Source organism: Enterobacter cloacae complex sp. R_G8, from assembly GCF_024599795.1.
Classification (GTDB): Bacteria; Pseudomonadota; Gammaproteobacteria; order Enterobacterales; family Enterobacteriaceae; genus Enterobacter; species Enterobacter dissolvens.
The window spans coordinates 1661833-1719503 of record NZ_CP102246.1 but is presented as its reverse complement, the minus strand read 5'-3'; the positions used below and the strand labels follow the sequence as shown (position 1 = coordinate 1719503).

The 57671-nt window shown below is 56.5% G+C and carries 46 protein-coding genes (1 of these 46 running past the window's edge); 14 read left to right on the top strand and 32 right to left on the bottom strand.

The window, feature by feature from the left end:
• On the bottom strand, positions 1 to 623 hold the 5' portion of the coding sequence (apbE, locus tag NQ842_RS08190; protein ID WP_013098005.1) for an FAD:protein FMN transferase ApbE. It extends 433 nt beyond the left edge of the window; 623 of the gene's 1056 nt are visible here — the first part of the coding sequence; its start codon is at positions 621 to 623; its stop codon lies beyond the left edge, outside the window.
• A 115-nt stretch (positions 624 to 738) separates the two neighbouring features.
• A complete protein-coding gene (locus tag NQ842_RS08185) occupies positions 739 to 1854 on the bottom strand; it encodes a porin OmpC (RefSeq protein ID WP_023619744.1) in 1116 nt (371 codons plus the stop codon).
• 742 nt (positions 1855 to 2596) lie between these two features.
• On the opposite strand from NQ842_RS08185, the gene rcsD reads away from it, so the two are divergent.
• Both rcsD and rcsB read left to right on the top strand, forming a co-directional pair.
• Complete coding sequence (gene rcsD / locus NQ842_RS08180) at positions 2597 to 5269, top strand: phosphotransferase RcsD (RefSeq protein WP_257256708.1); 2673 nt, start codon at positions 2597 to 2599, stop codon at positions 5267 to 5269.
• Between the two features lie 16 nt (positions 5270 to 5285).
• Entirely contained in the window at positions 5286 to 5936 is a 651-nt protein-coding gene (gene rcsB / locus NQ842_RS08175) for a response regulator transcription factor RcsB (RefSeq protein ID WP_003859405.1), read from the top strand.
• Positions 5937 to 6012: 76 nt separating this feature from the next.
• On the opposite strand, the gene rcsC is transcribed toward rcsB, so the two are convergent.
• Together rcsC and gyrA are read right to left on the bottom strand one after the other, a co-directional pair.
• Positions 6013 to 8859: a two-component system sensor histidine kinase RcsC gene (gene rcsC, locus NQ842_RS08170; RefSeq protein ID WP_014832732.1), complete on the bottom strand. Its 2847-nt coding sequence runs from the start codon at positions 8857 to 8859 to the stop codon at positions 6013 to 6015.
• Between the two features lie 135 nt (positions 8860 to 8994).
• Positions 8995 to 11631 (bottom strand): DNA topoisomerase (ATP-hydrolyzing) subunit A, encoded by a 2637-nt coding sequence (gene gyrA, locus NQ842_RS08165; RefSeq protein ID WP_014832733.1) that lies wholly within the window; start codon positions 11629 to 11631, stop codon positions 8995 to 8997.
• Between the two features lie 146 nt (positions 11632 to 11777).
• On the opposite strand from gyrA, the gene ubiG reads away from it, so the two are divergent.
• From ubiG to yfaE, 4 genes are all read left to right on the top strand, one after another.
• Entirely contained in the window at positions 11778 to 12506 is a 729-nt protein-coding gene (ubiG, locus tag NQ842_RS08160; RefSeq protein WP_046888293.1) for a bifunctional 2-polyprenyl-6-hydroxyphenol methylase/3-demethylubiquinol 3-O-methyltransferase UbiG, read from the top strand.
• Between the two features lie 348 nt (positions 12507 to 12854).
• Entirely contained in the window at positions 12855 to 15140 is a 2286-nt protein-coding gene (gene nrdA, locus NQ842_RS08155) for a class 1a ribonucleoside-diphosphate reductase subunit alpha (RefSeq protein ID WP_014832735.1), read from the top strand.
• Between the two features lie 107 nt (positions 15141 to 15247).
• Positions 15248 to 16378: a class Ia ribonucleoside-diphosphate reductase subunit beta gene (gene nrdB / locus NQ842_RS08150; RefSeq protein ID WP_014832736.1), complete on the top strand. Its 1131-nt coding sequence runs from the start codon at positions 15248 to 15250 to the stop codon at positions 16376 to 16378.
• Positions 16378 to 16632 carry a class I ribonucleotide reductase maintenance protein YfaE gene (gene yfaE / locus NQ842_RS08145; RefSeq protein ID WP_014832737.1) on the top strand — a complete coding sequence of 85 codons (255 nt, stop codon included), beginning with the start codon at positions 16378 to 16380 and terminating at the stop codon, positions 16630 to 16632. The genes nrdB and yfaE overlap by 1 nt, the downstream gene beginning before the upstream one ends.
• Positions 16633 to 16734: 102 nt before the next feature.
• Here the strand turns inward: yfaE and glpQ are convergent, their stop codons facing one another.
• Together glpQ and glpT are read right to left on the bottom strand one after the other, a co-directional pair.
• Complete coding sequence (gene glpQ / locus NQ842_RS08140; protein WP_050861264.1) at positions 16735 to 17787, bottom strand: glycerophosphodiester phosphodiesterase; 1053 nt, start codon at positions 17785 to 17787, stop codon at positions 16735 to 16737.
• 11 nt (positions 17788 to 17798) lie between these two features.
• Positions 17799 to 19151 (bottom strand): glycerol-3-phosphate transporter, encoded by a 1353-nt coding sequence (gene glpT / locus NQ842_RS08135; protein WP_013098018.1) that lies wholly within the window; start codon positions 19149 to 19151, stop codon positions 17799 to 17801.
• A 255-nt stretch (positions 19152 to 19406) separates the two neighbouring features.
• Here glpT and glpA point away from each other — a divergent pair, with 255 nt between their 5' ends.
• The 3 genes from glpA to glpC are packed head-to-tail and all read left to right on the top strand — an operon-like array spanning position 19407 to position 23429.
• Entirely contained in the window at positions 19407 to 21035 is a 1629-nt protein-coding gene (glpA, locus tag NQ842_RS08130; protein WP_013098019.1) for an anaerobic glycerol-3-phosphate dehydrogenase subunit A, read from the top strand.
• A complete protein-coding gene (gene glpB / locus NQ842_RS08125) occupies positions 21025 to 22242 on the top strand; it encodes a glycerol-3-phosphate dehydrogenase subunit GlpB (RefSeq protein WP_257256707.1) in 1218 nt (405 codons plus the stop codon). The genes glpA and glpB overlap by 11 nt, the downstream gene beginning before the upstream one ends.
• Positions 22239 to 23429 carry an anaerobic glycerol-3-phosphate dehydrogenase subunit GlpC gene (gene glpC / locus NQ842_RS08120; RefSeq protein ID WP_047361092.1) on the top strand — a complete coding sequence of 397 codons (1191 nt, stop codon included), beginning with the start codon at positions 22239 to 22241 and terminating at the stop codon, positions 23427 to 23429. The genes glpB and glpC overlap by 4 nt, the downstream gene beginning before the upstream one ends.
• A 32-nt stretch (positions 23430 to 23461) precedes the next feature.
• Here the strand turns inward: glpC and NQ842_RS08115 are convergent, their stop codons facing one another.
• From NQ842_RS08115 to tctD, 4 genes are all read right to left on the bottom strand, one after another.
• Positions 23462 to 24661, bottom strand: a complete 1200-nt coding sequence (locus NQ842_RS08115; protein WP_050861262.1) for a nicotinamide mononucleotide deamidase-related protein YfaY — start codon at positions 24659 to 24661, stop codon at positions 23462 to 23464.
• Positions 24662 to 24754: 93 nt separating this feature from the next.
• The gene (locus tag NQ842_RS08110) at positions 24755 to 25294 is read right to left on the bottom strand and encodes a YfaZ family outer membrane protein (protein ID WP_013098023.1); all 540 of its coding nucleotides are present in this window, start codon (positions 25292 to 25294) and stop codon (positions 24755 to 24757) included.
• A 130-nt stretch (positions 25295 to 25424) separates the two neighbouring features.
• The gene (locus NQ842_RS08105) at positions 25425 to 26834 is read right to left on the bottom strand and encodes a sensor histidine kinase (RefSeq protein WP_046888289.1); all 1410 of its coding nucleotides are present in this window, start codon (positions 26832 to 26834) and stop codon (positions 25425 to 25427) included.
• Positions 26821 to 27495: a transcriptional regulator TctD gene (gene tctD, locus NQ842_RS08100; RefSeq protein ID WP_014832743.1), complete on the bottom strand. Its 675-nt coding sequence runs from the start codon at positions 27493 to 27495 to the stop codon at positions 26821 to 26823. Before tctD ends, NQ842_RS08105 begins: the two co-directional genes overlap by 14 nt.
• A gap of 149 nt (positions 27496 to 27644) precedes the next feature.
• Between tctD and NQ842_RS08095 the strand changes: the two genes are divergently transcribed.
• Genes NQ842_RS08095 through NQ842_RS08085 form a run of 3 tightly spaced genes read left to right on the top strand, consistent with a single transcriptional unit; the run spans position 27645 to position 30594 of the window.
• The gene (locus NQ842_RS08095) at positions 27645 to 28625 is read left to right on the top strand and encodes a tripartite tricarboxylate transporter substrate binding protein (protein WP_014832744.1); all 981 of its coding nucleotides are present in this window, start codon (positions 27645 to 27647) and stop codon (positions 28623 to 28625) included.
• A gap of 11 nt (positions 28626 to 28636) precedes the next feature.
• Positions 28637 to 29068 (top strand): tripartite tricarboxylate transporter TctB family protein, encoded by a 432-nt coding sequence (locus NQ842_RS08090; protein ID WP_014832745.1) that lies wholly within the window; start codon positions 28637 to 28639, stop codon positions 29066 to 29068.
• 11 nt (positions 29069 to 29079) lie between these two features.
• Positions 29080 to 30594, top strand: a complete 1515-nt coding sequence (locus NQ842_RS08085) for a tripartite tricarboxylate transporter permease (protein ID WP_014832746.1) — start codon at positions 29080 to 29082, stop codon at positions 30592 to 30594.
• Here the strand turns inward: NQ842_RS08085 and menE are convergent, their stop codons facing one another.
• The 8 genes from menE to NQ842_RS08045 form a co-directional block, all read right to left on the bottom strand.
• On the bottom strand, positions 30595 to 31956 hold the full coding sequence (gene menE, locus NQ842_RS08080) for an o-succinylbenzoate--CoA ligase (RefSeq protein WP_257256706.1): 1362 nt from the start codon (positions 31954 to 31956) through the stop codon (positions 30595 to 30597).
• Positions 31956 to 32918, bottom strand: a complete 963-nt coding sequence (menC, locus tag NQ842_RS08075) for an o-succinylbenzoate synthase (RefSeq protein ID WP_257256705.1) — start codon at positions 32916 to 32918, stop codon at positions 31956 to 31958. The genes menE and menC overlap by 1 nt, the downstream gene beginning before the upstream one ends.
• On the bottom strand, positions 32918 to 33775 hold the full coding sequence (gene menB / locus NQ842_RS08070) for a 1,4-dihydroxy-2-naphthoyl-CoA synthase (protein WP_014832749.1): 858 nt from the start codon (positions 33773 to 33775) through the stop codon (positions 32918 to 32920). Before menB ends, menC begins: the two co-directional genes overlap by 1 nt.
• Positions 33772 to 34500 (bottom strand): 2-succinyl-6-hydroxy-2,4-cyclohexadiene-1-carboxylate synthase, encoded by a 729-nt coding sequence (menH, locus tag NQ842_RS08065; RefSeq protein WP_257256917.1) that lies wholly within the window; start codon positions 34498 to 34500, stop codon positions 33772 to 33774. The genes menB and menH overlap by 4 nt, the downstream gene beginning before the upstream one ends.
• Positions 34501 to 34544: 44 nt before the next feature.
• Positions 34545 to 36215, bottom strand: coding sequence for a 2-succinyl-5-enolpyruvyl-6-hydroxy-3-cyclohexene-1-carboxylic-acid synthase (menD, locus tag NQ842_RS08060; protein WP_050861258.1), 1671 nt, complete (start codon positions 36213 to 36215; stop codon positions 34545 to 34547).
• An 88-nt stretch (positions 36216 to 36303) separates the two neighbouring features.
• Complete coding sequence (menF, locus tag NQ842_RS08055; protein ID WP_014832752.1) at positions 36304 to 37599, bottom strand: isochorismate synthase MenF; 1296 nt, start codon at positions 37597 to 37599, stop codon at positions 36304 to 36306.
• A gap of 95 nt (positions 37600 to 37694) precedes the next feature.
• Complete coding sequence (elaB, locus tag NQ842_RS08050; RefSeq protein WP_014832753.1) at positions 37695 to 38000, bottom strand: stress response protein ElaB; 306 nt, start codon at positions 37998 to 38000, stop codon at positions 37695 to 37697.
• Positions 38001 to 38053: 53 nt separating this feature from the next.
• Positions 38054 to 38515, bottom strand: a complete 462-nt coding sequence (locus NQ842_RS08045; protein ID WP_038983959.1) for a GNAT family N-acetyltransferase — start codon at positions 38513 to 38515, stop codon at positions 38054 to 38056.
• A gap of 70 nt (positions 38516 to 38585) precedes the next feature.
• On the opposite strand from NQ842_RS08045, the gene rbn reads away from it, so the two are divergent.
• Together rbn and NQ842_RS08035 are read left to right on the top strand one after the other, a co-directional pair.
• The gene (rbn, locus tag NQ842_RS08040; RefSeq protein ID WP_163280675.1) at positions 38586 to 39503 is read left to right on the top strand and encodes a ribonuclease BN; all 918 of its coding nucleotides are present in this window, start codon (positions 38586 to 38588) and stop codon (positions 39501 to 39503) included.
• Between the two features lie 64 nt (positions 39504 to 39567).
• Complete coding sequence (locus NQ842_RS08035; RefSeq protein WP_013098100.1) at positions 39568 to 40572, top strand: chemotaxis protein; 1005 nt, start codon at positions 39568 to 39570, stop codon at positions 40570 to 40572.
• A 92-nt stretch (positions 40573 to 40664) separates the two neighbouring features.
• Here the strand turns inward: NQ842_RS08035 and nuoN are convergent, their stop codons facing one another.
• From nuoN to lrhA, 14 genes are all read right to left on the bottom strand, one after another.
• Positions 40665 to 42122, bottom strand: a complete 1458-nt coding sequence (nuoN, locus tag NQ842_RS08030) for an NADH-quinone oxidoreductase subunit NuoN (protein ID WP_014832756.1) — start codon at positions 42120 to 42122, stop codon at positions 40665 to 40667.
• A gap of 6 nt (positions 42123 to 42128) precedes the next feature.
• A complete protein-coding gene (gene nuoM, locus NQ842_RS08025; protein WP_013098102.1) occupies positions 42129 to 43658 on the bottom strand; it encodes an NADH-quinone oxidoreductase subunit M in 1530 nt (509 codons plus the stop codon).
• A 76-nt stretch (positions 43659 to 43734) separates the two neighbouring features.
• On the bottom strand, positions 43735 to 45576 hold the full coding sequence (nuoL, locus tag NQ842_RS08020) for an NADH-quinone oxidoreductase subunit L (protein WP_014832758.1): 1842 nt from the start codon (positions 45574 to 45576) through the stop codon (positions 43735 to 43737).
• A complete protein-coding gene (nuoK, locus tag NQ842_RS08015; RefSeq protein WP_003861496.1) occupies positions 45573 to 45875 on the bottom strand; it encodes an NADH-quinone oxidoreductase subunit NuoK in 303 nt (100 codons plus the stop codon). Before nuoK ends, nuoL begins: the two co-directional genes overlap by 4 nt.
• On the bottom strand, positions 45872 to 46426 hold the full coding sequence (gene nuoJ, locus NQ842_RS08010) for an NADH-quinone oxidoreductase subunit J (RefSeq protein ID WP_008500212.1): 555 nt from the start codon (positions 46424 to 46426) through the stop codon (positions 45872 to 45874). Before nuoJ ends, nuoK begins: the two co-directional genes overlap by 4 nt.
• Before the next feature lie 10 nt (positions 46427 to 46436).
• A complete protein-coding gene (nuoI, locus tag NQ842_RS08005) occupies positions 46437 to 46979 on the bottom strand; it encodes an NADH-quinone oxidoreductase subunit NuoI (RefSeq protein WP_003861491.1) in 543 nt (180 codons plus the stop codon).
• Positions 46980 to 46992: 13 nt separating this feature from the next.
• Positions 46993 to 47970: an NADH-quinone oxidoreductase subunit NuoH gene (gene nuoH, locus NQ842_RS08000; protein WP_008500211.1), complete on the bottom strand. Its 978-nt coding sequence runs from the start codon at positions 47968 to 47970 to the stop codon at positions 46993 to 46995.
• Positions 47967 to 50690 carry an NADH-quinone oxidoreductase subunit NuoG gene (nuoG, locus tag NQ842_RS07995; protein ID WP_248059896.1) on the bottom strand — a complete coding sequence of 908 codons (2724 nt, stop codon included), beginning with the start codon at positions 50688 to 50690 and terminating at the stop codon, positions 47967 to 47969. Before nuoG ends, nuoH begins: the two co-directional genes overlap by 4 nt.
• Before the next feature lie 54 nt (positions 50691 to 50744).
• Positions 50745 to 52082 (bottom strand): NADH-quinone oxidoreductase subunit NuoF, encoded by a 1338-nt coding sequence (nuoF, locus tag NQ842_RS07990; RefSeq protein ID WP_003861487.1) that lies wholly within the window; start codon positions 52080 to 52082, stop codon positions 50745 to 50747.
• Complete coding sequence (gene nuoE, locus NQ842_RS07985) at positions 52079 to 52579, bottom strand: NADH-quinone oxidoreductase subunit NuoE (protein ID WP_003861486.1); 501 nt, start codon at positions 52577 to 52579, stop codon at positions 52079 to 52081. Before nuoE ends, nuoF begins: the two co-directional genes overlap by 4 nt.
• 2 nt (positions 52580 to 52581) lie before the next feature.
• Positions 52582 to 54384, bottom strand: a complete 1803-nt coding sequence (nuoC, locus tag NQ842_RS07980) for an NADH-quinone oxidoreductase subunit C/D (protein WP_072095117.1) — start codon at positions 54382 to 54384, stop codon at positions 52582 to 52584.
• Positions 54385 to 54473: 89 nt separating this feature from the next.
• Positions 54474 to 55148, bottom strand: a complete 675-nt coding sequence (gene nuoB / locus NQ842_RS07975; protein WP_003861482.1) for an NADH-quinone oxidoreductase subunit NuoB — start codon at positions 55146 to 55148, stop codon at positions 54474 to 54476.
• Positions 55149 to 55163: 15 nt separating this feature from the next.
• Positions 55164 to 55604, bottom strand: coding sequence for an NADH-quinone oxidoreductase subunit NuoA (gene nuoA, locus NQ842_RS07970; protein ID WP_014171000.1), 441 nt, complete (start codon positions 55602 to 55604; stop codon positions 55164 to 55166).
• Between the two features lie 630 nt (positions 55605 to 56234).
• The gene (gene lrhA, locus NQ842_RS07965; protein ID WP_014832761.1) at positions 56235 to 57173 is read right to left on the bottom strand and encodes a transcriptional regulator LrhA; all 939 of its coding nucleotides are present in this window, start codon (positions 57171 to 57173) and stop codon (positions 56235 to 56237) included.
• Positions 57174 to 57671 lie beyond the last annotated feature (498 nt).

Here is a 57671-nt window from a genome sequence, read left to right as displayed (position 1 = left end):
AGATAACGCGGGATGCCTTCCTGAGCCATCAGTGCGGCCAGATGATCCGCCGCATAACCTTCCCCGACGGTCGACAGATCCACAAACAGGTCGGGAATGTCTTTTTGCAGATACTGTTGCCCGTACTGGTTGATCACCGTCAGATGCTGAAGTCCTGTCCGGGCGCGGGCGTCGTCGATGGCCGCCTGATCGGGCGTGGTAACCGGCTGTTTGTTCGGACCAAATCCCCAGAGATTAACTAACGGTCCCACGGTCACATCCATCGCACCGTGAGTTTTATAACCCACGCGCATGGATTCAGTCACGATATCCGCCATCTCTTCGCTCACCGGCCACAGAGACGTGCTGGTAGAGAGGTTAAAGCGCATCAGCGCCGAGTCGTTTTTGTAGGTGGATAGCAGCTGATCGTCGGCATCCAGCTGAGACTGAATTTTGCCGCGAAGTTCTTCTGCGCGTGCTTTATCAAGGTTCATTACGCTGACGCGCCAGAATGTCCCCATCGTTTTGCCTTCCAGCACCGTCGCCGCTGGCGCGTCGGTGTGTGCCACAGGCGTGGACGAGTCACATGCGGTCAGGAAAAAAAAGGTTGCCAGGACGCTGGCGCGTAAAAAAGTCATGTCCATTCATTATTATCCTCATGCCAGGGCGGCAAGAGTACACCAAAACGCGGGAATTGAAAGGCCTTAAAAAAGGCAAGAAAAAGGGGCCAGCCGGCCCCTTTGTTACACTGAAAAGCGATTAGAACTGGTAAACCAGACCCAGTGCTACGATATCGTCAGTGCTGATACCTGCGTTACGGGTGAACTCTTTGTCATCCAGCAGGTTGATTTTGTAGTCCACGTAGGTAGACATGTTTTTGTTGAAGTAGTAAGTCGCACCCACATCAACATATTTCAGCAGATCCTGATCGCCGTAACCTTCAATGTCCTTACCTTTGGACTGCAGGTATGCCACGGAAGGACGCAGACCGAAGTCGAACTGGTACTGAGCAACCACTTCGAAGTTTTGCGCTTTGTTAGCAAAGCCGTAAATATCGCTGCTGCTCTGAGAGTTGCCGAAACGGGTTGCGTTGTAGGTCTGGGAGTATTGCGCCGCCAGGTAGATGTTGTTGGCGTCGTATTTCAGACCACCAGAATAGACTTCAGCGCGATCGCCTTCGCCTTTCAGCGCAGGGTTAGCGGTGTTGTTCTGGTCAGCAGTACGTTTGGAAGAAGACATTGCACCACCGATGCTGAAGCCTTCACCCAGGTTATAGGTCAGGGACGCACCGTAACCGTCACCGTTCTGTTTCAGGGTGCTGCGGCCGGTGTCGTTTTCACCGCTTACGCTGCCGTTTTTACCCTGATACTGCAGAGCAAAGTTCAGGCCATCAACCAGACCGAAGAAGTCCTGGTTACGGTAAGTTGCTACACCGTTAGCACGGGATTGCAGGAAGTTATCTGAACCATAAGTGTCGCCGCCGAATTCTGGCAGAACGTCAGTCCAGGAGGTTACGTCGTAGATCACGCCGTAGTTACGACCATAATCGAATGAACCCGCGTCAGCGAATTTCAGACCCGCGAACGCCACACGCGTCCAGGCCTGGTTGTCGCTTTCAGTCGTGTTACCCTGAATCTGGTATTCCCACTGGCCGTAACCGGTCAGCTGATCGTTAACCTGAGTTTCGCCTTTGAAGCCAAGACGCATGTAGGTCTGGTCGCCATCCTGACCGTCGTCATCAGAGAAATAGTGCAGACCATCGACTTTGCCGTACAGATCTAATTTGTTGCCGTCTTTGTTATAAATTTCAGCCGCATTTGCTGCGCCTGCTACCAGCAGTGCTGGTACCAGGAGGGACAGTACTTTAACTTTCATTTTATTAACCCTCTGTTATATGCCTTATTATTACCACTGCTTACCGGTTAACCCTCTTAACCAGTCGGCAATTTCATTCTCCTCAAAATTACAGAATAATCCAACAGGAATATGATACGAAAACTTTGAAAATGTTTCATTTTACTATCAAGATGTTTCAATTTGTAAACATCAAGGAACTTTTACAAAGCACAAAGCGCTTAGAAAATTAGCACTAATAATCAAAAGAAAATATACACTCATATAAATCATATAGTTACGACATAAAAAATTACAGCACTGAATGACAAAACAAGATCGTGCGTAATCACTAAAATAACACTCGCTATCATCATTAACTTTATTTATTACCGTCATTCAGCTTTGAATGTCTGTTTATCCCTAATTCAACCGGATGCTCCGCATTCGGTTTTTTTTTACCTTTCTTTACGCAATTATAATTTTTTTGTGCTACCGCACAGAAATCATAACGACTATTAACTAAATTCACCTGAAACCCCTCCCGCATAAAACGCAGCGCAATAAAACATAATTTCTTGTTTATTCGTGCTATTCTCTGTCTGGTATCGTGCGTAATCTGTACATTCTCCCTGGGTATGTACACATTTAATACAGACTATTCAGTCAGTACTCACAGAGGAAAAAGTCGCGTGTTCAAAGGCTATGAGGCTGGAAATTCAGTTATTACCCTTTATACTGCCCTATCGCCATAAAGCACGGCCATCACGGGTTAAACAAATCAATGAGTCAGACTGAAACTACCGCCCCGAGCAAATTCTCCCTACTCCCCGGGAGCATCACCCGTTTCTTTCTTCTTTTGATCGTTGTGCTTCTGGTCACGATGGGGGTGATGGTTCAGAGCGCGGTGAACGCCTGGCTGAAGGATAAAAGCTATCAGGTCGTCGATATCACGCATGCCGTTCATAAACGCATTGATACCTGGCGCTACGCCACCTGGCAGATTTACGACAATATCGCGGCTGCTCCAGCGACATCATCAGGCGAAGGGCTGCAGGAGACGCGCCTTAAGCAGGACGTTTACTACCTCGAAAAGCCGCAGCGCAAAACGGAAGCGCTTATTTTCGGCTCGCACGACAGCGCGACGCTTGAGATGACGCAGCGCATTTCAACCTATCTGGATACCCTCTGGGGTGCTGAGACAGTGCCATGGTCGATGTACTATCTGAACGGTCAGGATAACAGCATGATCCTGATTTCGACCCTGCCGCTGAAAGATCTCTCCTCTGGTTTTAAAGAGACGACCGTAGGCAGCATTGTCGATTCGCGCCGGGCAGAAATGCTGCAGCAAGCGAACGCCCTTGATGAGCGCGAGAGCTTCTCTTCCTTACGCCGTCTGGCCTGGCAAAATGGTCATTACTTTACCCTGCGTACCACCTTTAACCAGCCAGGACATCTGGCGACGGTTGTGGCGTTCGATCTGCCGATTAATGATTTGATCCCGCCGGATATGCCGCTCGACAGCTTCCGTCTGGAGCCAGACAACAGCACTCAGAACATGCGTGCCGCCGCGGATAAAGAGGCCGTAGAAAGCGTCTCTATCTCCTTTAACGGTTCAAAAATTGAAATTGCCTCTTCGCTGAACTCAACCGGTATGCGTCTGGTGTGGCAGGTGCCGTTTGGCACGCTGCTGCTTGATACCCTGCAAAATATCCTCCTGCCGCTGCTGCTGAATATTGGCCTGCTGGCGTTGGCGCTGTTTGGCTACAGTACGTTCCGTTTCCAGCCTGGGCGTCAGAGCGATGCCTCAACGGTACCGGCCGGGACCAGTAATGAGTTGCGCGTGTTGCGTGCCCTGAATGAAGAAATTATCTCCGTGCTGCCGCTTGGCGTATTGGTTCACGATCAGGAAGCCAACCGCACGGTGATGAGCAACAAAATTGCCGACCACCTGCTGCCACATCTGAATTTGCAGAACATTACCACCATGGCGGATCAGCATCAGGGGATCATCCAGGCCACCATCAACAATGAGCTGTACGAGATCCGTCAGTTCCGCAGCCAGGTCGCCTCCCGCACGCAGATCTTTATTATCCGCGATCAGGATCGCGAAGTACTGGTGAATAAAAAACTGAAGCAGGCGCAAAGATTGTATGAGAAAAACCAGCAGGGTCGCGCCGCGTTTATGCAGAACATTGGTGATGCCTTCAAGCAACCGTTAAGAGCACTGGCTACGCAGGTGGCGGCGCTGAGCACGCCTGATAGCCAGCAGTTGGCGAGCCAGGCGGATTCACTGGTGCGGATGGTGGATGAGATCCAGCTGGCGAACATGCTGGAGAACGACTTCTGGAAAGGCACGCCGACCCTCTTCTCCATTCAGGATCTGATTGATGAAGTCGTGCCGGATGTTCTGCCGGTGATTAAGCGTAAAGGGCTGCAGCTGTTGATCAACAACCATTTGCCGGCCAATGACGAGCGTCACGGCGATCGCGAGGCACTGCGTCGAATTCTGCTGATGATTATTCAGTACGCTGTCACCACCACGCAGATCGGTAAAATTACCCTTGAGGTCAATACCGACGAGTCCGCCGAGGATCGCCTCACCTTCCGCATTCTCGATACCGGTGAAGGCGTCACGACCAGTGAAATTGATAATCTGCACTTCCCGTTCCTGAATGATACTCAGAGCGATCACTACGGTAAGGCCAATGCCCTGACCTTCTGGCTTTGCGATCAGCTGGCCCGTAAGCTTGGCGGTCATCTCAATATTAAAGCCCGCGAGTCGCTCGGTACCCGTTATTCGCTGCACGTGAAAATGGCCGCTAATCCGCAGGAGGAAGATGAAGAGCGCCTGCTGGATGATGTAATTGTGATGGTGGATGTGACCTCGAACGAGATCCGCAACATTGTGGTTCGTCAGCTGGAAAACTGGGGTGCGGCCTGCATCACGCCGGATGAAAGACTCTCAAGTCAAGAATTTGATCTGTTTTTAACTGATAATCCGTCTAATCTTACTGCCTCGGGCTTGCTTTTAAGCGATGATGAGCCAGGCGTGCGAAAAATCGGCCCAGGCCAGCTGCGCGTCAACTTTAATATTAGCAATGCGATGCAGGAAGCTGTACTACAACTAATAGAAGAGCAACTGGCACAGGAAGAGATAGCGGAATCCCCGTTAGGCGGCAATGAAAATGCCGAGCTTCACGCCAGCGGATACTATTCACTCTTTGTTGATACAGTACCAGATGATGTTAAGCGGTTGTATACTGAGTCCGCTGCGAATGATTTTGCAGCGCTGGCGCAGACAGCACACCGGCTTAAAGGGGTGTTTGCCATGCTTAATCTGGTTCCCGGCAAGCAGTTATGTGAAACGCTGGAACATCTAATTCGTGAGAAAGATGCCTCTGGCATTGAAAAATACATCAGCGACATTGACGCCTACGTCAAAAGCTTGCTGTAGCAAGGTAGCCTAATACATGAACAATATGAACGTAATTATTGCCGATGACCATCCGATTGTACTGTTCGGTATTCGCAAATCACTTGAACAGATCGAGTGGGTGAATGTAGTCGGTGAATTTGAAGACTCTACAGCACTGATCAATAACCTCCCAAAACTTGATGCGCACGTGCTCATTACCGACCTCTCCATGCCCGGGGACAAATACGGTGATGGGATCACGCTCATCAAATATATTAAACGTCACTTCCCGGACATCTCGATCATTGTTCTGACCATGAACAACAACCCGGCGATTCTGAGCGCCGTGCTGGATCTGGATATCGAAGGGATTGTACTGAAGCAGGGCGCACCAACTGACCTGCCTAAAGCGCTGGCCGCGCTGCAGAAAGGTAAGAAGTTCACCCCAGAGAGCGTCTCTCGTCTGCTGGAAAAAATCAGTGCCGGTGGCTACGGCGATAAACGCCTGTCACCAAAAGAGAGCGAAGTTCTGCGTCTGTTCGCTGAAGGCTTCCTCGTGACCGAGATTGCCAAGAAGCTGAACCGCAGTATCAAAACCATCAGTAGCCAGAAGAAATCAGCCATGATGAAACTGGGCGTGGATAATGATATCGCGCTGCTGAACTATCTCTCCTCCGTGACGCTGAGCGCGACGGATAAGGATTGATCCAGGACGGGAGTGCGTCCTGATGCCCTCTCCCACGGGGAGAAGGTGAAAAGTAAAAGGCCCTTACGGGCCTTTTTTATGTCCGCGTTTTTCTGACGCGTTCCGCATACACGGACAACGTCTGCTTCAGAACGTCCAGCGTGACCGGTTTCGACAGACAGCTGTCCATGCCTGACTCCAGACAGCGCTGTTTCTCTTCCGCCAGCGCATTCGCCGTAACCCCCACCACCGGCAACGTCAGACCAAGCTGACGAATACGCTGCGTCAGGCGATAGCCGTCCATATTGGGCATATTCACGTCGCTGAGAACGATATCAATATGGTTTTTACTCAGCACATTCAGCGCATCCACGCCGTCATTGGCGGTTTTACACTGATAGCCCAACGAGCCCAGCTGGTCAGCCAGCAGACGACGGTTAATCGGATGGTCGTCCACGACCAGAATCATCATATCGTCGTTCACCGACGCCAGCGATTCCGGTGACGGCAGGCTAGCCGCGCCATCGTTCTCTTCAAGCTGCACGCTGTAGATGCGGGCCAGTAGCCCCAACAGTTCATGCGGCGTCGCCACACTGTGAACCCACTCGCCCGGCGCACGCTCAACCGGGATGCCGATGTGACGACGACAGAACATCACCACGCCCCTTCCCTGCCACGGTTGTGCCAGCGTGTCATCGGTGATCAGTACATCATCCACGTCCGGCGTCTGGCCTTCATAACGGGAAACCCGCACGCCGCTGTGGTTCAGCAGTGCCGTCAGATAATCATTCAGCGAGGCGTTGTGCACCGCCAGCCAGCAGCGCTTATCGCTCAGGCCATCGACCGTCGTTTTCGTCGGATACTGCGCGGAATAGAGCGGAATACGGATGGTGAACTGGCTGCCCATGCCCGGTTCGGTATCCACGGAGATATCGCCGTCCATCATGCTGACGAGCTTCTCACAAATTGCCAGCCCCAGTCCGGTCCCCTGGAAGTTTCGCTGCACGCCGGTACCCACCTGGAAGAACGGGTCAAACAGACGAACCACTTCCTTCGCCGGGATCCCAACGCCAGTATCCCGCACGCGAATGCTCAGGTAGTCCCCTGCCCGGCACACATGCAACACAATGCAGCCGATGTCGGTAAATTTGATGGCGTTACTGAGCAGGTTCGAAATGACCTGCTGCAGACGCATAGGATCGCCATGCAGCGTCAGCGGTACATCCGGTTCAATAAAGCAATAGAGGCCCAGCTGTTTACGCACCACCAACGGCAGATAGTTGGCGCTGATGTGGTTCATCACCTCGCGCGGAGAGAACTCACGCGGTTCAATTTTTAGCTGCTCGGACTCAATTTTAGAGAAATCAAGAATGTCGCTGATGATTTTCAGCAGCAGGCTTGAGGAGTTGTTCATCGCCGTCACCAGGCGGTCAACCCCTTTCGGCAGCTCTTTGGTCTGCAGCAGATCGAGGTTGCCGATAATCCCGTACAGCGGCGTACGTAACTCGTGACTGACGGTGGCAAGGAACATGGATTTCGACTGGCTCGCCTGCTCCGCCGCCTGGGCCATCTCCTGCAACGACTCTTCCATTTTCACGCGCGCCGAGACATCCACCAGCACGCAAATTGCCACGTTCTCATTGCGGTAGCGCGAATGCACGAAGCTTATCTGCAGGTTGGTATGGGTACTGGTCAGCACGTCGACAAAATTCACCTGCTGACCACAGATAATTTGCGTCAGCCTTTGCCTGTCCTCATGCGTCAGCATGTTCAGGTAGTTATGCGCCAGTTCGTTACTGAGGATATTGGTGCCGTCCTGGGTGCGCAGGATACAGATCCCAACCGGCGCGGAGGCGACAATCTTACGGTTAAACTGCTCGTGCTCCTCCAGACGCTGGGCATCATTTTCAGCAGGAATGAAAATCTTCCGCTCATACATCCGCGCCAGGGTAAACAGCGCCCCGCCTACCAGCACGTTCAGCAGGATGGCGTTCATGATAAGAATACGGATCCGCTCAAGCACCATATCCACCGGCAGTGAATAGACAATGCTCAACGACGATGGCGGTAAGCTTTTCTTCAGCACCAGCTCGCGGAAACCTGAGGTATAGCCAAACCACGAACGTTCCTGCATCCAGTGCGGATCGATATTCAGGCGATTATCCGGCCCGGTGAGTGAAATCAGGGGATGGCCATTTTCATCCAGAATGGTCACTCCCATCGGCAGGCTGCCCGGCGTGAAGAAGTTTTCCATGCGGATGGTCTGTTCAATGCCCAGCAGCGCCTGCAGACGATTGCCCAGATACACCGGCGTCAACGCGTAGAAATAGCCCACGCCCATGCGCGGCCCCTGGCTTATCCAGAAGATGTTATTCCCGCGCTCATCCTGTGGCGCATTGCGGTATTTCACAATCCGCTCATGCAGACTTTTCAGCGCATCATCACGTTCGACGGGCACGTCGCGCAGACCAAAGTCGGCCATACAGAGGTTTTCGCTGCCAATCAGGAACACGCGGTTCAGGTCATAGGCGGCGGAGAAGTTGTCGCGCCAGTAGCGCATAAACCAGGAGAGCGACTCCAGCGATCCGCGCCAGGTATTGCTCATGGCGGAACAGTCGGAATCCGGGAACAACGGCTCGAAATCGGGCACTTCGGTTTTGTCATTACGCCCGCGGATAGCAAGAATACCGTTTTCCGCCGTCAGACGATTTTCGGCAATGTACTTCAGCTCCTTCATCACGTCGGATGTTCGCTGAATATAACGCTGGGCCTGATCGGAGCTTAAGTTAAATTCCTGGCGGATCTCCGCTTCTTTCTGGTGCAGCGCGTTAACGATGTAAAACACCGAGAACAGGGCCACCAGTAACCAAAGCAAGAGCGCCAGCGCCCGAAACAGATAGCGAGAGACTTTCAGCGTGGTTCGAAAGGAGACGAGGTATTTCAAAGGGGCGAGGCTCCGCCGTCGGGGTCAAAAAGAATGTGGTTAAGGTAGCGGTAAACGCGGCTTGTCGCAACGTTGACTTATCTGCATCTGCAAAAGAAAAGGGCCGGAATCCGGCCCTTTATGCGTCAGGAGACATTACTCGTCAACGTCATCCGCTGCATCATCGTCGGTGTCCACTTCCGGTGCGATGTCATCATCACCTTCCGCGACGCTACCGTCGATGGAATCGAGCTCTTCGTCATCCACCGGCTCAGCAACACGCTGCAGGCCCACCACGTTTTCGTCTTCCGCCGTACGGATGAGGATAACGCCCTGGGTATTACGACCCACCACGCTGATCTCCGACACGCGGGTACGCACCAGCGTACCGGCATCGGTGATCATCATAATCTGGTCGGCATCGTCTACCTGCACCGCGCCTACAACGGAACCGTTGCGTTCGGTCACCTTGATAGAGATAACGCCCTGCGTGCCACGCGACTTGGTCGGGTATTCCCCTTCCGCCGTACGTTTACCGTAACCATTTTGCGTCACGGTCAGGATGGCCCCTTCCCCGCGAGGAATGATCAGAGAAACGACGCTGTCTTCGCCCGCCAGCTTGATACCGCGAACGCCCGTTGCGGTACGCCCCATTGCACGGACGGCGTCTTCTTTAAAGCGCACCACTTTACCGGCTGCGGAGAAGAGCATGACTTCATCTTTGCCTGAAGTCAGATCGACGCCAATCAGCTCATCGCCTTCGTTCAGGTTCACCGCGATGATACCGGCAGAACGTGGACGGCTGAACTCGGTCAGCGCGGTTTTCTTCACGGTACCGCTGGCGGTCGCCATAAAGACGTTCACGCCCTCTTCGTACTCGCGTACCGGCAGAATGGCGGTGATACGTTCGTTCGCTTCCAGCGGCAGCAGGTTAACGATTGGACGACCACGCGCACCACGGCTCGCTTCCGGCAACTGGTAGACCTTCATCCAGTACAGACGACCCCGGCTGGAGAAGCAGAGGATGGTGTCATGGGTGTTCGCCACCAGCAGACGGTCAATAAAGTCTTCTTCTTTAATACGTGCCGCAGATTTGCCTTTACCACCGCGACGCTGTGCTTCGTAGTCGGTTAACGGCTGATACTTCACGTAGCCCTGGTGAGACAGGGTCACAACAACGTCTTCCTGGTTGATCAGGTCTTCGATGTTAATATCCGCAGTGTTAGCGGTGATTTCGGTGCGACGCTCATCGCCGAACTGATCGCGGATCAGCTCCAGCTCTTCGCGGATCACTTCCATCAGGCGCTCTGCGCTGCCCAGAATGTGCAACAACTCCGCGATCTGCTCCAGCAGCTCTTTATATTCGTCGAGCAGTTTTTCATGCTCAAGGCCGGTCAGTTTCTGCAGACGCAGATCCAGAATCGCCTGAGCCTGCTGTTCCGTCAGATAATACTGACCATCGCGCACGCCGAATTCAGGTTCCAGCCACTCAGGACGCGCGGCGTCATCACCTGCACGCTCCAGCATTGCCGCAACGTTGCCCAGATCCCACGGACGGGAAATCAGCGCGGTTTTCGCTTCTGCCGGGGTTGGCGCGCGACGGATCAGCTCGATGATCGGGTCGATGTTGGCCAGCGCGACGGCCAGTGCTTCAAGAATGTGGGCACGGTCACGCGCTTTGCGCAGTTCGAAAATGGTACGACGGGTCACCACTTCGCGGCGGTGACGGACAAACGCACTGAGGATCTCTTTCAGGTTCATGATCTTCGGCTGACCATGGTGCAGTGCAACCATGTTGATACCGAAGGAGACCTGAAGCTGAGTCTGGGAGTACAGGTTGTTCAGCACAACCTCGCCCACCGCGTCGCGTTTGATTTCAATCACGATGCGCATACCGTCTTTATCAGACTCGTCACGCAGCGCGCTGATGCCTTCAACACGTTTTTCTTTTACCAGCTCGGCGATTTTTTCAATCAGTCGCGCTTTGTTCACCTGATACGGGATCTCGTGAACAATGATGGTTTCACGGCCGGTTTTGGCATCTGCTTCCACTTCGGCGCGGGCACGGATGTAAATCTTGCCGCGACCGGTGCGGTACGCTTCTTCGATACCACGACGACCGTTGATGATCGCTGCCGTCGGGAAGTCCGGGCCCGGGATGTGTTCCATCAGCCCTTCAATGCTGATGTCTTCATCGTCGATATAGGCCAGGCAGCCGTTGATCACTTCGGTGATGTTGTGCGGCGGAATGTTGGTCGCCATCCCTACGGCGATACCGGACGAACCGTTCACCAGCAGGTTAGGGATTTTCGTTGGCATGACGTCAGGAATTTTTTCCGTGCCGTCGTAGTTATCAACGAAATCAACCGTCTCTTTTTCCAGGTCGGCCATCAGCTCATGGGCAATCTTCGCCAGACGGATTTCCGTATAACGCATTGCCGCGGCGGAGTCGCCGTCGATAGAGCCAAAGTTACCCTGACCATCTACCAGCATGTAACGCAGCGAGAATGGCTGCGCCATACGAACGATGGTGTCGTACACCGCGGAATCACCATGGGGATGGTATTTACCGATTACGTCACCAACGACACGGGCAGATTTTTTGTAGGCTTTATTCCAGTCATTGCCCAATACGTTCATGGCGTATAGTACGCGACGGTGTACCGGCTTCAGGCCATCGCGGACGTCCGGCAGCGCACGGCCAACAATGACCGACATCGCATAGTCCAGATAGGAGCTCTTCAGCTCTTCCTCGATGTTAACCGGTGTAATTTCTCTCGCAAGGTCGCTCATCTAACCGCTATCCCTCTACTGTATCCCGGATTCAAAGGTCGCAAATTATAACACAGCCGCGGTGATACAGGTAAACCTATACGCTTTATTCACAGGGATTGCCTGATATACTCATTCGTCTTGCTAAATAAGGAGTAAAAGCGCCCATGAATGCCGAAAAATCCCCGGTGGCTCACAACGTTGACCACGAAGAGATTGCCAAATTTGAAGCGGTGGCGTCCCGCTGGTGGGATCTCGAAGGTGAGTTCAAACCGCTGCATCGCATCAACCCGCTGCGTCTGGGCTATATCGCGGAGCGTTCCGGCGGTCTGTTCGGTAAAAAAGTGCTCGACGTCGGCTGCGGCGGCGGCATCCTGGCAGAGAGCATGGCGCGCGAAGGGGCCACCGTTACCGGCCTGGATATGGGTTTTGAACCGTTGCAGGTTGCCCGTCTGCATGCGCTGGAGTCCGGGATTCAGGTAGAGTATGTACAGGAAACGGTCGAGGAACACGCGGCAAAACATGCGCACCAGTACGACGTGGTGACCTGCATGGAGATGCTGGAGCATGTGCCCGACCCGCAGTCCGTCGTCAATGCCTGCGCAAAACTGGTGAAACCGGGCGGCCAGGTCTTCTTCTCCACCATCAATCGTAACGGCAAAGCCTGGCTGATGGCCGTCGTCGGCGCTGAGTATGTGCTGCGCATGGTGCCGAAAGGCACGCACGACGTGAAGAAATTCATCAAGCCTGCTGAGTTACTGAGCTGGGTTGACCAGACGTGGCTCAAGGAGCAGCACATTACCGGTCTGCACTACAATCCATTAACGGATAAATTCAAACTCGCACCGGGCGTAGATGTTAACTATATGTTGCACACGACCGCCAAAAACGACTAACGTCATCCATTATTCTTATAAAGATTGCGCGACATCATGTTGCGCAATTCTGACCTCCCGTTGAAGAAATCAGCACTCGATCAAATTTTGAATTTTTTTTCTTAATTATTGACATCTCTTCCAGGCCTTACAGCATGAGGACTTAGCCTTTTTTACCCTTTCACAACCTCAATTTAACGTCAAAATCAACCCTTGTACTGAAAAGAATCCTTACTAGAATACTCACCATATAGCGTTTTTCTTATCGCAAACCCCCTATATGTAGTATTTATCCACAGAGTTAGTCACAAGGCGGATCTGTGGATAAACGGGGGATATTTTTTTATTTCACGGACAGGTAAAACCCACATGAATCAGAGTCTGCTGGTGACAAAGCGCGACGGTACTACCGAGCGTATCAATCTGGACAAAATCCATCGAGTTCTCGACTGGGCAGCAGAAGGCCTGAACAACGTATCTATCTCCCAGGTTGAACTGCGTTCCCATATTCAGTTCTACGACGGCATCAAAACGTCTGATATCCACGAAACCATCATCAAAGCGGCGGCGGATCTGATCTCCCGCGAAGCGCCGGATTATCAGTACCTCGCTGCACGTCTGGCGATTTTCCACCTGCGTAAAAAAGCCTACGGCCAGTTCGAGCCGCCTGCGCTTTACGATCACGTGGTGAAAATGGTTGAGCTGGGCAAATACGATACGCATCTGCTGGAAGACTATACGGAAGAAGAGTTCGAGCAGATGAACGGGTTTATCGATCACTGGCGTGATATGAACTTCTCCTACGCAGCGGTGAAACAGCTCGAAGGCAAATACCTGGTTCAGAACCGTGTCACGGGTGAAATCTACGAGAGCGCCCAGTTCCTCTATATTCTGGTGGCCGCCTGCCTGTTCTCTAACTACCCGCGCGACACCCGTCTGGAATACGTGAAGCGTTTCTATGATGCGGTCTCAACGTTCAAGATTTCTCTGCCGACGCCTATCATGTCTGGCGTGCGTACCCCAACCCGTCAGTTCAGCTCCTGCGTGCTGATCGAGTGCGGTGACAGCCTGGATTCCATCAACGCCACCTCCAGCGCGATTGTCAAATACGTCTCCCAGCGTGCCGGTATCGGTATCAACGCCGGCCGTATTCGTGCCCTGGGCAGCCCAATTCGCGGCGGTGAAGCGTTCCATACCGGTTGTATCCCGTTCTACAAACACTTCCAGACCGCCGTAAAATCCTGCTCTCAGGGCGGCGTGCGCGGTGGTGCGGCAACCCTGTTCTACCCAATGTGGCACCTGGAAGTCGAAAGCCTGCTGGTACTGAAAAACAACCGTGGTGTTGAAGGTAACCGCGTGCGTCACATGGACTACGGCGTCCAGATCAACAAACTGATGTACACCCGTCTGCTGAAAGGTGAAGACATTACCCTGTTCAGCCCGTCCGATGTCCCGGGCCTGTATGACGCGTTCTTCGCCGATCAGGACGAGTTTGAACGTCTGTACACCAAATACGAAAAAGACGACAGCATCCGTAAACAGCGCGTGAAGGCGGTCGATCTGTTCTCCCTGATGATGCAGGAACGTGCCTCTACCGGCCGTATCTACATCCAGAACGTTGACCACTGCAACACCCACAGCCCGTTTGATCCGGTTGTTGCGCCAGTGCGCCAGTCTAACTTGTGCCTGGAGATCGCCCTGCCGACCAAACCGCTGGAAGACGTGAACGACGAAAACGGCGAAATCGCGCTGTGTACGCTTTCTGCGTTCAACCTGGGCGCGATTAAGAGCCTGGATGAACTGGAAGAGCTGGCGGTACTGGCCGTACGTGCGCTCGACGCCCTGCTGGACTACCAGGACTATCCAATCCCGGCGGCGAAACGCGGCGCAATGGGCCGTCGTACGCTGGGTATCGGCGTCATCAACTTCGCCTACTGGCTGGCGAAACACGGCAAGCGTTACTCCGACGGCAGCGCGAACAACCTGACCCACGAAACGTTCGAAGCGATCCAGTATTACCTGCTGAAAGCCTCTAACGAGCTGGCGAAAGAGCAAGGCGCATGCCCGTGGTTCAACGAAACCACCTATGCGAAAGGCATTCTGCCAATCGACACCTACAAGAAAGACCTGGATGCGATTGCAAACGCGCCGCTGAAGCTGGACTGGGAAGCACTGCGTGAATCCATTAAGACTCACGGCCTGCGCAACTCCACACTCTCTGCCCTGATGCCGTCTGAGACCTCTTCGCAGATCTCTAACGCCACCAACGGCATCGAGCCGCCGCGCGGCCATGTCAGCATTAAAGCGTCGAAAGACGGTATCCTGCGCCAGGTCGTGCCGGATTACGAGTTGCTGAAAGACAATTACGAGCTGCTGTGGGAAATGCCAAACAATGACGGCTACCTGCAGCTGGTGGGTATCATGCAGAAATTCATCGATCAGTCGATCTCTGCCAATACCAACTACGACCCGACGCGTTTCCCGTCAGGTAAAGTGCCGATGCAGCAACTGCTGAAAGACCTGCTCACCGCCTACAAATTTGGCGTGAAAACCCTGTATTATCACAACACCCGTGATGGTGCAGAAGACGCGCAGGACGATCTGGCACCATCAATTCAGGATGATGGCTGCGAAAGCGGCGCATGTAAGATCTAATAAATCCCCTCACCCTAACCCTCTCCCACAGGGAGAGGGAACTCTTTCCCCCTCTCCCTGTGGGAGAGGGCCGGGGTGAGGGGGAAATAACACCACAGGACACATTCATGGCATATACCACCTTTTCACAGACGAAAAACGACCAGCTCAAAGAGCCGATGTTCTTCGGCCAGCCGGTCAACGTGGCACGCTACGATCAGCAAAAATATGACATCTTCGAAAAGCTGATTGAAAAGCAACTTTCCTTCTTCTGGCGTCCGGAAGAAGTTGACGTTTCCCGCGACCGTATCGATTTCCAGGCGTTGCCGGAGCACGAAAAACACATTTTCATCAGCAACCTGAAGTACCAGACGCTGCTGGACTCCATTCAGGGTCGTAGCCCGAACGTCGCCCTGCTGCCGCTGATCTCCATTCCGGAACTGGAAACCTGGGTTGAAACCTGGGCGTTCTCTGAGACGATCCACTCCCGCTCTTACACCCATATTATCCGCAACATCGTTAACGATCCGGCGGTGGTGTTTGACGATATCGTCACCAACGAGCAGATTCAGAAACGCGCGGAAGGGATCGCCCACTACTACGACGAGCTGATCGAGATGACCAGCTACTGGCATCTGCTGGGCGAAGGCACCCACAACGTGAACGGTAAAACCGTCACCGTGAACCTGCGCGCGCTGAAAAAGCAGCTGTACCTGTGCCTGATGAGCGTTAACGCGCTGGAAGCCATCCGCTTCTACGTGAGCTTTGCCTGCTCCTTCGCCTTTGCCGAGCGCAAGCTGATGGAAGGGAACGCCAAAATCATCCGTCTGATCGCCCGTGACGAAGCCCTGCACCTGACCGGCACCCAGCACATGCTGAACCTGCTGCGCAGCGGTGCAGACGACCCGGAGATGGCGGAAATCGCTGAAGAGTGCAAACAGGAGTGCTACGACCTGTTCGTGCTGGCCGCACAGCAGGAGAAAGAGTGGGCAGACTACCTGTTCCGCGACGGCTCCATGATTGGCCTGAACAAAGACATCCTGTGCCAGTACGTTGAGTACATCACCAACATCCGTATGCAGGCTGTCGGTCTCGATCTGCCATTCCAGACGCGTTCCAACCCGATCCCGTGGATCAACACCTGGCTGGTGTCAGATAACGTGCAGGTGGCGCCACAGGAAGTGGAAGTGAGTTCTTACCTGGTCGGTCAGATTGATTCCGAAGTCAACACCGACGACCTGAGCGACTTCCAGCTCTGATGACACGCGTAACGCTGAGTCTTTCGGGTACAGAAGTGCTGTGCCAGGAAGAGCACCCTTCCCTGCTGGCGGCTCTTGAGGCGAATCAGGTGACGGTAGAGTACCAGTGTCGTGAAGGCTATTGCGGCTCCTGCCGCTGTCGTCTGGTCACCGGCCAGGTGGACTGGCTGACCGAACCGCTGGCCTTTATCAACGAAGGGGAAATTTTGCCCTGCTGCTGCCGGGCAAAAGGTGATATAGAAATCGAGATGTGATTGCCCTAGTTCCCTCTCCCGGTGGGAGAGGGTTAGGGTGAGAGCATCAGGCCGCAGAGCCTGATTGTCGGGTGGCGGCTTCGTCTTACCCGACCTACAAAACTATTTTAAGAACGTCACCGCTTTATCCGGGAAATCCGTAAACAAACCGTCCACGCCCGCCTGGTTATACAACACCTCGTAAAGCTGATTCACGTCCGTAGCGTACGGCGGCAACTGGTCAGCACGCACCGTGTACGGATGCACCTGCATCTTGCTGGCATGCGCCTCTTTCACCATTGCCGTCAGCTTCACGTGGCCCGGGGTCGAGCCCTCCGCCACTAGCATGTGGTAATCCGGCCCGATGCCGTCGGCGTACTGCGCAATCTGCTTCATCGCGCCCGGCTTAAACATCCAGTCGTAGTTGTAGTTCACCCACTTCCCGTCCGGCTGCTTCTCCTGGGTTTCATTCCAGTCGGTATAGGCAATCAGCTGTACCAGATTGAGGTTCATCCCCATCTTCGGCTCCAGCTCGGTTTTGATGCGCTTCAGCTCGGCGGCGTCAAAGCACTGCAGGTAAACCTTGTCCTTCTTGTTGGTATAGCCGTACTGCTTCAGCACCTCCAGCGTCTTCGCGGCAATGTCTTTCCCTTCCTGGTGGTGGAACCACGGCGCTTTGATTTCCGGGTAGATACCGATATTTTTCCCGGTTGAGTGGTTCAGCCCCTGAACAAACTCAATCTCTTCCTGGAAGGTATGAATGCGGAAGTCGGACTTGCCCATCGGGAAACGTCCCGGATAAACCTGCACCTTCTTGCCGTTTTCAATCTCGAAGCCTTCGGTAAACTTCAGAGAGCGGATTTCATCCAGGGTGAAGTCGATGGCGTAAAAACGGCCATCTTTACGGGCGCGGTCCGGAAAACGCTCCGCCACATCGGTCACGCGATCCAGATAGTGGTCATGCAGGACGACCAGCTGGTCGTCCTTTGTCATCACCAGATCCTGCTCAAGATAATCGGCCCCCTGCGCGTAGGCCATCGCTTTCGCCGGCAGCGTATGCTCCGGCAGATAGCCGCTTGCGCCGCGATGGGCAATAACGATTTTATCCGCCGCCAGTGCGGAGCCGGTCATCAGGCCCGCCAGCAGCAGACCGGTCGCTAATTGCGTTAATTTCATGGCAATGCTCCTTATTGACGACGCGCCAGCACGTCCGCGTGGTGACGTTTTTCACCGATCATCACCACAATCAGCAGCAGTACCGCCAGCACGCTGCCGCCGATCATCACCATAAAGCCGCCGTCCCAGCCGAAGAAGTCAACGGTATAGCCCACAATAGCGCTCGCCGCGACCGAACCGCCCAGGTAGCCGAACAGACCGGTAAAGCCTGCCGCCGTACCGGCTGCTTTTTTCGGTGCCAGTTCCAGCGCATGCAGACCGATCAACATAACAGGACCATAAATCAGGAAGCCGATGACGATCATACAGGTCATATCCACGCCCGGGTTACCCGGCGGGTTGAGCCAGTAGACGACGGTGGCAATGGTCACGAGCGTCATAAAGAAGACGCCCGTTGCGCCACGGTTGCCCTTAAATACTTTGTCCGACATCCAGCCGCAAATCAGCGTCCCCGGGATCCCCGCGTATTCGTACAGGAAGTAGGCCCAGGAGGATTTATCCAGCGCGAAATGCTTCACCTCTTTCAGGTAGGTCGGTGACCAGTCGAGGATGCCGTAGCGCAGCAGGTAAACAAACACGTTCGCAACCGCGATGTACCACAGCAGTTTGTTCGGCAGCACGTACTTCATGAAGATCTGCTTTGCCGTCAGCTCTTCTTCGTGCTTCTCGCTGTAATCATCCGGATAGTCGTTTTTGTACTCCTCAATCGGCGGCAGGCCGCAGGACTGCGGTGTATCGCGCATCAGCGCAAAGGCGATAATCGCCACCAGAATGGCGCCAAAGGCAGGCATATAGAGCGCAGCGTGCCAGTCGTTGAACCAGGCCATCCCCAGCAGGAACAGCAGAGGCGGAATGCCGCCACCCACGTTATGCGCGCAGTTCCACACCGACACGATACCGCCACGCTCCTTTTGCGACCACCAGTGCACCATGGTACGCCCGCATGGCGGCCATCCCATCCCCTGGAACCAGCCACACAGGAACAACAGCACAAACATAATGGCGATGCTGGACGTTGCCCATGGCACAAAACCCATAAACAGCATCACCGCCGCCGCCAGGATCAGACCGGCTGGCAGGAACACGCGCGGATTCGAGCGATCCGACACCGATCCCATGATAAATTTCGAAAAGCCGTAGGCGATGGAGATCCCCGACAGCGCGAACCCGAGATCGCCACGTGAAAAGCCCTGCTCAACCAGATAAGGCATGGCGAGGGCAAAGTTTTTACGCACAAGGTAATACGCCGCATACCCGAAGAAGATCCCCAGGAAGATTTGCCAGCGCAGGCGGCGGTAAAGCGGATCTATTTCTGCCTCTGGCAGACGCGCCCGGTGCGGCGCAGGTTTAAAGATACTGAGCATGACAGCCTCCGTGGCCATGTATTGAATTTACAGGGGTTTAACTGCCCCAAACTCCAGTAAGGCGGGGATGTTAAGAAATCACGGTGATTGTTACTGTGAATCAACGCACAAATTGTTACAGAAATATGACAACATGCGCAAAAAAGCGCATGGAATCACGTTTCACTTTCGAATCTCGCTCGTTTGTGTTCGAAATCAAACAAACCACAGTTTTCATGTGGCTAAATGATAAAAAACGAACACAGAGGGATGACAATGACAATTCACGATCCACGCTACAGCGATGTGATTATCATTGGCGGGGGGGCGACCGGCGCTGGCATCGCACGCGACTGTGCGCTCAGAGGGCTGAGCGTCACGCTCCTGGAGCGCCATGATATTGCAACCGGCGCTACCGGGCGCAATCATGGTCTGCTGCACAGCGGCGCCCGCTACGCCGTCACCGACGGCGAATCGGCACGCGAATGTATCGCCGAAAATCAGATCCTGCGACGTATCGCCCGCCACTGCATTGAACCGACCGACGGCCTGTTTATTACGCTTCCCGAAGACGATCTCGCCTTTCAGTCAACCTTCATTACCGCCTGCCAGGCGGCGGGAATTCAGGCGCAAGCCATTGACCCGGCCCTTGCACGCCGCATCGAACCTTCGGTTAATCCGGCATTGACCGGGGCAGTAAAAGTCCCGGACGGCACCGTGGATCCGTTTCGTCTGACGGCGGCCAACATGCTGGACGCCCGCGAGCACAGCGCGCGGATCCTGACCGGCCATCAGGTCACCGGACTTATCCGTGAGGGGCATCGCATCGTGGGCGTACGGGTCCTGGATACGCAGTACAACGAACACAGCGAGCTGTATGCCGCCGTGGTGGTCAACGCAGCGGGGATCTGGGGGCAACGCATCGCGGAATACGCCGATTTATCTGTGCGCATGTTCCCGGCCAAAGGCTCGCTGCTGATCCTCGACCACCGCATTAATAACCATGTCATCAACCGCTGCCGTAAACCGTCTGACGCAGACATCCTTGTACCCGGCGATACTATTTCGTTAATCGGCACCACCTCCACCCACGTGGACTACAGCGAGATTGACTACAATCGGGTCACCGCAGAAGAGGTCGACATCCTGCTGCGCGAAGGGGAAAAACTGGCGCCGGTAATGGCCCAGACCCGCATCCTGCGCGCCTACGCGGGTGTGCGCCCGCTTGTCGCCAGCGATAACGACCCAAGCGGACGCAACGTCAGCCGCGGCATTGTGCTGCTTGACCATGCCGCGCGCGACGGGCTGGACGGCTTCATCACCATCACCGGCGGTAAATTGATGACCTACCGCCTGATGGCCGAATGGGCGACGGATGCCGTCTGCCGCAAACTGGGCAATAGCGAACCGTGCGTGACCGCAGAACAGCCCCTGCCCGGCTCACGCCAGTCCACCGAGAAAACGCTGCAAAAAATTATCTCCCTGCCTGCCCCCCTGCGTGGTTCGGCTGTCTATCGCCATGGCGACAGAACACCGGTCTGGCTGGGTGAAGGGCGGCTGAGCCGCAGTCTGGTATGCGAGTGCGAGGCCGTTACCGCCGGGGAAGTGCAATACGCGGTGGAGAATCTGACGGTGAATAGCCTGCTCGATCTCCGCCGCCGCACCCGCGTCGGGATGGGCACCTGTCAGGGGGAGCTGTGTGCCTGCCGTGCCGCCGGGCTGCTGCAGCGTTTTCATACCACCACCGCCACCCAGTCGCTCGATCAGCTAAGCGATTTCTTAAACGAGCGCTGGAAAGGCATTCAGCCTGTCGCCTGGGGCGATGCCCTGCGTGAAAGCGAATTTACCCGCTGGGTGTACCAGGGGCTTTGCGGTCTTGAGAAGGAGCAGCGTGATGAAATTTGATACGGTGATCGTCGGCGGCGGGCTGGCGGGTCTGCTCTGTGGCATCAAACTCACGAAGCAGGGACTGCGCTGCGCCATTATCACCCGGGGCCAGAGCGCCCTGCACTTCTCGTCGGGCTCGCTGGATCTGGTGGATGAAACGTACCGCGAAAAACTGCCGGCCGAGCATCCTTATCACCTGACGGGCGCGCAGCACATTGACCGCTTTGCCCTGGAGACCGAAGCGCTGCTGGCGGATTGCGGCGCACGTATGCAGGGGAGCGCCAGGCAAAATCACGCGCGCGTCACGCCGCTTGGCACCCTGCGCTCGGCCTGGCTCAGCCCGGAGGAGGTGCCCGTTGCCCCGTTCAGGGCCACGCGCGTGCGGGTGGTGGGCATTAGCGGTTTTCTGGATTTTCAGCCCCATCTGGCGGCGGCCTCGCTCAGTCGCCAGGGGATCAGCGCTGAAACGGCAGAGATAGACCTTCCTGAGCTGGATGTTCTGCGCGACAACCCCAGCGAGTTTCGCGCGGTGAATATTGCCCGTTTTCTGGATAACGAAGAGAAATGGCCGCTGCTGTATGAGGCACTCAAACCGCTTGCAGAGGGATGCGACGCGCTGTTTATGCCTGCCTGCTTTGGCTTGCAGGACAACCGGCTGTGGCGCTGGCTGTCCGACCGCCTGCCCTGCTCGCTCGGCCTGCTGCCAACGCTTCCCCCTTCCGTGCCCGGCATTCGCCTGCATACCCAACTTCAGCGCCAGTTTGTGGCTCAGGGCGGTGTGTGGATGGCGGGTGATGAAGTGAAAAAAATCAGCCTGACTGACGGCGCGGTGAGCGAAATCTGGACGCGCAACCACGACGACATTCCGCTTCGCACGCGTTATGCGGTACTGGCAAGCGGCAGTTTCTTCAGCAACGGTCTGCTGAGCAGCCGGGACGGCATCCGGGAAGCCATCATGGGGCTGGATGTCCGTCAGAGTACCTCTCGCGCGGACTGGTATCAGAGCGATTTCTTTGCCCCACAGCCCTGGCAACAGTTCGGGGTGATAGTGGATAACCAGCTGCATCCGCAACTTTCCGGTAGGCCAGTCACGAATCTCTACGCCATCGGCTCGCTGTTGGGCGGATACGATCCTATAGCCCAGGGCTGCGGCGGCGGTGTCTGCGCCATAACGGCGCTCTATGTGGCAGAGCAGATTTGCCAGCGCACGGAGGCTGAACAATGAACGATACCCGCTTTGAAAGCTGCATCAAATGCACGGTCTGCACCACCGTCTGCCCGGTCAGCGGCGTCAACCCGCGCTACCCCGGGCCGAAACAGGCCGGGCCGGACGGCGAGCGCCTGCGTCTGAAGGACGGCGCGCTGTACGATGACGCGCTGAAATACTGCATCAACTGCAAACGGTGTGAAGTCGCCTGCCCGTCGGATGTGAAAATCGGTGACATCATTCAGCGCGCCCGGGCACGCTATAGCACGCAAAAACCGTCCCTGCGCGATGCCATTCTCAGCCATACCGATCTGATGGGCAGCGTCTCCACGCCGTTTGCCCCGCTGGTGAACGCCGCGACTTCGCTGAAACCGGTGCGCCAACTGCTGGATGCCACGCTTAAGATCGACCATCACCGCAGCCTGCCCAAATATTCCCACGGCACCTTCCGCCGCTGGTACAAATCGGTGGCGGAAGACCAGACGCGGTATGCCGATCAGGTGGCGTTCTTTCACGGCTGTTATGTGAACTACAACCACCCGCAGCTGGGAAAAGATCTGCTGAAAGTGCTGAACGCCATGGGGACAGGCGTGCAGTTACTGAACAAGGAGAAATGCTGCGGTGTGCCGCTGATCGCCAACGGGTTTACCGATAAAGCGCGCAAACAGGCCAGAAGCAACGTCTCGTCGCTGCGTGAGGCCATCGTCGATAAAGGCATTCCGGTGCTGGCCACCTCCTCGACCTGCACCTTCACGCTGCGCGATGAGTATCCGCACCTGCTGGACGTGGACAACACCGGCCTGCGCGAACACATTGAGCTGGCAACGCGTTTCTTGTGGCGCAAACTGGACAGCGGGCAGACGTTACCACTGAAAAATCTCCCCCTGAAAGTGGTCTATCACACGCCATGTCATATGGAGAAAATGGGCTGGTCGCTCTACACGCTGGAACTGTTGCGGTTAATTCCAGGGCTGGAGCTGACGGTGCTGGATTCACGCTGCTGCGGCATTGCGGGGACGTACGGCTTTAAGCGTGAAAACTACGAAACCTCACAGGCGATTGGTGCGCCGCTGTTCCGCCAGATTGAAGAGAGCGGCGCCGATATCGTGGTGACCGACTGCGAAACCTGCAAGTGGCAGATAGAGATGTCCACCAGCAAGCGCTGCGAACATCCGATCACGCTGCTGGCAAAAGCGCTGGGTTAGGTATCGCCGGGGCCACCGCCCCGGCAAAACGGTTACTCAACGAACAGCGATTCCACCACGTTGATCCAGCCGTGCTCGCTGGCCACCTCTTTCCCTGCCAGCCAGCGACGCAGCATGTTCAGCGCCATCATGGCGCAGACTTCCTGACGCACCGCCAGGCTGTGGCGGGTGATACTCATTTTGACTCTTAAGGCATGTGTCCCTTCCGGCGTCGCCAGCGCAAAGTTGAGGTATTCCTCATCCATTCCGCCGACAAACAGCGCCAGACCGGCAAAATGGTTAACCCTGCGTTCTGAGGCCCAGCGCGCCGTCTGCGCCAGCGTCTCCTGCTGGAACGGCACCACCTCGCTGGCCAGCAGCGGAGCATTCACGCGCGACAGCTGCAGTGCCAGCAGGCCACCGGTGAACTGTTCGCTTAAGGTGACGCTCAGCTGGCGCGACTGCAGATGCGTTGCAATCTGCGCCGGTAGCCCTTTTGTGCCCTCGAAGATCAGACTTTCCCCTGCCACACGCTGCACTTCCGGCCAGAGCGCCAGCATCGCCGCTTTCTGGGTGGCAGGCCCGGTGAGCTTGAGTTCAATGATCGGCATGGAGGAGCGATAGCCCATGGATACCCCCGGCGGCAGCGGCAGGTGATCGAGGCTCTGTGCCAGATCGCTTTCCGAGCGGCCAAAGGTGGTCAGGCGCAGGCAGACTGGCGGTTCAGGCAGGGTAAAACGCTGGCGAAGGCGCGGCAGGATCTGCTGTTCGACCATCACTTTAAATTCAGACGGGACACCCGGCGTGAAGAACATCAGGCAGCGGTTCAGTTGGACGGCGAATCCGCAGGCGGTCCCCACCGGGTTATCGACCAGTTCGGCACTGGCCGGGATTTCAGCCTGTTTGCGATTGCTGGGCGACATCACGCGGCCACGTTCGGAGAAGAAACGCTCCATGTGGGTCAGCCACTCTTCGTGCAACACCAGCCCTTCGCCTTTGGCGGTCGCAGCCGCCAGCGCGCTGAGATCGTCGCTGGTGGGGCCGAGCCCACCGTTCACAATCAGCACGTCGCAGTGTTCGCTACGCTCGCGCAGAACAGTGACCAGCGACTCAAGATTGTCGCCTACGGTATTGCGGCGCGTTAACGGTAATCCTTGCTCAAAGAAAAGATCGGCAAGCCAGGCCGCATTGGTATCAATAATCTGTCCATGCAGCACTTCGTCGCCGGTGGATAACATCTCCACGTTAATCATTGTGTTCTCCCGCTTATAAGGTGAAAACACTATAGCGCAATCAGCGGCATGGAGAGGAGAGAAACTGGCGCGACGGACGCCGCGCCGGGGTGATTAGAAGCCTGCGCTGACGCCCACGTACGGGCCGTCAGCCAACGCGTTGTCGCGGTTGCCGTCTTTGCCCGCCAGGTTCAGATAACGATAACCCGCTTCGATGGTAATCGGACGCATGATGGTCCAGCGCGCGCCGGCGTTGGCTTCTTCATAGCTGTCGATACCGCTGGAGAGGGAGTCCGGAGAATAGTAGTACTCACCAAACAGACCGAAGCTGTCGCCAATTTTCCACTGCAGACCGCCGCCCACAGCCGCCGCGTAGCCTTCGTCGCCGTCGTTCGGGTTGGTATAAATACCTTTACCGCCCACAGTCGCCAGGAACGGGCCAAGAGGAATGTTCAAACCCAGGCCGAGGCTTGCCGCATCGCCGTCGTCATCGTTATGTGTCCAGCCGCCGGTCATTGCCAGACCGGCAGTCTCGGTGCCCAGGCCAAAGCCCAGGTGGGTGTAATCCTGACCCGCCGAGCCGTTAAAGCTGATGGCGTTAGCCGCCGCCGAAACGAATATCAGGCCTAAGCCCATCAATGCCACTTTTTTCATTGTCGTGATCCCGCACAATTTTATAGAGAAGTCCCAAAAACCGCGAGATTTTAACCTGAGACGCCAGGGGATCAAGCACTCTGCGTGCGGCCAGCAAGTAGATTGTAACGATTTGAAACGTGCGGCTTTTTTACGTCAGCAACAGAAAGCGCATTTTTACGCTCAGCCCGCCCAGCGTTTCGCTGCGGGAAAGCTGCAGATGGCTGCGGTGCAGCCGGGCAATGTCGCCCGCGAGCGCCAGCCCGATCCCTGACCCGGCGGCATCCCCCACGTTGTCCAGCCGGTGGAAAGGCAGCATGGCCTGATGTATCTGGTCATCGTCAATACCGGGGCCGCTATCCTCTACGCTGAGTTCAACGGCGCCCTGGTCGGTGCACAAGAATACGGTAACGATGCCCCCTGCCGGGGTATATTTGATCGCGTTCTCAAGCAGGTTGGCACACAGCTCGCCCAGCAGTACCTCATCACCTTCCATCATGACGGGTTGCTGAATGCCGTCGTAACCCAAATCGATCGCCTTGCTGCGCGCCTGCGCCAGCCGGGAGAAGCAGCAGTTCTGCACCACCTGCACCAGATCCACGGGGGCAAACTGGCGCTCCCCCTGCTCTTTGCGCTTCACCGTCGAGAGTTGCAACAGCCGTTCGGTGAGCACAAGGGTGTTATCGAGCGTCACATTCATCGCCCTCAGGCTCTCCTGCCACAGGGCCGGATCCTCGCGCGTCAGGGCGACAGAGACCTGGGTTTTCAGCACGGCCAGCGGCGTTTTAAGCTGATGCGAGGCATCGGCGTTAAAGCGTTCCTGCCGTGAAAGCACGCCGCGAAGCCTGTCAATATAGCGGTTAAAGGCCACGATCAGCAGCCGGGTTTCGGACCAGGGCAACAGCTCCGGCAACGGTGCGAGCAGGCCAGGATCGCGTCGCACCATCAAAGATGAGAGCTGGCGCATCGGGCGCAGCACGCGGCGCAGCAGCCACGCGGTCAGCACCAGCGTCAGCAGGACCAGCAGCCCCTGGGAGACCCACGACGAAAAGAGTAACTGGCTGGCGAGATAGCGGCGGGACTGGAGTGTCTCCGCCACATATATCTCGGCCATGCCAACAATATTATCTTCATTGACGGGTTGCAGCAGGCGCGCCACCCGAATCGCCTGTCCGCGATACTCGGTATGATAAAACCAGGCCAGCGCCGGATAGAGGGTGGTGCGCGAGGTTGCCGGCGGCATCTTCGGCAGATCGTCATAACCGGAGATCACCCGCCCGTCGGGATCGACCACCTTGTAATAGAGCCGGTCGTTCATATTCAGTTCAAAACTGTCGAGTACCACCCAGGGCACATTTACCCCAAGCTTACCGTCATGAACCACCAGCTGCTCCGATATGGTGCGCGCAGAGGATAACAGCGTGCGGTCGTATGCCTGCGTCGCCGCCTGCAGCGCGCTGACGTAGCTGTTAAAGGCCGATAACCCCCACAGCAACAGCAGTGGCAGGCCGAGAAAAAGCAGCAGCTGCAGATAAAGCGACTGAGGCTTAACCCACTTCATCGCCGCACTCCAGCACATAGCCCAGCCCGCGCAGGGTGGTGATCCGCACGCCGCTGCCGCTCAGCTTTTTGCGCAGACGATGGATGTAGAGATCGAGACTCTCCGGGCTGACGTCGTCATTCAGGCTAAACACCTGGTCGAACAGCTGCTGCCGGGAGACAGGCCGGGTGCGGCGATGCATCAGCACCTTCAGCAGCGACAGTTCGCGCGGAGTGAGCGCGAGCGGCTCATCGCGCAGCAGGAAAAAACCGTCGTCGTCATACTCCAGCTCCCCCAGGCGCTGACGCTCCTGGGTCCGCCCCTCGCTTCTGCGCAGCAGGGCACGCAGGCGGGCGTCAAGCTCCTCCAGTTCGAACGGTTTTGGCAGATAATCATCCGCTCCGGCGTTCAGCCCTTTCACCCGATCCGCCACGTTGCTGCGTGCGGTGAGAAACAGCACCGGCAAGGTCTGGCCGCGTTTTCGCAAACGGTGTACCACCTCCAGGCCGTCAAAACCGGGCATGCCGATGTCGAGGATCGCCACCGCGTAGTTTTCCCCCTGCAGAAGATGATCGGCCGCGCGACCGTCAGAAACGCAATCCACGGCAAAGCCCTCCTGCACCAGCGCTTTCTCCAGCCAGTGAGCCAGCTCACGATTATCTTCCGCCAGTAAGAGACGCATATCACATCCTGTAAAGTTGGTGTCGCGTTGAAAGGGAAATGAAAGGTTAATGTTTTAACAATCACGCAACGGAACCGCTACAAGGTGGTTCACATAATCAGAAAAAAACCCGTACCCGTACTCCCGGATCGCCGGCGTGAGGATAAACGATGAAAAAACAATTACTTTCAACGCTTGCTGCAAGCGTATTGATGATGAGTGCCTCTGTTGTCCAGGCGCAGGACGCCCCGTCCCGCACCGAATGTATCGCCCCGGCCAAACCGGGTGGTGGTTTCGATCTCACCTGTAAACTGATTCAGGTCAGCATGCTGGAGACGAAGGCCATCGAGAAACCCATGCGTGTGACCTACATGCCTGGCGGCGTGGGTGCGGTAGCTTATAACGCGATTGTCGCGCAACGTCCGGCGGAAGCCGGCACGGTGGTGGCCTTCTCCGGCGGCTCGCTGCTCAACCTTTCTCAGGGCAAGTTTGGCCGCTACGGCGTGGATGACGTGCGCTGGCTGGCCACCGTCGGCACCGACTACGGCATGATTGCGGTGCGCGCGGATTCCCCGTGGAAATCCCTGAAAGATTTGCTCACCGCGATGGAAAAAGACCCCAACAGCGTGGTGATTGGTGCCGGTGCCTCTATCGGCAGTCAGGACTGGATGAAAGCGGCCCTGCTGGCGCAGCAGGCGAAAGTGGATCCGCACAAAATGCGCTACGTGGCGTTTGAGGGCGGCGGTGAACCGGTGACGGCGCTGATGGGCAATCACGTACAGGCGGTTTCCGGCGATCTCAGCGAAATGGTGCCCTACCTCAGCGGCGATAAAATCCGCGTGCTGGCGGTCTTCTCCGAAAACCGCCTGCCGGGCCAGCTGGCAAACGTCCCTACCGCCAAAGAGCAGGGTTATAACCTGGTCTGGCCGATTATCCGCGGCTTCTTCGTCGGGCCAAAAGTCACCGATGCGGAATACCAGTGGTGGGTCGACACCTTTAACAAACTCCAGCAGACCGAGGAGTTTAAAAAGCAGCGCGATCTGCGCGGGCTGTTCGAGTTCAACCTGAGTGGCAAGCAGCTGGACGACTACGTTAAAAAACAGGTGAATGACTACCGCGAACAGGCGAAAGCCTTTGGCCTGGCCAAATAACCGGAGGTGCTATGAGCGATCGCATTTTTGCCGGGATCTGGTTGTTGCTCTGCATTGGCGGGATGTTCGTCGCCTGGCAGATCCACAGCGAATACAGCTATGAACCGGTGGGGCCACGCCCCTTTCCCATGGGCATTGTCGGCCTGATGCTGCTCTGTTCGGTGGCCTTGCTGTTACGCCATCCGGATACCGTAGAGTGGCCGCCTAAGCGCATTCTGCAGCGGCTGCTGGTGATGGTCATTGTCCTGCTGATGTACGCCTGGGGCTTTGAGTGGCTCGGCTTCCCGGTAGCGACCGCCATCCTGACGATGGTGATCGGCATACTGTTTAACGCCAGCCTCCCGGCGGCGGGGATCTCGGGCGTGGTGATGGGCATTTTCCTCTGGTACGCCTTTGACCGCCTGCTGGATGTGACGCTGCCGCCTGGCGCCTGGCTTAATTAACGGAGCACGCTATGGATACCTGGATTTACCTCTCACAGGGGTTCGCTGTGGCGATGACCCCGGAAAACCTGGTGATCGCCCTGATCGGCTGCTTCGTCGGGACGATCGTCGGTCTGCTGCCCGGCCTTGGGCCCATCAACGGGGTCGCTATTTTGCTCCCGCTGGCGTTTGCCCTGCATCTGCCTGCGGAATCGGCCCTGATCCTGCTGGCGACGGTCTACATCGGCTGTGAATATGGCGGCCGTATCTCGTCAATACTGCTCAACGTACCCGGGGATGCGGCGGCCATTATGACCGCGCTGGATGGCTACCCGATGGCGCGGCAGGGGCGCGGCGGCGTGGCACTGTCCATCTCCGCCGTGAGTTCGTTCTTTGGCTCGCTGATTGCCATTGGCGGCATCATTCTGTTTGCCCCTGCGCTGGCCCAGTGGTCGCTGGCGTTTGGTCCGGCAGAATATTTTGCCCTGATGGTCTTCGCCATCGCCTGTCTCGGCAGCATGATGGCGCAAAACCCACTGAAATCGTTTTTGTCTGCGCTGATTGGCTTAGGGTTAGCCACCGTCGGCGTGGATGCCAACACCGGGGTCTATCGCTTTACCTTCGACAGCGTTCACCTGTCCGACGGCGTGCAGTTTATCGTGGTCGTGATTGGTCTGTTCTCTGTCTCTGAGATCTTACTGATGCTGGAACATACCAGCAGCGGGCAGACGCTGGTGCGTAAAACCGGCCGGATGCTCTTTAGTGCCAAAGAGGGCGCGCAGTGTATTGGCACCACGCTGCGCTCTTCAGTGATTGGCTTCTTTGTTGGTATTTTGCCGGGTGCCGGCGCGACAATCGCCAGCGCCATTACCTACATGACCGAGAAAAAGCTCAGCGGTAACAGCGACAGCTTTGGTAAAGGGGATATTCGCGGGGTTGCCGCACCTGAGGCGGCCAATAATGCCTCGGCCTGCGGCTCGTTTATACCGATGCTCACCCTGGGCGTGCCCGGCTCCGGCACCACGGCGGTGATGATGGGCGCGCTGACGCTTTATAACATCACGCCGGGACCGGCAATGTTTACCGAGCAGCCGGACATCGTCTGGGGGCTGATTGCGGCGCTGCTGATCGCCAACGTGATGCTGCTGGTGATGAACATCCCGCTGATTGGTCTGTTCACCCGCATGCTGACCATTCCACTGTGGTTCCTGGTACCCGCAATCGCAGCCGTCTCGGCGGTGGGGGTGTATGCGGTACACAGCACCACCTTCGACCTGATCCTGATGGTGGCGCTTGGGGTGTTCGGCTACATCTTGCGTAAAATGCACTTCCCGATGTCGCCACTGATTCTGGGCTTTGTGCTGGGTGAGATGCTGGAGCAGAACCTGCGCCGCGCCCTGTCCATCAGCAATGGCAATGTCTCCATTCTGTGGGACAGCAATGTGGCGAAAGTTCTGCTGGCGATGGCAATCGTGGTGGTGGTCGTGCCGCCGGTGCTGCGCCTGCTACGCCGCCGTCAGCGTAAACCGCAGCCCGATATCGGCTGATTACCCTGACAGTTGGGCATTCACCCACTGTGTTAACGCCTGGCGGGAGATCTTAATCCCGCCATTTTTCAGCTCTGCTGGCAGCACCAGCCAGTGCACGGGCTGCTCAAATCGCGCCAGTTTGCCCTGAATCCATTCCGGGAATTGGGCGATATCCATTCCCGGCTCACACTCCACTACCGCCACCGGACGCTGACCAAATTCGGCGTCATTCAGCGGGACAATGAAGACCTGGCTGATGTGCGGATGGGTCGCGATAACCCGCTCCAGGCTCTCCGGCTGGATCCCTTCGCCTCCGCTGAAAAAGAGGTTATCCATCCGACCGAAGATCGTCAGGCGGCCATCATGCAGCTCGCCGCGATCGCGGGTGGCGAACCAGCCCTCTGAATTCGTGAGCGGTAACAACGCACCGTCGCGCCAGTAGCCTGAGGCCATGCTTTGCGCCCTGATCCACACTTCACCGTTAACGACCTGCACCTCTCTGCCCGGCAGCGCACTGCCCACGTCCGGTTCACCGTCAGCCTCTTTCGCACAGACGGTAGAGGCAAACTCCGTCAGGCCGTAGCCGCAGAATGTGCAGATCCCCTGCTCACGCGCCTGTTGCGTCAGTTCAACGGGGATAGCGGCCCCGCCCAGCAGTACCGCTTTCAGCGCGATCCGCTGGTGGGTATTAAGCAGACGCCAGAGCTGGGTTGGCACCAGCGAGGCATGCGTACACCCCTGTAAAGCCTGCTCCAGCGGCTGCTTCTCGCGTACGGTTAAGCGCGCGCCAGCCTGCAGCCAGCGCCATAAGATCCCCTGCCCGGAGACATGAAACAGCGGCAGCGACAGCAGCCAGTCGTCATCGTCACCGTAGGGCATCAGCGCGAGGACGCCCTCAGCGCTGGCAAGATGCGCCCCGCAGGTATGAACGGCCGCTTTCGGCAGCCCGGTAGAGCCGGAGGTGAGCGTCATTGAGGCCAGTCGCTCAGGTTGCCACGCCGCATGGTATTCACCAGACAGCGCATGCAGGCTCAGGGCAGCAAGCCCATCGTAGTGACCATCCAGCACCAGCGCAAAACGCAACGTCATCTGCGGAAGTAATACCTCCAGCAGCGGACGCGGCAGTTGCGGGTTAACGGGAAGGATACGCGCGCCGCACTGGAGCAGCGCCAGCCATGCCAGCAGGGTCTGCGGGTGATTATGGGCGAGCAGCAGCACGCCGTCACCCGCCTCCACGCCCTGCTGATGAAACCCTGCAGCCAGATTGTCGATGCGGGTGCAGAGCTGTTGCCAGCTGAGCACCTCGTCATTCAGGCGCAGAGCCGGTTTATCAGCACGCTGCACGCGCCAGTGCCGCCACGGCCAGTCGCTAAAACTCATTACAACGGCTCCAGCGCCTCAACGCCCGCGCACGGCAGCGCGCTCCCCGGCCACGGGCGAATGAGCTGGGTTTGCATCAGGTTTAGCGTGTCCAGCCCGGGGATGGTGTCGGGCGTTAACCAGGCGGCAATGCGTGCCAGCTGCGTCAGCCCAAGGCTGGATTCGATGGAGGAGCTGATCACCGCCGTCAGCCCTGCGGCATGCGCTGCCGCCACCTGTTCACGCACCTTTGCCAGACAGCCCGTCAGGGTCGGCTTTATGACCACGGCGCTGACGCCCGGCTCGGCGCTAAAGACAAAATCCGCCTCGCGCAGACTTTCATCCCAGGCGATGGCAATGCCGGTTTCACGGGCAAAGGCGCGTGAATCCTCACGGGTTTTGCATGGCTCTTCCAGAAAGGCAATGCGGCTGCGGTACGCCGGGTTGACGTACTTTGCAAACTGCTGCGCCTTAAGCGGCGTCCAGGCGCGGTTGGCATCCAGACGCAGGCGCAGATCGGGGATCGCTTCCAGCAACAGGTTAGCGACCATCCCGTCGCGTACCGCTTCGTAAAGACCGACTTTGATTTTCGCCACTTTCTCGCCGGGCATTGCGCTGAGCAGTGCAAACAGCTCGTCCGGATCGCCCGTGCAGAGCGGCGCGGCACGGTAATCGGCCTCATCAGGCAGGCTACCGTCGAGCTCCGCAAGCGCGCAGCTGATGCCAAACGCAACGGAAGGCACATCCGGCAGCGGCGGATTCACGCCTGAACGCCATTCCTCTACCCATGCCACCAGCGCAGCCTGCGCCACCTCCAGCGACTCCAGGCTAAAGCCCGGCAGAGGCGAAATCTCGCCCCAGCCCTGCCCTTCGCCCTGCTGCAGTTGCACGAAAAAGCCATCACGGGTTTTTAACCGCCGTTCACGCAGCACCACGCCCGCGTCCATCGGTATCTGCCAGCGGTAAACCTGCGCGCGACGCATTACGGGTTCCGTTTGTATTTGCTGAAGTCTGGCTGGCGTTTTTCGTTAAACGCGTTGCGTCCTTCCTGGCCCTCTTCGGTCATGTAGAACAGCATGGTGGCGTTACCTGCCAGCTCCTGCAGACCCGCCTGACCGTCACAGTCGGCGTTCAGGGCCGCTTTCAGGCAACGCAGCGCCATTGGGCTATTCTGCAGCATTTCGCGACACCAGCGAACGGTCTCTTTTTCGAGATCGGCAATTGGCACCACGGTGTTAACCAGTCCCATGTCCAGCGCTTCCTGGGCATTGTACTGGCGGCACAGGAACCAGATTTCACGGGCTTTTTTCTGACCAACAATGCGCGCCATGTAGGAAGCCCCCCATCCGCCGTCGAAGGAGCCGACTTTCGGGCCGGTCTGGCCGAAGATGGCGTTCTCTGCGGCAATCGTCAGATCGCACATCATGTGCAGCACGTGACCGCCGCCGATAGAGTAGCCCGCCACCATGGCCACCACCGGTTTTGGACAGGTGCGGATCTGACGCTGGAAATCGAGGACGTTCAGGTGATGGGTACCCGCATCGTCCTGATATCCGCCGTAGTCACCGCGCACTTTCTGATCGCCACCGGAGCAGAACGCTTTTTCGCCTTCCCCGGTCAGGACGATGACGCCGATGTTGTCGTCATAGCGCGCATCCGCCAGGGCCTGAATCATCTCTTTTACGGTCAGCGGACGGAACGCGTTGCGCACCTGCGGACGGTTAATGGTGATTTTGGCGATGCCGTCAGTCGATTTGTGATAGCGAATGTCGGTGTAGCCTTCGGAGCAGTCTTGCCATTCAACCGGTGCATAGAGCATGTTTTCATCAGGATAGATCATAGTGTGTCCTTTATTCGACGACGCAGTATCTTAGCCAGACTCGCGCTAACCGCCCCGGGATTTTCCCGGTGGGCGTTGTGTCCGGCGTTTGGAATGACATGGCGAACCGCGTTCAGCTCAGCGGCCAGGGCCGCGAACTTCTCGTCACGTTCGCCATAGAGATAATCAAAAGGGAAATTTCGCGCGCTGAGTGCGGCACGCAGGTCTGGTTGCACGGCAAGCGAGGTTGCCTCGAGCATCATCGCCAGGTTTGTGCCCGCGTTGCGACAGCGCAGGGCGATGAGCGCCCTGCGCTGGCTGTCCGTCAGGGAGGCAAAGACAGGCTGTTGATACCAGTCGGCAAAGACGTTTGAGAGGGGCTGCGTGCGAAAACGCTGCGCCCACAGATGGTCGGACGCAGACCTTGCCTCTCGCGCTGCGACCGCCTGCAGACCCGGATGCCCGCCCTCCACGATGATGCCGCGAAGCCCCGCAGGATCCTGGCAGGCATGGAACATCGCAATGCGGCCACCGAGGGAGTACCCCACCAGCCAGTAGTTAAGTATGTTGTAACTAACAAGGGTTCGGGTAAGCACGTCACTCATCTCTTCGAACCCCGTGACGGCCATACTGGCGGACCGGCCGTGACCCGGCAGGTCGAGATAAAGCCGGGGGTAATCGCCGAGCGCCTCCCCGATCGTCTGCCACTCGTGGCAATCCCCGGAAAATCCATGCAAAAAGACCATCCAGGGGTAGCCTGGTTTACCGGCTTGTTGCACGCCTGCGAGGATCACAGGTGGCTCACCTGCGCCAGCAGGCTTTGCAGCTTCTGCGCACCGTCAGCCTCGTTGACGACCAGTTCAATCAGCGTTGCACCGGGCTGTCGCCAGGCACTGCTCAGGGCGGCATCCAGCGCTTCCCAGTTTTCCGGGCGATGGTATTTCAGATTAAACATCGCTGCGGCATGTTCAAACTGCACGTTCTGCGGCATCAGATAGAAGCGCTCGCGTTCACTCTGCGGTGTCGGCAGCAGGGAGAAAATCTGTCCGCCGTTATTGTTGACCACAATCAGCACAAACGGCGCCGACACCTGACGCAGCAGCGCCAGCGCATTGAGATCGTACAGCGCCGAAAGATCGCCCACGATCGCCAGCGTGGATTTTGCGCTGGCTCGCTGCACACCCGCCGCCGTGGAGATCAACCCGTCAATGCCGCTGGCGCCACGGTTACTGTAGACCGGATAGCCCGCAGGCAGTTTTGAGAACGCATCAATCAGACGCACCACCAGGCTGTTACCGACAAACAGCTGCCCCTGCTCCGGCAGATACCGGTGAATACGGTGCGCCAGCTCTGCTTCACCAAAACGTTCGCATTGTGCGCGGGTCAACTCCCACGCCTGACGCGACAGCGCCGGGATCGCAACGGCCCACGGGGTGCGCTTTTCCGCCGGGTGCAGCGCCAGCCAGGCATCGATCTCGCTTACCAGACGACGACCGCGATGGTGCGCCGGATCGAGCCGCCCTTCCAGCGGATCCACCAGCCAGTACTCTTCCGGAGTGCAGGTTGCCTGCCACTGCAGTAACCGTTTGCCAGTCAGGCTTGAACCCAGCTGAACCACAATCTGCGCCTGCGCCAGCTCAGTGACCGCTTTCGCATTCCCGAGCCAGAGATCGGCACACGGCAGCGGCTGTCCGGTCTGGGACAGCACGTCGCCAATTAGCGGCCAGCCAAGGGTGTGTGCCCATTCGGCCACCTGCCTGCCTTCGGCGGCGCTCATGCGCCCGGCAATAACCACGCCACGTTTTTGCCGCCAGAAGAACCAGTCACGTTGCTTTGCGCTCTCAAGGTGTGTCTGCTCACGCAGCCACGGCTTTTCGCTCTCCCACCAGTCGCCAAGCTGCTGCTGCCAGGCAAGACCGGTGTCGTCCATTTCGCCGTACAGCGGCTCGGCAAACGGACAGTTAATATGTAACGCCCCGCTGCGCAACGTCTCCATGGCGTGATCGACGGTCGAGACCAGCCAGCTTGCGGGAATGTCCTGCGTGGGTCGGGGTAACGAAACCGTCTGCGAAGGATGCGAGGCAAAGAGGCCCGGCTGACGAATAGCCTGGTTCGCCCCGCAGTCAATAAGCTCCGGCGGGCGATCGGCCGTCAGCAGAACCAGTTTCTCACCGGTCAGCCCGGCTTCAATAAGGGCCGGATAGAGGTTTGCCACGGCAGTACCAGAGGTGACGATCACCGCCACCGGTTCCTTGCTGACCTTTGCCAGCCCCAGCGCCAGGTGGCCCAGGCCGCGCTCGTCAAAATGGGTGTGGTGAATAAATGCCCGGTTCTCTGCTGCCGCCAGCGTCAGCGGTGTGGAGCGTGAGCCCGGCGCAATACACACATGCCTGACGCCATGGCGAGTCAGGGCTTCAAGGATCACCGTCGCCCAGCGTCGGTTAAAAGAACTTACTGACATGAGATTGTCCGGTATCAAGAATGCGACACAGTATAAATAATAGAAAAAAATAGAATTTTGATATGAATCGGGATTGCGCGAATCAGTACTAATCCTTCAGGAGCAGAGAGCGCAAGCCTGCGGCTTTATTTTCGATCTCCTGCCACTCCTGTTCCGGATCGGAACCGCTGACGATCCCCGCCCCGGCGTAAAGACGGACGGTGGCGTCATGGACGCGCGCCGAGCGCAGGGCCACGCAGAACTCGCTTTGTTCTGGCGATAGATATCCGGCGGATCCGGCATACCATTCCCGGTCGAAAGGTTCAACGCGGTGTATGAATTCGCGTGCTGGCTGGCGCGGTAACCCGGCAACCGCAGCCGTCGGCTGCAGCACATGCAGACATTGCTCATCATCCGCATGCTTGAGCTCGGTCCAGATGCAGCGACGAAGATGCTGCACTTTACGCAACCGTACGACCTGCGCAGGCAGGACCTCCAGCGTCCGGGTGTGGTGCTGGAGCCGCTGGCAGATATCCTCCACCACCAGCATGTTTTCGCGCTGGTTTTTGTCGTCACTCATCAGCCAGTCGCCGAGAAGGCGGGCCTGCTTGTCGTCAGGATGGCTGGCGACGGTACCGGCCAGCGCTTCGGTACGTAGCAGGTTACCGCGCCGCCGCCACAGGCGTTCAGGCGTGGAGCCAAGAAACGCGTTGCGGGCATCGAAAACCATGCAGAAATGATAGCAGTTCAGATTCAGGGCACGGCTGGCCGCCATCAGCGCCACGGCATTCACAGGCTGACTGAACTGCAGATCGGTTGCCCGGGCGAGCACCACCTTTTCAACATCACCGCGCGCGATGGTCTCTGTCGCCTGGCGGATAAGGCGGAGCCATTCTGGTTTTTGCGGCTGATGGGTCTCCTGCACCACCTGGGCTGATAGCGGGCGTATCGGCCGGGCATCGTGAAGCTGCTGTAAGAAATCCAGCGCCGCGCCCGCATCTTCCTGAAGGGAGCGGTCACTCCACAGCTGCAGACGCAACGTGGCGGTCCCGGCAGAACGTCGCCACAGCAGACGGGGTAAAAAGAGACTGCCCTGCTCCGGGGTAAAGGCATTCAGGCCGCAGATCCGCGTGTCGTTCTCTACGGGGTTATTCTGTAAAAACTGCGAAGCCTGTGCCAGAGAGGAAAAATGGATAACGGCGCCCAGCGCGGCCAGCTCTTCATCACCGTTACGCTGCTGCCAGTAGAACTGAGGAAAACAGCGTTGAGCGCCAAGCCAGGCGAGAGGATCGAAAGCGTCGTTTAACGGGAAAGAGACGTCGAAATGATGTAAACCGGGTGTAGCGGGTAACGCTTGCGCAAGCTGAGTACGCAGACGTTCCAGCGCGGTAGAAATCGAATGCACGCGAACCTCTCCCTGTGAAAACACTTAGTATACGGGGTACCATCAGAAAGATCAGTACCCACGTATAGGGAGGGGTTAAGCGTCCGATTCAGGGGTTAACGACGGGCCAGAAGCAGCCCCAGCACCAGACCAACCGCCGCACCGACACCAATGCCTTGCCACGGTTTTTCGTGGACGTAATCATCGGCGCGATACACCGCTTTTTTCGCGCGGTAGTAGTAATTGTCGGACGCATGGCTGACGCGGGTTTTGACGTCATGTAGCGCCTGTTCGGCACGTGCTTTCAGTTCGATATATTTCTGATCGGCAGGGTCGCCCGACGAACGTAACACCTCTTCCAGCGTTTCGCTCAGCAAAGCCAGGTCGTCATCGATACGGGTATCCCAGGATTGAAATGACATATTTTTCTCCATGTTAGTACACCAGTCCGCTAACTATAGCCAACGACCTGCCATTACGCCTGTTTCACTTCCCGCGCCATACCGATATGAGGAATGCCGTCTTCGTCGTACACGTCCGTAACCGGCATAAAGCCAAAGTGGCCGTAGAAGGACTGAAGGTGCGCCTGTGCCCCCAGGTATAACGCCTTGTCTGGCCACTGTTTTTGGCATGCCTCCAGCGTTTTTTCCATCAACTGATAGCCCAGTTTTTCACCGCGCGCCTTGCCGCTGATAATGACGCGACCAATAACGACGGGCTCAAAATCGTCCTCGCTTTTCAGAATCCTCGCATACGCCACCAGCTCGTTATCCCTCCAGCCGAGAATATGACGGTTCTCGCCCACCAGATCATCGCCATCGATGTCCTGATACGGGCAGGTTTGTTCTACAACAAACACTTCGCAGCGCAGTTTGAGCAGGGCGTACAGTGTCTGAACGGTGAGTTCACTATGGTGTAAATCTTGCCACTGGATCATGTCAGTCTCCTTCCTGGGTTCATCACGTTATACTAAACCCTTCCCCATTCGGCAAAGGGCTGATTGTGTTATGGAACTGATTTTTCTGGGTACGTCCGCTGGCGTGCCAACACGCACACGAAACGTGACCGCGATCCTGCTGGATCTGCAGCACCCAACCCGTGGCGGACTGTGGCTGTTTGACTGTGGTGAAGGGACGCAGCATCAGCTGTTACACACCACTTATCATCCCGGTAAGCTGGATAAGATCTTTATTACTCATCTGCATGGCGATCATCTGTTTGGCCTGCCGGGCCTGCTGTGCAGCCGGTCGATGGCGGGTAATGCCAACCCGCTGACGATTTACGGGCCTGCGGGTATTAGTGAGTTTGTTGACACCACGCTGCGCCTGAGCGGGTCGTGGACGGATTATCCGCTGGAGGTGGTGGAGATAACCGAGGGGCTGGTCTTTGATGACGGTGACTATACCGTCACCGCCCGGCCGCTGAATCATCCGGTTGAGTGCTATGGCTACCGCATTGAAGCGCATGATAAGCCCGGCGCGCTCGACGCCGCCGCGCTGATTGCCGACGGTGTGAAGCCCGGACCGCTGTTCCAGCGACTGAAACAGGGCGAAACCGTCACCCTGGAAGACGGTCGGGTTATCAACGGAGAGGAGTATCTCGCCCCACCACAGCCAGGCAAAAAACTGGCGATTTTCGGTGATACCGCTCCCTGTCCGGCGGCTCTGCATCTGGCGCGTGGCGTGGACGTAATGGTACACGAAGCCACGCTCGAAACGGCGATGGAAGAGAAAGCCAACAGCCGTGGCCACAGTTCCACACGTCAGGCGGCGGCGCTTGCCCGTGAAGCGAACGTCGGAAGATTGATTGTCACCCATGTCAGCTCGCGCTATGACGCCCGCGGCTGTGAAAAACTGCTGGCAGAGTGCCGTGACGTGTTCCCGGCATGTGAGCTGGCCAACGATTTCACTCAGGTCAGCGTTTAGTCCTTCATTTTTCTCTCAGGATGCCGATAACGATTAAAAGGGCAGCATTTCACTTGAGGGTAGAATGGATAATTTCCAGAAAGATATTGATGACAGGGCAAATCTCACCCTGTCGAATCGTTTTGAGCTGTTGCTGTTCCGTCTGGGCACGTCTCTGAATGAAAATAAATCCGAGCTGTTTGGCATTAACGTTTTTAAGCTGCGTGAAATTGTGCCGATGCCGGAGTTCACCAAACCCGCAGGGATGAAGTCCCCGCTGATGGGGATGGTGAATATTCGCGATCAGGTGATCCCGGTGATCGACCTGGCCGCCGTGGCGGGCTGTAAGCCAACGACGGGGCTCAACATCCTGCTGATCACCGAATATGCCCGCAGCGTGCAGGCGTTTGCGGTGGAATCGGTTGAGAACATCATGCGCCTTGACTGGAAGCAGGTCCACGCGGCGGAAACCGCCGTCAGCGGACGTTACATCACCAGTATCGCCTGTCTGGACGAAAAGACCGATACCAACGAGCTGGCGATGGTGCTGGACGTTGAGCAGATCCTGTATGACATCACGCCGGCCAACCACGATCTGCACGCCACGAATCTGCAGACCACTAAGTTCCATATCAAGCCTGGCGCTGTGGCGATTGTGGCGGAAGATTCCAAAGTCGCACGCTCCATGCTGGAGAAGGGATTACAGGCTATGGAGATCCCGGCGCAGCTGCATATCACCGGTAAAGACGCATGGGAGAAAATTGGCGTGCTGGCCGCGCAGGCGCAGGCTGAAGGCGTGCCGATCACCGATAAAATTGCCCTGGTGCTGACCGACCTCGAAATGCCAGAGATGGACGGTTTCACGCTGACGCGCAAAATCAAAACCGACCCGCTACTGAAAGATATTCCGGTGGTGATCCACTCTTCGCTTTCCGGCAACGCCAACGAAGATCATATTCGTAAAGTGAAGGCCGACGGCTACGTGGCGAAGTTTGAGCTGAACGAGTTGTCGTCGGTGATTGAAGAGGTGCTGGACCGTTCAATGAAGAAGATTGACGGACCGTTGATTAGCAGGAAGCAGCTGGCTTAAGCCTGGTGCGGGCTGGTGCCCTCACCCCGTCCCTCTCCCACAGGGAGAGGGCGAAAACCATAAAAAAACCCGCCGAGGCGGGTTTTTTGCTTTTACATCAGCGGCATCGCTCGCTGCACGATATCAATCAGCGGCTGCGGATAGATACCGAAGATCAGCACCAGCAGCGCGGAGATCAGCACCACAATCCCCCCGGCGCTGTACTGCCAGTTGCCTGGTGCGTCGCGGTTGAGCTGCTGAGGCGCGCTCAGGTACAGGCTCACGGCCACACGCAGATAGTAGTACAGACCGATTGCCGAGCCGATAACTACGCCTGCGGTCAGCCACCACAGGTGCGCCTGCACACCGACAGCCAGCACGTAGAACTTACCGATGAAGCCCAGCGTCATTGGGATACCCGCCAGAGAGAGCATCATCACGGTCATCACGGCAGACAGGATCGGACGGTGCCAGAACAGACCACGGTAGGAGAACAATGAATCTGCATCCGGGCCACGGTACGGGCTGGACATCAGGCTCACCACACCGAACGCGCCGAGGCTGCTGAACAGGTAACCGGCCAAGTAAACGCCTACGGTTTCCATCGACATCTCACCGCTCTGCAGCGCAATCAGTGCCACCAGCAGGTAACCCAGATGAGAGATAGAAGAGTAACCCAGCAGACGTTTGATGTTGGTCTGGCTCAGCGCCATCAGGTTACCGAAGATGATGGAGACGAACGCGATAATCCCCAACACCGTGCGAACTGCTTCGCTGTCACCTACCGGTGCGTACAGGAACAGACGCATCACCACGCCGAAGATAGCGATTTTGCTCGCCGTCGCCAGGAAGGTAGACACCGGAGCCGGTGCACCCTGGTAGACGTCTGGTGTCCACAGGTGGAACGGAACCAGTGAGAGCTTAAAGCCGAGGCCAACAATCATCATGCCCAGACCCGCCAGCAGCAGCGGCTCGTGCAGCATGCCGTCGCCGAGGCTCTTGCCCAGCGCCATGAACGAGAGGTTACCGGTCTGTGCGTACAGCAACGCAATACCAAACAGCAGGAAGGACGAGGCAGCAGCAGACAGGATCGTATACTTGATGCTCGCTTCCAGGGAGCGCTTCTGACGGAAGGCATAACCAATCAGACCGAACAGCGGCAGAGAGATAAGCTCAATGCCGAGGAACAGCGCAGCCAGATGGTTCGCATTCGCCAGCAGAATGCCGCCCAGCGCGGCAATCAGAACCAGCAGGTAAAACTCTTCTTTGTTGTCGTTGTAGCCTTCGAGCCACGGATAGGCAAAGGTACAGGTCGCCAGGCTCGCCAGCAGAACCAGCCCTGTGTACAGCATGGCATAGCCGTCAACGCGCATCAGCGGGGTGACGTCCATCGCCCCGCCCTGGCCAACAAACCAGAGAGAGACTAACGCAGCGTTCAGTCCGATGACCGACAGCGTGGCATTCAGGAAGTGATTGCGTCGCCACGCAATGGAGAGCATCACAACCACCACCGTCAATCCGACGATCAGCAGCGGTAGCAGCGCGATCAGTTGTTGTGGAGTTATTGTCATGGCGAATTACGGCCTTGTAGTAGAAGCAGAATTAACAAACCACTGCTGGATATTACCCATCGCGGAGTGCGAGGTATCCAGAATCGGCTGCGGGAAGAAGCCCAGCAGCACCAGCAGTACGACCAGCAGCAGGATGATGAACAGCTCACGCAGCGACATCCCCGGCAGTTCTTGTGCAGCAATTTCGCTCTTCGCTTTACCGAAGTAAGCACGGTGCAGCATCGCCAGCGAGTAGACGGACGCGAACACCAGACCAAAGGTGGAGATGACAGTAATCATCGGTACCACTTTGAAGCTGCCGAACAGAATCATAAATTCGCCGACGAAGTTACCGGTACCTGGCATACCCAGGGTCGCCACCGCGAAGAACATAGACAGCGCCGGCAGCCACTTAATTTTGCTCCACAGACCGCCCATCATACGCATGTCACGGGTGTGCAGACGTTCGTACAGCTGACCACAGAGGATGAAGAGACCGGCTGCGGACAGACCGTGCGCAATCATCTGGATCACCGCACCCTGGTACGCCAGCTGGCTGCCGGTGTAGATAGCAATCAGCACGAAGCCCATGTGGGAGACGGAGGTGTACGCAATCAGACGTTTGATGTCGTACTGCGTGAACGCCATCCAGGCACCGTAGAAGATACCGATCACACCCAGCCACATGGCAATCGGTGCGAACTCAGCGGACGCGTTCGGGAACAGCGGCAGCGCGAAACGCAGCAGACCGTAGGCTGCCGTTTTCAGCAAGATGCCCGCCAGGTCCACAGAACCTGCCGTTGGCGCCTGAGAGTGTGCGTCTGGCAGCCAGCCGTGCAGCGGTACTACCGGCATTTTCACCGCAAAGGCGATGAAGAAGCCGAGCATCAGCAGGTATTCCACACCGTGAGACATCGGGGTCTTCAGCAGGTCTTCGTAGTTGAAGGTCCAGACACCGGTCGCATTGTGGTGCACAAACACCAGCGCCAGAATGGCAATCAGCATCACCAGACCACTCGCCTGGGTATAGATGAAGAATTTGGTGGCCGCCGTGATACGCGTTTTACCGTCGGACGCCTTATGGCCCCACAGCGCGATCAGGAAGTACATCGGCACCAGCATCATCTCCCAGAAGAAGAAGAACAGGAACATGTCGATGGCAAGGAACACGCCGATTACGCCGCCCAGGATCCACATCAGGTTCAGGTGGAAGAAGCCCTGGTATTTTTCGATTTCTCGCCAGGAGCAAAGTACCGCCAGAACGCCGAGCAGACCGGTCAGCACTACCATCAGCAGCGACAGACCGTCAATCGCCAGGTGGATCGTAATGCCGAAACGTGGGATCCACGGCAGGATAAACTCAGACTGCCACTGCGGAATGCCCGCAGACTGGGTCAGGGAGTAGCCACCCTGCAACCAGAGTTGCAGACCAAGCGCGAGCGTCAATCCCATGGTGATCAGCGCGATCCAGCGCGGCATCTTCACGCCAAAGCGTTCAGTCTGCCAGCACAGGAAGCCGCCGATGAAGGGAATTAATATTAGCCAGGGTAGTAACATGGCGATTTACATTCCTTTTTAAGGCCCCCAGCAGGGGCCTGATTTTCAACGAATTCGAATAAAATTCACGTTACGATCAACGCAACACCATCAGCAGCGCCAGCACGACAACCGCACCGATGCTCATGGACGCCACATACCAGCGCAGGTAACCGTTCTCGCTGTACAGCAGGCCTTTGCCTGCAAAGCGGGAAAGGATCGCCGGGATATTCATCAGGCTGTTCAGTGGGTCGCGCTTCAGCAGCCACGCAATGCCCAGGAACGGCTTAACGAAGATCATGTCGTACAGCCAGTCGAAGCCCCACGCGTTGTACCACCAGGTGCCCAGCAGACGGCCTGGCGCACTGTTGGCAACAGCAGTCACCAGCGTGCGTTTGCCCAGCCACAGCCATGCAGCAATCAGAATGCCTGCGATAGCAACCACACCAGAGGTGATTTCAAGCGTCAGAACGCGACCGTGCTCAAGCTCGGTGGTGTCTGGCAGTACGCCCTGCAGCGGTGGCACAATCATCGCGCCAACGAAGGTGGAGAGTACCAGCAGCACAATCAGCGGCAGGTGGTGAGTAATCCCCTTCCCTGCGTGAGCGTGAATTTGTTCTTTACCGTGGAATACGATGAAAATCATACGGAAGGTATACAGGGAGGTCATGAACGCACCGACCAGACCCGCAACCATCAGATTGATATGACCATTCGCCATGGCACCGGCAAGGATTTCGTCCTTACTGAAGAAGCCCGCGGTAATCAGCGGCAGTGCCGCCAGCGCCGCGCCGCCCACCAGGAAGCAGACATACACCAGCGGGATGGACTTACGCAGTCCGCCCATCTTGAAGATGTTCTGCTCGTGATGGCAGGCCAGGATCACGGAACCGGATGAGAGGAACAGCAGCGCTTTAAAGAACGCGTGCGTCATCAGGTGGAAAATCGCCGCGTCCCACGCCTGAACGCCAAGCGCCAGGAACATGTAGCCAATCTGGCTCATGGTGGAATAAGCAAGAACGCGTTTGATGTCGGTCTGCACCAGCGCGGCAAAGCCTGCCAGTACCAGTGTGACCGCACCGACGATACCCACCAGATGCAGAATTTCCGGGGTCATCAGGAACAGGCCATGGGTACGCGCAATCAGGTACACACCGGCAGTGACCATGGTCGCGGCGTGGATCAGCGCGGAGACAGGAGTTGGACCCGCCATCGCGTCGGCCAGCCATGTCTGCAACGGCAGCTGTGCAGATTTACCCACAGCACCACCCAGCAGCATCAGCGTTGCCCACCACAGCATGTTGTTGCCTGCGGCGAAGTGTGCTGGCGCCAGTTCCACCATTTCGCGGAAGTTCAGTGTGCCCAGTTCGTTGTAGAGAATGAACAGCGCGAACGCGAGGAAGACGTCACCCACACGGGTCACGACGAACGCTTTCATGGCCGCTGCGCCATTCTTCGGATCGGTGTAGTAGAACCCGATCAGCAGGTACGAACAGAGACCCACGCCTTCCCAGCCCAGATACATCAGCAGCAGGTTATCGGCCAGCACCAGAACCACCATGCTGGCGATAAACAGGTTGGTGTAAGCAAAGAAGCGGGAGTAACCCTCTTCACCGCGCATGTACCAGGAGGCGAACATGTGGATCAGGAAGCCCACGCCGGTGACCACGGAGAGCATGGTCAGCGAGAGACCATCCAGCACCAGGTTAAAACCGATGTTGAAATCACCGACCGACATCCAGGTCCACAGCGGCACGCTGAAGGCCTGACGTCCGTTGTTGAAGAAATCGATACCCGCATACGCTGTTACCAGCGCAGCCAGACCGACAGAGCCCATGCCGACGGTCGCAGACAGATTCTCAGACCAGCGGCCGCGAGAAAACGCCAGCAGCACGAAGCCAATCAGCGGAAAAATAATGGTTAAGGCAAGCATGTTCATCCACGCAACTCACTTACTGAATCGATGTTCAGGTTCTGGCGGCGACGATGGAGCTGCAGTAACAGCGCCAGGCCAATACTCGCTTCGGCAGCCGCGAGGCTGATGGCGAGAATGTACATCACCTGACCATCGGTCTGGCCCCAGTAGCTTCCGGCGACCACGAAGGCCAGCGCGGAGGCGTTAATCATGATTTCCAGACCGATCAGCATAAACAGCAGATTGCGGCGGATAACCAGACCGGTTAAGCCCAGAACGAATAAAATCGCAGCGAGGATCAGTCCATGTGTTAAGGGGATCATGCGCGTTCCTCCGTTTTTCTTTTCGCGCGGTCGTCAGTGCGGTTGCTCAGCACCTCACCAGCACGCTCTTCGCGGCCAACGTGGAAGGCAACAACCAGACCCGCCAGCAGCAGCATAGAGGCCAGTTCTACCGCCAGAACGTACGGTCCAAACAGCGTGATACCCACTTCTTTCGCGCCGATTGGCGTACCGTCGATGCCCTGGTCGTTCACACCGAGAATGGCATAAACAATCACCACCAGCATGATGGCCGACAAAATTGCCGGGCCAATCCACACCTGCGGTTTTAACCACTGACGTTCCTGCTCAATTTCAGAGCCGCCCAGATTCAGCATCATCACAACGAAGACGAACAGCACCATGATGGCCCCGGCGTAGACGATGATTTCCAGCGCACCGGCAAAGTGCGCGCCGAGCGCAAAGAACACCCCGGAAATAGCCAGCAGCGAAATGATTAAGTACAGCAGCGCATGCACCGGATTGGTGTGCGTAATCACTCGCAGCGTAGCCAGGATGGCGATAAGGCCACAGATATAAAAAGCGAATTCCATTGCCCTCTCCTTACGGTAACAGGCTCTTGACGTCGATAGGCTTGGCTTCGTTCTCCGCTTCGCCCTTATCTTTGCCGTCGATTGCCATACCCGCCATCCGGTAGAAGTTATATTCCGGGTATTTGCCCGGACCGGAAATCAGCAGATCCTCTTTCTCGTACACCAGATCCTGACGCTTGTACTCACCCAGTTCGAAGTCCGGGGTGAGCTGAATCGCCGTGGTTGGGCACGCTTCTTCACACAGACCACAGAAGATGCAGCGTGAGAAGTTGATGCGGAAGAACTCAGGGTACCAGCGGCCGTCTACCGTCTCTGCTTTCTGCAGAGAGATACAGCCTACCGGACACGCTACCGCACACAGGTTACAGGCAACGCAGCGCTCGGAACCGTCCGGGTCGCGCGTCAGCACGATACGGCCACGGTAGCGCGGCGGCAGATATACCGGCTCTTCCGGGTACATCCGGGTTTCGCGTTTGGCAAACGCGTGCAGGCCGATCATCCAGATACTGCGTACCTGGGTACCGAAGCCTACCAGTAATTCTTTTAAGGTCATGGTCTATAGCCCCTTATGGCTGCTGCCAGAGAATGACAGCCGCCGTTACCAACAAGTTGACGAGCGTCAGCGGCAGGCACACTTTCCAGCCGAAGGACATTACCTGGTCATAACGCGGACGCGGTAACGCTGCGCGAATCAAAATGAACATCATCATGAAGAACGCGGTTTTCAGCGCGAACCAGATGAACGGCGGTAAGAACGGGCCATGCCAGCCACCAAAGAACAGCGTTACCATCAACGCGGAAATGGTGACGATACCGATGTACTCGCCCACGAAGAACAGACCGAATTTCATACCGGAATATTCAATGTGGTAACCGTCGGCCAGTTCCTGTTCGGCTTCTGGCTGGTCAAACGGGTGACGGTGACACACCGCCACGCCCGCGATAGCAAAGGTAATAAACCCAAAGAACTGCGGGATAACGTTCCAGATGTCGGCCTGGTTGTTGACGATGTCGGTCATGTTGAATGAACCGGCCTGCGCCACGACGCCCATCAGGGAGAGACCCAGGAACACTTCGTAGCTCAGCGTCTGCGCAGACGCACGCATCGCACCCAGCAGCGAGTATTTGTTGTTACTGGACCAGCCTGCGAACAGCACCGCGTACACCGCGAGGCCTGCCATCATCAGGAAGAACAGAATGCCGATGTTCAGGTCAGCGACCACCCAGGTCGGGCTGACAGGAACGATAGCAAACGCCAGCAGCAGCGAGGTGAAGGCGATCATCGGAGCCAGAGTAAAGATCACGCGATCCGAGAAGCGCGGGATCCAGTCCTCTTTAAAGAACATCTTGATCATGTCCGCAACCAGCTGGAGTGAACCACCCCAGCCCACGCGGTTTGGTCCATAACGGTTCTGGAACAGACCAAGCAGACGACGTTCACCAAAGCTCATGAACGCACCACAGGTGACCACCACCAGCAGAATGACAATCGCTTTCAGAATGCTCAGCAGGATGTCGATAAGATCCGGCGTTAACCAACTCATGCTTTTGCCTCCTGCAGGTTATCAAGACGCGCACCCGCCAGTACCGGCGCGATGCCAGGCATACCCATCGGCAGACCAACCTGCCCTGCTGTCAGACCTTCAGAGATAATCAGCGGCAGGCTGATGGTCTGGCCGTCATAGCTAAAGGCGATGTTCGCACCCGCGTTGACGCCAAGCTTCGCGGCGTCTGCCGGGTTAAGCTTGATGTACGGCTGCGGCATACGCTGCTGGAATACCGGTGAACGCTGGGACAGCTCGTCGCTACCAAACAGATGGTAGTACGGCGCAATACGCCAGCTACCGTCCTGCGCCTGGAAGCTCGTCGGAACGGTCGTGAAGAAGTCCAGACCGGTTTCGGAGGCTTCAATCAGACGCACGCCCGGATCGCCGTGACGCAATGAACCGCCCACTTCCGCCTGGAACTTGTTCCACGCCTGCGGGGAGTTCCAGCCCGGCGCCCATGCGAATGGGATCTGTGAACGTGGCGCAGACGGCTGGTTGTTCCCTTCCATAGAGAAGGCGAACATGGTGTCTTTATCCTGCGGCTGACGCGGTTCGTGCACGCTGATATTGGCACGCATCGCGGTACGGCCACTGTAACGGTGCGGTTCACGCGCCAGTTTCTGGCCGCGAATACGGAAGCTCGCTTCAGGCGCGGCATCTTTAATGCCTGCCAGTTGAGGCAGTTTTTCGACTACCGCATCGATAACGTGGTCGAGCTGAGTCCAGTCCACTTCACGGCTCTGCACGGTGCTGTGCAGGGAGTGCAGCCAGCGCCAGCTTTCCAGCATCACGGTGTTGCTGTCGTAGTACGCCGGGTCATAAACCTGGAAGAAACGCTGTGCGCGGCCTTCGTTGTTGATAACCGTACCGTCGCTTTCTGCGAAGCTTGCCGCAGAGAGCACCAGGTGCGCTTTATCCATAATCGCGGTGCGCTGATGGTCGATTACCATCACCAGCGGCGCTTTAGAGAGTGCAGCGTCGACACGCGCGGCTGATGCATGGCGATGCAGGTCATTTTCCAGCACCACAACGGCGTCAGCGGCACCGGATTCCAGTTCGCTTAACGCTGCTTCCAGCGAGCCGCCGCCAATCATACCCAGACCGATGCTGTTCACCGCACGGGCAATCATGGTGACGCCAACGTCCGCACCACGGCCTTTCAGGGCTTTGGCAACGTTCGCGGCAGCCTGAATAATCTCGGCGCTACCGGCATTAGTCCCGGAGATAATGAGTGGTTTCTTCGCCCCCGCCAGCGCCTGAACAATCACGTCGACCTTGCTCTGCAGGTCACGATCCAGTTCAACGGCCGGAGAGTTGCTGTCCAGCGCATGGGCAATGGCAAATCCAAGACGCGCCTGATCTTCAACCGGCGCACAGTAGGTCCACGCGGCGATATCGTCCAGACGGGTGTTGTCGACGTTCGTCACAAACAGAGGATGCTTCGCGCGCTGGCCGATGTTGAGGATTGCCGCAATCTGCCAGTCAGCCACTTTCTGTGCCGCTGCCATTTCACGTGCTTTACCCTTCACCGCCTGGCGAACCGCCAGAGCCGCGCGAGCGCCGGTCTGCGTCAGATCTTCGCCCAGCACCAGAACCGCATCATACGATTCGATTTCGCGCAGCGCAGGGGTATGAATACCGCCTTCGCGCAGCACTTTCAGTACCAGCTGCAGACGTTCCTGCTCGCCCTGAGCGATACCGGTGTAGAAGTTTTCCGCCCCCACCAGCTCACGCAGCGCGAAGTTGCTTTCGATGCTGGCACGTGGGGAACCGATACCGATCACTTTCTTCGACTGACGCAGAATATCTGCCGCACCCTGCATCGCCTGTTCAGCGTTCAGGGTGATGAAGTCGTCGCCACGGCGCTGAACCGGCTGACGCGGACGGTCTTTCAGGTTCACATAGCCATAGCCGAAACGACCGCGGTCGCACAGGAAGTAATGGTTTACGGTACCGTTGTAACGGTTTTCGATACGACGCAGTTCGCCGTAGCGCTCACCCGGGCTGGTGTTACAGCCCAGCGAACACTGCTGGCAGATGCTTGGTGCAAACTGCATGTCCCACTTACGGTTGTAACGCTCGGAGTGGGTTTTATCGGTGAATACACCGGTCGGACAGATTTCCACCAGGTTACCGGAGAATTCGCTCTCAAGCGTACCGTCTTCCGGACGACCGAAGTAGACGTTGTCATGTGCGCCATACACGCCCAGATCCTGACCGTCTGCGTAATCTTTGTAGTAACGCACGCAGCGGTAGCAGGCGATGCAGCGGTTCATTTCGTGAGAGATGAACGGCCCCAGGTCCTGGTTACGGTGAGTACGCTTGGTAAAGCGATAGCGACGGAAGCTGTGACCGGTCATTACGGTCATATCCTGAAGGTGGCAGTTACCGCCCTCTTCACAGACCGGGCAGTCGTGCGGGTGGTTGGTCATCAACCATTCCACAACGCTTTCACGGAACTGTTTGGCTTCTTCGTCATCAATCGAAATAAAGGTGCCTTCAGTGGCTGGCGTCATACAGGACATCACCAGGCGACCACGCGTGTCTTCCGCGTTTTGATATTGCTTCACCGCACACTGGCGGCAAGCACCGACGCTGCCCAGCGCCGGATGCCAGCAAAAGTACGGAATATCGAGGCCAAGAGACAGACAAGCTTCCAGCAGGTTGTCCGCCCCGTTGACTTCGTATTCTTTGCCGTCTACATGAATCGTAGCCATTAGCATGCTTCCAGTTGGCTCGGCCGAAACCGAGCGTTAATCAAAATTCTGTTTTTACCAGCGTGCTTTCAGCAGGTTCGGCTGAATACCATTGATGGAATGGGTATTGCTGAACGGCTGCTTGATGCCTGCTTCGAATTCGTCGCGGAAATATTTAATCGCGCTCTGCAGCGGCTCGACGGCACCCGGTGCGTGGGCACAGAAGGTTTTACCCGGCCCTAAGAATCGACACAGTTGCTCAAGTGTCTCGATATCACCAGGCTGGCCTTCGCCGCGTTCGATAGCACGCAGGATCTTCACGCTCCACGGCAGACCGTCACGGCACGGTGTACACCAGCCGCAGGACTCACGGGCGAAGAACTCTTCCAGGTTACGCACCAGCGATACCATGCCGATCTCATGGTCGACGGCCATCGCCAGCGCCGTACCCAGACGACTGCCTGCTTTACCAATGCTTTCGAACTCCATCGGCAGGTCAAGGTGCGCTTCGGTCAGGAAGTCTGTCCCTGCCCCACCCGGCTGCCAGGCTTTGAATTTCAGGCCATCGCGCATGCCACCGGCGTAGTCTTCAAGAATTTCGCGGGCGGTAGTACCGAACGGCAGTTCCCAGACGCCTGGGTTTTTCACACGGCCGGAGAAGCCCATCAGCTTGGTACCGGCATCTTTACTTGAGGAGATGCCCTGATACCACTCCACGCCGTTGGCGAGGATCGCCGGAACGTTACACAGGGTTTCGACGTTGTTAACACAAGTCGGTTTACCCCACACGCCGGAGCTTGCCGGGAACGGTGGCTTGGAACGCGGGTTCGCACGGCGGCCTTCCAGGGAGTTAATCAGCGCAGTCTCTTCACCGCAGATATAACGCCCTGCACCGGTGTGCACGAACAGCTCGAAGTCGAAGCCGGTACCGAGAATGTTTTTACCCAGCAGGCCCGCTTCGGTCGCTTCGGCAATCGCGCGACGCAGGTTTTCAGCTGCTTCGATGTACTCACCGCGCAGGAAGATGTAACCACGGTACGCTTTCAGCGCGAATGCGGAGATCAGCATGCCTTCTACCAGTAGGTGCGGTAGCTGTTCCATCAGCAGACGGTCTTTATAGGTACCCGGCTCCATTTCATCCGCGTTACACAGCAGGTAACGGATGTTCATGGATTCATCTTTTGGCATCAGGCTCCACTTCAGACCGGTGGAGAAGCCCGCGCCGCCGCGGCCTTTCAGACCCGACTCTTTCACCGCGTTAACGATGTCGTCCGGTGCCATGCCGCCCAGGGCCTTACGCGCCCCGGCATAGCCGTTTTTGCTCTGGTATTCGTCGAGCCATACCGGCTGTTTGTCATCGCGCAGACGCCAGGTCAACGGATGCGTCTCAGCAGTACGAATTACAGTTTTCATTTGTACTGCTCCAGCAGGTCAGGAATGGCTTCCGGCGTCAGATGGCTGTGAGTATCCTCATCAATCATCATGGTCGGCCCCTTGTCGCAGTTACCCAGGCAGCAGGTTGGCAGCAGAGTAAAGCGACCATCGAACGTGGTCTGGCCCGGCTTGATATTGAGTTTCTTCTCAATCGCAGCCTGAATGCCCTGATAACCGGTAATGTGGCAGACAACGCTGTCACAGTAGCGGATCACATGGCGGCCTACCGGCTGACGGAAGATCTGGCTGTAGAACGTGGCTACGCCTTCTACGTCACTGGCCGGGATACCCAGCACTTCTGCGATCGCATAGATCGCCCCATCCGGCACCCAACCACGCTGTTTCTGTACGATTTTCAGCGCTTCAATGGACGCCGCACGCGGGTCTTCGTAGTGGTGCATCTCGTGCTCAATGGCGGCACGCTCTGCTTCACTCAGCTCAAAAGCCTCGGTTTGTGGTTGTTGATTCTCGTGCATAATTAGCGGTCCACATCTGACATAACAAAATCGATACTACCCAGATACACAATCAGGTCGGAGACCAGACTGCCGCGGATGGCGGACGGGATCTGCTGCAGGTGCGCAAAGCTCGGCGTACGCACGCGGGTACGGTAGCTCATGGTGCTGCCGTCACTGGTCAGGTAGTAACTGTTAATACCCTTGGTCGCTTCGATCATCTGGAAGGATTCTTGTGCCGGCATGACCGGGCCCCAGGAAACCTGCAGGAAGTGGGTGATCAGGGTTTCGATATGTTGCAGCGTGCGCTCTTTCGGTGGCGGCGTCGTCAGCGGGTGATCCGCTTTGAACGGGCCTTCCGGCATGTTGTTGAGGCACTGCTCAAGGATGCGCAGACTCTGGCGCAGCTCTTCGACTTTCAGCATCACACGGGTATAGCAGTCGGAAACTCCGCCGCCAACCGGGACTTCAAAGTCGAAGTTCTCATAGCCAGAGTAAGGACGCGCTTTACGCACGTCGAAATCAATACCGGTCGCGCGCAGACCTGCACCTGTGGTCCCCCACTCCAGCGCTTCTTTCGCGCCGTAGGCGGCAACGCCCTGGGAACGGCCTTTCAGGATGGTGTTACGCAGCGCGGCTTTCTCGTAAGAGGCCAGACGTTTCGGCATCCAGTCGAGGAATTCACGCAGCAGGCGGTCCCAACCACGCGGCAGATCGTGTGCTACGCCGCCGATACGGAACCAGGCCGGGTGCATACGGAAACCGGTAATCGCTTCCACCAGATCGTAAATTTTCTGACGATCGGTAAAGGCGAAGAAGACCGGGGTCATCGCACCGACGTCCTGGATGAACGTGGAGATGTACAGCAGGTGGCTGTTAATACGGAACAGTTCTGACAGCATGACGCGAATCACGTTAACGCGATCCGGCACGGTGATGCCTGCCAGTTTCTCAACGGCCAGCACATAAGGCATTTCGTTTACGCAGCCGCCGAGATACTCGATACGGTCGGTATATGGAATGTAGCTGTGCCAGGACTGACGCTCGCCCATCTTCTCAGCACCACGGTGGTGGTAACCGATATCCGGAACACAGTCGACAATCTCTTCGCCATCAAGCTGAAGAATGATACGGAATGCACCGTGCGCAGACGGGTGGTTTGGACCGAGGTTGAGGAACATGAAATCCTCGTTTTCGGTCCCGCGCTTCATGCCCCAGTCTTCCGGCTTGAAGGTCAGCGCTTCCATCTCCAGATCCTGCTTGGCTTTGGTCAGCTCAAACGGATCGAATTCAGTCGCACGTGCCGGGTAGTCTTTACGCAGCGGGTGGCCGGTCCAGGTCTGCGGCATCATGATGCGCGTCAGATGCGGGTGGCCGTCGAAGGTCATGCCGAACATTTCCCAGGTTTCACGCTCATACCAGTTAGCGTTCGGGAAAAGTTTGGTGAGCGTCGGCAGATGCATGTCGTTTTCAGACAATGCCACCTTGAGCATGATATCCGTATTGCGGTCTATTGAGATCAGGTGGTAGAAAACGGAAAAATCCGCAGCAGGGAGACCCTGGCGGTGCGTACGCAGACGTTCATCCATGCCGTGTAAGTCAAACAGCATGACGTAAGGTTTTGGCAATTTCTTGAGGAAATCGACAACTTCCAGCAATTGTTCACGCTTCACCCAAACAACGGGTACCCCGGTGCGGGTCGCCTGAACAGTAAAGGCATCCGGCCCAAAACGGTTGCGCAGTTCGCCAATGACGGGGTCATCCAGATGATCCCGGGTCTGCCAGGCGGCTTCTTGCGCGGTTAAGTCGGTCATATTGTTCACCATTGCAAATGGTCCGTGGTGACTGTTAAGCCTGGCTTCGCGCTATTTGAGTAGTGATATGCGAAGGTGTTCTCCAGGCCCACAGGCGCAAATTAAATTTCGTCAGGCGTACGCAGGTTGGTGACGGCAATACGTTCACCACGTTTACGCTCGCGCTCAGACTGCATGTTCGCGCGATAGACACCCTGATCGCCAACAACCCACGACAGCGGGCGGCGTTCCTTACCGATAGATTCCTGCAGCAGCATCAGCGCCTGCATGTAAGCTTCCGGACGTGGCGGGCAACCCGGGATGTATACATCCACTGGAATAAACTTATCTACGCCCTGCACAACGGAGTAAATGTCGTACATACCGCCAGAGTTTGCACATGCGCCCATGGAGATAACCCATTTAGGCTCCAGCATCTGGTCATAAAGACGCTGAATAACCGGTGCCATCTTGGTAAAGCACGTACCGGCCACCACCATCAGGTCAGCCTGACGCGGGGATGCACGCAATACCTCTGCCCCAAAACGCGCAACGTCATGCACCGCAGTGAATGACGTCACCATTTCAACGTAGCAGCAGGAAAGGCCAAAGTTGTAAGGCCAGATGGAGTTCTTACGACCCCAGTTGACCATATCGTGCATGGCATGTTCGAGTTTGCCCATGTACACGCTTTTATTGACTTCTTGCTCCAGGGGGTCGGTTACGATCTCCTGTTTTTGCAGGGGGTAACGGTCATTCTCACCGTTAGGATCTATGCGGGTGAGCGTATAATCCATCTTATTGCCTCGCTGTTACTGCTGACGATTAGAGATACTGTTTTCCGGGTTGATGTGTTCACGACGTGAACGCGCAGGCGTCCAGTCAAGCGCGCCAATACGCACCAGATAAACCAGACCGGCCAGTAGCACTAAAATGAAAATTGCGGCCTCGACAAAGCCTACCCAACCACTTTCGCGGATGGAGGTCGACCATGCGAAAAGGTAGAGCGCTTCCACGTCAAAGATGACGAAGAACATGGCTACCAGATAGAACTTGGCAGACAGGCGTAAGCGAGCGGAACCTACTGAATCAATACCTGATTCGAAAGGGGTGTTTTTGTGCCTTGCGCGGGCGCGACCGCCCAGGAACCAGCCGCCGACTAACATCAGGCAGCACAGGCCAATGGCTACAATAAGAAAGATTGCGAATGCCCAGTGATGAGCGATGACTTCTGTGGATGTTGACATACTCATTGCTTACTCATCAAAAGTGATACCGACGACACTGCTCTTGCTGGCAGATGGGCATCACATCGATTCATGGGGAGGAACAAATAACCTTACACTAACTGTCAGAAATGAGACATAGACAGCAAAATGATGGGGTTTTTTACTCCTTTCTATAACCTTTTGTCAACTTTAACAAAGGTTTCTTCACATTAAATTACATCGAGCGATTCTCATTAACATTTGGTGCCCTTTAACCCTGGTGGCTAGCTGACTTTCCGTCAAATGCATGTTGTTGAATCGTGTCCGTTTTGGAAGTAAAAAAAATAACCCTCCTATTTTGACAGGATTTGCCAACGATTCCTCCCCCCAAATAGGAGTATTTTCTTGATCTGAGACACGCTTTTGTTAATTCAACCAAGAAAACGGCAACATCTTTCCTGTTTTATTAACATGCCGGGGGCGGGAAGGAAGTGGGAAAAGAATTTGTTCAGACTTTAACCAACACTTGTTTATTCATTGATAAATAAGGATTCTCATCCAATCCCCCTGTTTCCCGGAGGGAATTTGTGCAAAAAAAAAGCCACTCCAGGCGAAATTCGCGCGAGTGGCATTTTTTTACACTTACATTTTGTTACCAGAATTTTGAGTTCTCGATCACTCAAAATCACCTTCAACGATCAGGGAATCATCCCCCCCTTCGTGGGTAACATGCTCAAACTGCCATGGATTATGGTAGTTTTCCATTGCCTCGAACACCACTTTCGCCAGCTCGTTATTACTGGACGTATTGTGGCACAGCAGATACTCCGTATCCGGCAGGACGGGAAGCCCATCGGATTTACCCAGCACACGCAGATCCGGGCTCATCATCTCCACCGGACGAGCGGTTACGCCCAGCCCGGCTTTCACGGCTGCGCGAACGGCAGGCAACGTGGAGGCCACATACGCCAGACGCCATGGAATGTTGGCTTCGTTGAGCGCCGACAACACCATATCGCGGAAAGGGCTCGGATCATCCAGTAATACCAGAGGAATAGGCTCACCTTGCTGGAGCACATATTCTGCCGCGCAATACCAGTGCGTAGGAGAAGTACGCAGCGTCAGGCAGTTAAATTGGCCGGGACGATGCGTGGTGACCACAAGGTCAACCTCATTCTCTTTTAACATCTCAATCATAAAAGCATTACGCTTCACGCTAACGTCCAGCGCAAGCTTCGGATAAACCGAACTAATTCGATTGAGAAGGAACGGCAATATAGTATCCGCTGACTCATCAGATGCACCTAACGTTAGCACCCCCTGGAGGTTGCTAAACATTAATGACATACATGCTTCGTCATTAAAGCGAAGAATTTTCCTGGCATAACCCAGAAGCTGAATACCGTGTTCCGTTAAGAGCTTATTACGCCCATGACGGGCAAAAAGCTCTTTACCAACCAGTTGTTCCAGACGCTGCATTTGCTGGCTGACGGCGGACTGGGTTCGGCAAACTGCGGCAGCAGCTGCTGCAAAAGTGTTGAGGTCGGCGACCGCAACAAACGTTCTCAGCAGATCGAGGTCGAGATTCATTATCGGACGATTTGCATTTATCATATCTATTCACTTTCAGGTTGCTCGTGCGGAGCTGCCCGGGTTGAAGCTGTGTGTAACAGTTAAGCAATTCCCTCTGAAGGTTTTCCCTCGCATCCCGGCCCGGCAGACTGCCTGACAGATAGTTATTGTGCTGCCTTAATACACGTCATCATTCAAGCTGTCGAGGCAAAGGCTACGTCTGCTTCCCCCATCACTAACGTGAGTAAGCGTCAGCGGATGCTCAGACTTGCCGCCATGATCCAGCGTGAATGATTTTGTGTATTTATCAACAGTCAGAAAGCACGTTTCATGACGTTATTTTTATTCTCTTAAACGTTCAGGATATTTAGATGTTCGCAGGTTAATGTAAATTACATTAAAGGTAAGACACCTTTTCTGCCATCTATATCGCAGCGCTGTCAACGTTGCAGGTTGTGCTTAGCACACTCCAGCCAGAGATAACTCCAACAATAACAATCAATTAATTCAGAAAACCAGGCTCAGATATACAAAACACAG

What these genes read in the sequence shown, in the direction of transcription:
- NQ842_RS08185 (WP_023619744.1), bottom strand. Translation starts at nt 1,854, where the DNA reads ATGAAAGTTAAAGTACTGTCCCTCCTGGTACCAGCACTGCTGGTAGCA.
- rcsD (WP_257256708.1), top strand. Translation starts at nt 2,597, where the DNA reads ATGAGTCAGACTGAAACTACCGCCCCGAGCAAATTCTCCCTACTCCCC.
- rcsB (WP_003859405.1), top strand. Translation starts at nt 5,286, where the DNA reads ATGAACAATATGAACGTAATTATTGCCGATGACCATCCGATTGTACTG.
- gyrA (WP_014832733.1), bottom strand. Translation starts at nt 11,631, where the DNA reads ATGAGCGACCTTGCGAGAGAAATTACACCGGTTAACATCGAGGAAGAG.
- ubiG (WP_046888293.1), top strand. Translation starts at nt 11,778, where the DNA reads ATGAATGCCGAAAAATCCCCGGTGGCTCACAACGTTGACCACGAAGAG.
- nrdA (WP_014832735.1), top strand. Translation starts at nt 12,855, where the DNA reads ATGAATCAGAGTCTGCTGGTGACAAAGCGCGACGGTACTACCGAGCGT.
- nrdB (WP_014832736.1), top strand. Translation starts at nt 15,248, where the DNA reads ATGGCATATACCACCTTTTCACAGACGAAAAACGACCAGCTCAAAGAG.
- yfaE (WP_014832737.1), top strand. Translation starts at nt 16,378, where the DNA reads ATGACACGCGTAACGCTGAGTCTTTCGGGTACAGAAGTGCTGTGCCAG.
- glpQ (WP_050861264.1), bottom strand. Translation starts at nt 17,787, where the DNA reads ATGAAATTAACGCAATTAGCGACCGGTCTGCTGCTGGCGGGCCTGATG.
- glpT (WP_013098018.1), bottom strand. Translation starts at nt 19,151, where the DNA reads ATGCTCAGTATCTTTAAACCTGCGCCGCACCGGGCGCGTCTGCCAGAG.
- glpA (WP_013098019.1), top strand. Translation starts at nt 19,407, where the DNA reads ATGACAATTCACGATCCACGCTACAGCGATGTGATTATCATTGGCGGG.
- glpB (WP_257256707.1), top strand. Translation starts at nt 21,025, where the DNA reads ATGAAATTTGATACGGTGATCGTCGGCGGCGGGCTGGCGGGTCTGCTC.
- glpC (WP_047361092.1), top strand. Translation starts at nt 22,239, where the DNA reads ATGAACGATACCCGCTTTGAAAGCTGCATCAAATGCACGGTCTGCACC.
- NQ842_RS08115 (WP_050861262.1), bottom strand. Translation starts at nt 24,661, where the DNA reads ATGATTAACGTGGAGATGTTATCCACCGGCGACGAAGTGCTGCATGGA.
- NQ842_RS08110 (WP_013098023.1), bottom strand. Translation starts at nt 25,294, where the DNA reads ATGAAAAAAGTGGCATTGATGGGCTTAGGCCTGATATTCGTTTCGGCG.
- NQ842_RS08105 (WP_046888289.1), bottom strand. Translation starts at nt 26,834, where the DNA reads ATGAAGTGGGTTAAGCCTCAGTCGCTTTATCTGCAGCTGCTGCTTTTT.
- tctD (WP_014832743.1), bottom strand. Translation starts at nt 27,495, where the DNA reads ATGCGTCTCTTACTGGCGGAAGATAATCGTGAGCTGGCTCACTGGCTG.
- NQ842_RS08095 (WP_014832744.1), top strand. Translation starts at nt 27,645, where the DNA reads ATGAAAAAACAATTACTTTCAACGCTTGCTGCAAGCGTATTGATGATG.
- NQ842_RS08090 (WP_014832745.1), top strand. Translation starts at nt 28,637, where the DNA reads ATGAGCGATCGCATTTTTGCCGGGATCTGGTTGTTGCTCTGCATTGGC.
- NQ842_RS08085 (WP_014832746.1), top strand. Translation starts at nt 29,080, where the DNA reads ATGGATACCTGGATTTACCTCTCACAGGGGTTCGCTGTGGCGATGACC.
- menE (WP_257256706.1), bottom strand. Translation starts at nt 31,956, where the DNA reads ATGAGTTTTAGCGACTGGCCGTGGCGGCACTGGCGCGTGCAGCGTGCT.
- menC (WP_257256705.1), bottom strand. Translation starts at nt 32,918, where the DNA reads ATGCGTCGCGCGCAGGTTTACCGCTGGCAGATACCGATGGACGCGGGC.
- menB (WP_014832749.1), bottom strand. Translation starts at nt 33,775, where the DNA reads ATGATCTATCCTGATGAAAACATGCTCTATGCACCGGTTGAATGGCAA.
- menH (WP_257256917.1), bottom strand. Translation starts at nt 34,500, where the DNA reads ATGGTCTTTTTGCATGGATTTTCCGGGGATTGCCACGAGTGGCAGACG.
- menD (WP_050861258.1), bottom strand. Translation starts at nt 36,215, where the DNA reads ATGTCAGTAAGTTCTTTTAACCGACGCTGGGCGACGGTGATCCTTGAA.
- elaB (WP_014832753.1), bottom strand. Translation starts at nt 38,000, where the DNA reads ATGTCATTTCAATCCTGGGATACCCGTATCGATGACGACCTGGCTTTG.
- NQ842_RS08045 (WP_038983959.1), bottom strand. Translation starts at nt 38,515, where the DNA reads ATGATCCAGTGGCAAGATTTACACCATAGTGAACTCACCGTTCAGACA.
- rbn (WP_163280675.1), top strand. Translation starts at nt 38,586, where the DNA reads ATGGAACTGATTTTTCTGGGTACGTCCGCTGGCGTGCCAACACGCACA.
- NQ842_RS08035 (WP_013098100.1), top strand. Translation starts at nt 39,568, where the DNA reads ATGGATAATTTCCAGAAAGATATTGATGACAGGGCAAATCTCACCCTG.
- nuoN (WP_014832756.1), bottom strand. Translation starts at nt 42,122, where the DNA reads ATGACAATAACTCCACAACAACTGATCGCGCTGCTACCGCTGCTGATC.
- nuoM (WP_013098102.1), bottom strand. Translation starts at nt 43,658, where the DNA reads ATGTTACTACCCTGGCTAATATTAATTCCCTTCATCGGCGGCTTCCTG.
- nuoL (WP_014832758.1), bottom strand. Translation starts at nt 45,576, where the DNA reads ATGAACATGCTTGCCTTAACCATTATTTTTCCGCTGATTGGCTTCGTG.
- nuoK (WP_003861496.1), bottom strand. Translation starts at nt 45,875, where the DNA reads ATGATCCCCTTAACACATGGACTGATCCTCGCTGCGATTTTATTCGTT.
- nuoJ (WP_008500212.1), bottom strand. Translation starts at nt 46,426, where the DNA reads ATGGAATTCGCTTTTTATATCTGTGGCCTTATCGCCATCCTGGCTACG.
- nuoI (WP_003861491.1), bottom strand. Translation starts at nt 46,979, where the DNA reads ATGACCTTAAAAGAATTACTGGTAGGCTTCGGTACCCAGGTACGCAGT.
- nuoH (WP_008500211.1), bottom strand. Translation starts at nt 47,970, where the DNA reads ATGAGTTGGTTAACGCCGGATCTTATCGACATCCTGCTGAGCATTCTG.
- nuoG (WP_248059896.1), bottom strand. Translation starts at nt 50,690, where the DNA reads ATGGCTACGATTCATGTAGACGGCAAAGAATACGAAGTCAACGGGGCG.
- nuoF (WP_003861487.1), bottom strand. Translation starts at nt 52,082, where the DNA reads ATGAAAACTGTAATTCGTACTGCTGAGACGCATCCGTTGACCTGGCGT.
- nuoE (WP_003861486.1), bottom strand. Translation starts at nt 52,579, where the DNA reads ATGCACGAGAATCAACAACCACAAACCGAGGCTTTTGAGCTGAGTGAA.
- nuoC (WP_072095117.1), bottom strand. Translation starts at nt 54,384, where the DNA reads ATGGTGAACAATATGACCGACTTAACCGCGCAAGAAGCCGCCTGGCAG.
- nuoB (WP_003861482.1), bottom strand. Translation starts at nt 55,148, where the DNA reads ATGGATTATACGCTCACCCGCATAGATCCTAACGGTGAGAATGACCGT.
- nuoA (WP_014171000.1), bottom strand. Translation starts at nt 55,604, where the DNA reads ATGAGTATGTCAACATCCACAGAAGTCATCGCTCATCACTGGGCATTC.
- lrhA (WP_014832761.1), bottom strand. Translation starts at nt 57,173, where the DNA reads ATGATAAATGCAAATCGTCCGATAATGAATCTCGACCTCGATCTGCTG.